At 65.5% G+C, this 57,538-nt stretch carries 50 protein-coding genes, 1 tRNA gene and 3 pseudogenes (1 of these 54 cut by a window edge); 29 read left to right on the top strand and 25 right to left on the bottom strand.

Annotated elements, in window-relative coordinates:
* From L1787_RS25945 to L1787_RS04700, 7 genes are all read right to left on the bottom strand, one after another.
* On the bottom strand, positions 1-353 hold the beginning of the coding sequence (locus L1787_RS25945; protein ID WP_235707386.1) for a sodium:calcium antiporter. The gene continues 667 nt to the left of window position 1, outside the view; only the first 353 of its 1,020 coding nucleotides appear in the window; its start codon is at positions 351-353; its stop codon lies beyond the left edge, outside the window.
* A gap of 63 nt (positions 354-416) precedes the next feature.
* Entirely contained in the window at positions 417-1,883 is a 1,467-nt protein-coding gene (locus L1787_RS04725; protein WP_235707385.1) for an alpha,alpha-trehalose-phosphate synthase (UDP-forming), read from the bottom strand.
* Positions 1,884-2,055: 172 nt separating this feature from the next.
* Positions 2,056-4,659, bottom strand: a complete 2,604-nt coding sequence (gene ligD, locus L1787_RS04720; protein ID WP_235707384.1) for a DNA ligase D — start codon at positions 4,657-4,659, stop codon at positions 2,056-2,058.
* 6 nt (positions 4,660-4,665) lie between these two features.
* A complete protein-coding gene (gene ku, locus L1787_RS04715) occupies positions 4,666-5,580 on the bottom strand; it encodes a non-homologous end joining protein Ku (RefSeq protein ID WP_235707383.1) in 915 nt (304 codons plus the stop codon).
* Between the two features lie 5 nt (positions 5,581-5,585).
* Positions 5,586-5,849: a DUF7218 family protein gene (locus L1787_RS04710; RefSeq protein ID WP_235707382.1), complete on the bottom strand. Its 264-nt coding sequence runs from the start codon at positions 5,847-5,849 to the stop codon at positions 5,586-5,588.
* Positions 5,850-5,951: 102 nt separating this feature from the next.
* Positions 5,952-7,400 (bottom strand): transporter substrate-binding domain-containing protein, encoded by a 1,449-nt coding sequence (locus L1787_RS04705; RefSeq protein WP_235707381.1) that lies wholly within the window; start codon positions 7,398-7,400, stop codon positions 5,952-5,954.
* A 9-nt stretch (positions 7,401-7,409) separates the two neighbouring features.
* Positions 7,410-8,552, bottom strand: coding sequence for an extracellular solute-binding protein (locus tag L1787_RS04700; protein ID WP_235707380.1), 1,143 nt, complete (start codon positions 8,550-8,552; stop codon positions 7,410-7,412).
* Positions 8,553-8,820: 268 nt separating this feature from the next.
* Between L1787_RS04700 and L1787_RS04695 the strand changes: the two genes are divergently transcribed.
* A complete protein-coding gene (locus tag L1787_RS04695) occupies positions 8,821-11,934 on the top strand; it encodes a mechanosensitive ion channel domain-containing protein (RefSeq protein ID WP_235707379.1) in 3,114 nt (1,037 codons plus the stop codon).
* A 146-nt stretch (positions 11,935-12,080) separates the two neighbouring features.
* Positions 12,081-13,055, top strand: coding sequence for a CobW family GTP-binding protein (locus tag L1787_RS25940; protein ID WP_235707378.1), 975 nt, complete (start codon positions 12,081-12,083; stop codon positions 13,053-13,055).
* Between the two features lie 21 nt (positions 13,056-13,076).
* On the opposite strand, the gene L1787_RS04685 is transcribed toward L1787_RS25940, so the two are convergent.
* From L1787_RS04685 to L1787_RS04645, 9 genes are all read right to left on the bottom strand, one after another.
* Positions 13,077-13,955 (bottom strand): ABC transporter permease, encoded by an 879-nt coding sequence (locus L1787_RS04685; protein ID WP_235707377.1) that lies wholly within the window; start codon positions 13,953-13,955, stop codon positions 13,077-13,079.
* Between the two features lie 66 nt (positions 13,956-14,021).
* Positions 14,022-15,080: an ABC transporter substrate-binding protein gene (locus L1787_RS04680; protein ID WP_235707376.1), complete on the bottom strand. Its 1,059-nt coding sequence runs from the start codon at positions 15,078-15,080 to the stop codon at positions 14,022-14,024.
* Between the two features lie 62 nt (positions 15,081-15,142).
* A complete protein-coding gene (locus L1787_RS04675) occupies positions 15,143-16,210 on the bottom strand; it encodes an ABC transporter ATP-binding protein (RefSeq protein WP_235707375.1) in 1,068 nt (355 codons plus the stop codon).
* Positions 16,211-17,065 (bottom strand): ABC transporter permease, encoded by an 855-nt coding sequence (locus tag L1787_RS04670; protein WP_235707374.1) that lies wholly within the window; start codon positions 17,063-17,065, stop codon positions 16,211-16,213.
* A complete protein-coding gene (locus L1787_RS04665) occupies positions 17,062-18,306 on the bottom strand; it encodes a metal-dependent hydrolase family protein (RefSeq protein ID WP_235707373.1) in 1,245 nt (414 codons plus the stop codon). Before L1787_RS04665 ends, L1787_RS04670 begins: the two co-directional genes overlap by 4 nt.
* A gap of 40 nt (positions 18,307-18,346) precedes the next feature.
* Entirely contained in the window at positions 18,347-19,582 is a 1,236-nt protein-coding gene (locus tag L1787_RS04660; protein ID WP_235707372.1) for a metal-dependent hydrolase family protein, read from the bottom strand.
* 392 nt (positions 19,583-19,974) lie between these two features.
* On the bottom strand, positions 19,975-21,192 hold the full coding sequence (locus tag L1787_RS04655; protein ID WP_235707371.1) for a M24 family metallopeptidase: 1,218 nt from the start codon (positions 21,190-21,192) through the stop codon (positions 19,975-19,977).
* A gap of 30 nt (positions 21,193-21,222) precedes the next feature.
* A complete protein-coding gene (locus L1787_RS04650; RefSeq protein WP_235707370.1) occupies positions 21,223-21,948 on the bottom strand; it encodes a sulfite exporter TauE/SafE family protein in 726 nt (241 codons plus the stop codon).
* 262 nt (positions 21,949-22,210) lie between these two features.
* Complete coding sequence (locus L1787_RS04645) at positions 22,211-23,236, bottom strand: cobalamin-independent methionine synthase II family protein (RefSeq protein ID WP_235707369.1); 1,026 nt, start codon at positions 23,234-23,236, stop codon at positions 22,211-22,213.
* Between the two features lie 185 nt (positions 23,237-23,421).
* Here L1787_RS04645 and L1787_RS04640 point away from each other — a divergent pair, with 185 nt between their 5' ends.
* The 3 genes from L1787_RS04640 (at position 23,422) to L1787_RS04630 (ending at position 25,985) form a co-directional block, all read left to right on the top strand.
* A complete protein-coding gene (locus tag L1787_RS04640; RefSeq protein WP_235707368.1) occupies positions 23,422-24,171 on the top strand; it encodes an ABC transporter permease in 750 nt (249 codons plus the stop codon).
* A gap of 52 nt (positions 24,172-24,223) precedes the next feature.
* Positions 24,224-24,823 (top strand): TetR/AcrR family transcriptional regulator, encoded by a 600-nt coding sequence (locus L1787_RS04635; protein WP_235707367.1) that lies wholly within the window; start codon positions 24,224-24,226, stop codon positions 24,821-24,823.
* A gap of 103 nt (positions 24,824-24,926) precedes the next feature.
* Complete coding sequence (locus tag L1787_RS04630) at positions 24,927-25,985, top strand: NAD-dependent epimerase/dehydratase family protein (RefSeq protein WP_235707366.1); 1,059 nt, start codon at positions 24,927-24,929, stop codon at positions 25,983-25,985.
* Between the two features lie 43 nt (positions 25,986-26,028).
* Here L1787_RS04630 and L1787_RS04625 read toward each other — a convergent pair whose 3' ends face one another.
* Positions 26,029-27,024 carry an ABC transporter substrate-binding protein gene (locus tag L1787_RS04625; RefSeq protein WP_235707365.1) on the bottom strand — a complete coding sequence of 332 codons (996 nt, stop codon included), beginning with the start codon at positions 27,022-27,024 and terminating at the stop codon, positions 26,029-26,031.
* A gap of 214 nt (positions 27,025-27,238) precedes the next feature.
* Here L1787_RS04625 and L1787_RS04620 point away from each other — a divergent pair, with 214 nt between their 5' ends.
* The 6 genes from L1787_RS04620 to L1787_RS04595 all read left to right on the top strand — a co-directional run bounded on the left by L1787_RS04620 (position 27,239) and on the right by L1787_RS04595 (position 33,474).
* On the top strand, positions 27,239-28,042 hold the full coding sequence (locus L1787_RS04620; RefSeq protein ID WP_235707554.1) for an ABC transporter ATP-binding protein: 804 nt from the start codon (positions 27,239-27,241) through the stop codon (positions 28,040-28,042).
* A gap of 71 nt (positions 28,043-28,113) precedes the next feature.
* On the top strand, positions 28,114-29,115 hold the full coding sequence (locus L1787_RS04615; RefSeq protein WP_235707364.1) for a Bug family tripartite tricarboxylate transporter substrate binding protein: 1,002 nt from the start codon (positions 28,114-28,116) through the stop codon (positions 29,113-29,115).
* Positions 29,116-29,208: 93 nt separating this feature from the next.
* Positions 29,209-29,676 (top strand): tripartite tricarboxylate transporter TctB family protein, encoded by a 468-nt coding sequence (locus L1787_RS04610; protein WP_235707363.1) that lies wholly within the window; start codon positions 29,209-29,211, stop codon positions 29,674-29,676.
* A complete protein-coding gene (locus L1787_RS04605) occupies positions 29,673-31,175 on the top strand; it encodes a tripartite tricarboxylate transporter permease (RefSeq protein ID WP_235707362.1) in 1,503 nt (500 codons plus the stop codon). Before L1787_RS04610 ends, L1787_RS04605 begins: the two co-directional genes overlap by 4 nt.
* 28 nt (positions 31,176-31,203) lie before the next feature.
* Entirely contained in the window at positions 31,204-32,628 is a 1,425-nt protein-coding gene (locus tag L1787_RS04600) for an enolase C-terminal domain-like protein (RefSeq protein ID WP_235707361.1), read from the top strand.
* Positions 32,629-32,631: 3 nt separating this feature from the next.
* Positions 32,632-33,474 (top strand): GNAT family N-acetyltransferase, encoded by an 843-nt coding sequence (locus tag L1787_RS04595; RefSeq protein ID WP_235707360.1) that lies wholly within the window; start codon positions 32,632-32,634, stop codon positions 33,472-33,474.
* A 3-nt stretch (positions 33,475-33,477) separates the two neighbouring features.
* Here L1787_RS04595 and L1787_RS04590 read toward each other — a convergent pair whose 3' ends face one another.
* Positions 33,478-34,623, bottom strand: a complete 1,146-nt coding sequence (locus tag L1787_RS04590) for a sensor histidine kinase (protein ID WP_235707359.1) — start codon at positions 34,621-34,623, stop codon at positions 33,478-33,480.
* A gap of 534 nt (positions 34,624-35,157) precedes the next feature.
* Between L1787_RS04590 and L1787_RS04585 the strand changes: the two genes are divergently transcribed.
* The 5 genes from L1787_RS04585 (at position 35,158) to L1787_RS04565 (ending at position 40,726) form a co-directional block, all read left to right on the top strand.
* A complete protein-coding gene (locus L1787_RS04585) occupies positions 35,158-36,129 on the top strand; it encodes an ABC transporter permease (protein WP_235707553.1) in 972 nt (323 codons plus the stop codon).
* Positions 36,126-37,001 carry an ABC transporter permease gene (locus tag L1787_RS04580; RefSeq protein ID WP_235707358.1) on the top strand — a complete coding sequence of 292 codons (876 nt, stop codon included), beginning with the start codon at positions 36,126-36,128 and terminating at the stop codon, positions 36,999-37,001. Before L1787_RS04585 ends, L1787_RS04580 begins: the two co-directional genes overlap by 4 nt.
* Positions 37,002-37,005: 4 nt before the next feature.
* On the top strand, positions 37,006-38,628 hold the full coding sequence (locus L1787_RS04575; RefSeq protein WP_235707357.1) for an ABC transporter ATP-binding protein: 1,623 nt from the start codon (positions 37,006-37,008) through the stop codon (positions 38,626-38,628).
* A complete protein-coding gene (locus L1787_RS04570; RefSeq protein ID WP_235707356.1) occupies positions 38,625-39,902 on the top strand; it encodes an ArgE/DapE family deacylase in 1,278 nt (425 codons plus the stop codon). Before L1787_RS04575 ends, L1787_RS04570 begins: the two co-directional genes overlap by 4 nt.
* A 74-nt stretch (positions 39,903-39,976) precedes the next feature.
* The gene (locus L1787_RS04565; RefSeq protein WP_235707355.1) at positions 39,977-40,726 is read left to right on the top strand and encodes a DUF3299 domain-containing protein; all 750 of its coding nucleotides are present in this window, start codon (positions 39,977-39,979) and stop codon (positions 40,724-40,726) included.
* 110 nt (positions 40,727-40,836) lie between these two features.
* Here L1787_RS04565 and L1787_RS04560 read toward each other — a convergent pair whose 3' ends face one another.
* Complete coding sequence (locus tag L1787_RS04560; RefSeq protein WP_235707354.1) at positions 40,837-41,961, bottom strand: type III PLP-dependent enzyme; 1,125 nt, start codon at positions 41,959-41,961, stop codon at positions 40,837-40,839.
* 623 nt (positions 41,962-42,584) lie between these two features.
* On the opposite strand from L1787_RS04560, the gene L1787_RS04555 reads away from it, so the two are divergent.
* Together L1787_RS04555 and L1787_RS04550 are read left to right on the top strand one after the other, a co-directional pair.
* Entirely contained in the window at positions 42,585-45,092 is a 2,508-nt protein-coding gene (locus tag L1787_RS04555) for a cation:proton antiporter (protein WP_235707353.1), read from the top strand.
* Between the two features lie 176 nt (positions 45,093-45,268).
* Positions 45,269-45,344, top strand: a tRNA-Phe gene (locus tag L1787_RS04550).
* A gap of 883 nt (positions 45,345-46,227) precedes the next feature.
* On the opposite strand, the gene L1787_RS04545 is transcribed toward L1787_RS04550, so the two are convergent.
* Entirely contained in the window at positions 46,228-47,166 is a 939-nt protein-coding gene (locus L1787_RS04545) for a LysR family transcriptional regulator (protein WP_235707352.1), read from the bottom strand.
* A 106-nt stretch (positions 47,167-47,272) separates the two neighbouring features.
* On the opposite strand from L1787_RS04545, the gene L1787_RS04540 reads away from it, so the two are divergent.
* From L1787_RS04540 to L1787_RS04515, 6 genes are all read left to right on the top strand, one after another.
* On the top strand, positions 47,273-48,247 hold the full coding sequence (locus L1787_RS04540; protein WP_235707351.1) for a tripartite tricarboxylate transporter substrate binding protein: 975 nt from the start codon (positions 47,273-47,275) through the stop codon (positions 48,245-48,247).
* Between the two features lie 31 nt (positions 48,248-48,278).
* On the top strand, positions 48,279-48,743 hold the full coding sequence (locus tag L1787_RS04535; RefSeq protein WP_235707350.1) for a tripartite tricarboxylate transporter TctB family protein: 465 nt from the start codon (positions 48,279-48,281) through the stop codon (positions 48,741-48,743).
* 24 nt (positions 48,744-48,767) lie between these two features.
* Complete coding sequence (locus L1787_RS04530; protein WP_235707349.1) at positions 48,768-50,474, top strand: tripartite tricarboxylate transporter permease; 1,707 nt, start codon at positions 48,768-48,770, stop codon at positions 50,472-50,474.
* On the top strand, positions 50,471-51,181 hold the full coding sequence (locus L1787_RS04525) for an HpcH/HpaI aldolase family protein (RefSeq protein WP_235707348.1): 711 nt from the start codon (positions 50,471-50,473) through the stop codon (positions 51,179-51,181). The genes L1787_RS04530 and L1787_RS04525 overlap by 4 nt, the downstream gene beginning before the upstream one ends.
* Positions 51,182-51,416: 235 nt before the next feature.
* Entirely contained in the window at positions 51,417-51,692 is a 276-nt protein-coding gene (locus tag L1787_RS04520) for a ribbon-helix-helix domain-containing protein (protein WP_235707347.1), read from the top strand.
* Positions 51,689-51,982 (top strand): type II toxin-antitoxin system RelE/ParE family toxin, encoded by a 294-nt coding sequence (locus L1787_RS04515; RefSeq protein WP_235707346.1) that lies wholly within the window; start codon positions 51,689-51,691, stop codon positions 51,980-51,982. The genes L1787_RS04520 and L1787_RS04515 overlap by 4 nt, the downstream gene beginning before the upstream one ends.
* Positions 51,983-52,040: 58 nt before the next feature.
* Here L1787_RS04515 and L1787_RS26210 read toward each other — a convergent pair.
* Positions 52,041-52,259: pseudogene (locus L1787_RS26210) on the bottom strand (recombinase family protein); the annotation flags it as partial.
* 55 nt (positions 52,260-52,314) lie between these two features.
* Positions 52,315-52,374 (bottom strand): annotated as a pseudogene (locus L1787_RS26205) (recombinase family protein); the annotation flags it as partial.
* Positions 52,375-52,520: 146 nt separating this feature from the next.
* On the opposite strand from L1787_RS26205, the gene L1787_RS04505 reads away from it, so the two are divergent.
* The 5 genes and pseudogenes from L1787_RS04505 to L1787_RS04485 all read left to right on the top strand — a co-directional run bounded on the left by L1787_RS04505 (position 52,521) and on the right by L1787_RS04485 (position 55,745).
* Complete coding sequence (locus tag L1787_RS04505; protein ID WP_235707345.1) at positions 52,521-52,934, top strand: hypothetical protein; 414 nt, start codon at positions 52,521-52,523, stop codon at positions 52,932-52,934.
* Between the two features lie 178 nt (positions 52,935-53,112).
* A complete protein-coding gene (locus tag L1787_RS04500) occupies positions 53,113-53,373 on the top strand; it encodes a DUF5076 domain-containing protein (protein ID WP_235707344.1) in 261 nt (86 codons plus the stop codon).
* 1,210 nt (positions 53,374-54,583) lie between these two features.
* Positions 54,584-55,009: pseudogene (locus L1787_RS04495) on the top strand (integrase core domain-containing protein); the annotation flags it as partial.
* A 2-nt stretch (positions 55,010-55,011) separates the two neighbouring features.
* Positions 55,012-55,212 carry a DUF6118 family protein gene (locus tag L1787_RS04490; RefSeq protein ID WP_369415056.1) on the top strand — a complete coding sequence of 67 codons (201 nt, stop codon included), beginning with the start codon at positions 55,012-55,014 and terminating at the stop codon, positions 55,210-55,212.
* Between the two features lie 2 nt (positions 55,213-55,214).
* Complete coding sequence (locus L1787_RS04485; protein WP_235707343.1) at positions 55,215-55,745, top strand: RNA 2'-phosphotransferase; 531 nt, start codon at positions 55,215-55,217, stop codon at positions 55,743-55,745.
* A 228-nt stretch (positions 55,746-55,973) separates the two neighbouring features.
* Here the strand turns inward: L1787_RS04485 and L1787_RS04480 are convergent, their stop codons facing one another.
* From L1787_RS04480 to L1787_RS04470, 3 genes are all read right to left on the bottom strand, one after another.
* Positions 55,974-56,672, bottom strand: coding sequence for a hypothetical protein (locus tag L1787_RS04480; protein WP_235707342.1), 699 nt, complete (start codon positions 56,670-56,672; stop codon positions 55,974-55,976).
* 85 nt (positions 56,673-56,757) lie between these two features.
* Positions 56,758-57,069, bottom strand: coding sequence for a hypothetical protein (locus tag L1787_RS04475; protein ID WP_235707341.1), 312 nt, complete (start codon positions 57,067-57,069; stop codon positions 56,758-56,760).
* A gap of 245 nt (positions 57,070-57,314) precedes the next feature.
* Positions 57,315-57,538 (bottom strand): RHS repeat-associated core domain-containing protein (locus L1787_RS04470; RefSeq protein ID WP_235707340.1); only part of this gene is annotated, 224 nt, incomplete at its 5' end.

Raw genomic sequence — 57,538 nt, 5'->3', positions numbered from 1 at the left:
ATGAGGACCGTCGCCTGGGTGAGGTTCGAGACGGATGCGGCCGCATGCTCGAGATTGGCTCGCCGATAGGTGATGTCGGCAACGGCAAGAAACGCCGTCTGCGCGCCGATCCCGCCGAGCGCGTTCGACACCGCGAGATCGACATTACCGCCATAGGCCGCGACCACGGACGTGACGGTGCCGGGCGTCGAGGTGGACGCGCCGAGAAGCACGGCGCCGGTGACGGCCTCGCCGAGCCCCGTACGGTCGGCGAGCTTGTCGGCGAAACGGCTGAGACGGATGCCGACGAGCATAATGATCGCGGCGACGGCCACAAAAAGGCCGATGAGGACGGGAAGTTCGAAATGGGGCACTGGGGGGTCAACGCCATCCCCCCTTGCCCGTTCCGTCCTCGGCGGGCCGCCGCGATCGCCCGATCAGGCCTTCACGGCGGAGAGCTCAGCAAGGCAAGCCTCGCTCCATCGGGCGATGTCGGTGTCGCGGACCACGTCCATCAGCGCCGCGTGCCGGTCCCGCCGCTCGCCGAGCGGCATCGACAAAGCCCGCTCGATCGCCTCGCTGAGCGCATCCGTATCGTGGGGATTGACGAGGAGCGCGTCCGTCATCGCCTCCGCCGCGCCGGCGAACTCCGAGAGCACCAATACGCCCGGATTGCGCGGATTTTGCACTGCGACATATTCCTTGGCGACGAGGTTCATCCCGTCCGCGATCGGCGTCACGAGCGCGACGTCGCTGCGGGCCATGAGATGGGCGATCGTCCCCCGCTCGACCGGACGCGTCAGGAAGTTGAGCGGGCTGCAAGTGAGCGATGTGAACATGCCGGCGATGCACCCGGCGATCGCCTCCACCTCGCGCCGCGTCTTCTCGTAGGCCTTCACGCTGCCGCGGGAGATCGGCGCGATCTGGGTCAGGACGACATCGCGCGCCCGGCTCGGATCCTCGGTCAGGAACTGATGGAAGGCCTGCAATTTCTGCGGCAGCCCCTTGGAATAATCGAGACGGTCGACGCCGATGAGCGAGCGCCGCCCCGCGAGCCCGCGGGAGAAATCGACGACATCGGACGATGGCGGCACCCGCAACAGGCGTTGGATCCCGGCGACGTCGATCCCGATCGGGAGCGGCACGACGCGGACATGCTCACCGAACACGTGCGCCTCGAACGCCTTGCCGCGGCGGTGAACGGTCCCCTCACCCATCCCGGCGAGGCATTCTGCGAGATTGCGGGCGTCTCGCGTCGTCTGCACGCCGATGGTGTCGAACTTGACGAGCGCGCGGGCGATCTCCTCCGCCTCGGGGATGGTGCGGAAGACGTCGTTGTAGGGAAACGGAATGTGGAGGAAGAGGCCGATCGTGGTCGACACGCCCGCTTCGCGCAGCATCTCGCCGAGCATCAGGAGCTGATAGTCGTGGACCCAGATCGTGTCCTCGGGGCCGGCCATCCGCGCGACCGCTTCGGCGAAGGCGCGATTGATCGCCTTATAGGCTTCGAAATCGGCCGCGTCGTGGACGCTGAGGTCGGGCCGGCCATGGAAGATCGGCCAGAGGACGCCGTTCGCGTAGCCCTCATAATAGCCTTGGAAATCTGCATCGAAGAGATCGAGGAGAGCATAGACGACATCGTCGTCCATCTCGAGATCGAGCTCGACCGCCTCGCGGCTCGCGACGAGCTGGCCGGACCAGCCGACCCATGTTCCGCCCCGCGCCTTCAGCGCTTCGCCGAGCGCCTGGGCGAGCCCGCCCGGTGACGTCGTCCCGCTCGGACGGGCCACGCGATTGGACACCGCGATCAGCCGCCCATCGAGTTCAACACGCGGCAGAACCGGCGCGTCCTGTGGAGGTTCCGGCCTCGTGATTGTATTGGAAAGCGCGCTCAAGCCCGCCATCGACCCATTCCCAAAAGAGGCATTTCCTGTGTTGGAATGGAACGCTGCGTGATCAGGCTTGGTTCAGGTTCGGGCGATGAAAGAGAGCGATTCACTAAAGATTAATGGAAGTGAAAAGGCCCGCGACTAAATTGTTGCTTCAGCGAGTCCATTTTCATTCCGCCCTGAGCATTTATGAATCGATCGCCGTCAGGTGCTTCGCGGTCAACCGCTGGCGGACGGTCGCGACATCCGCCCATGCGTCGGTCGCGATGCGCTCTCCGACATGGACCCCGTTCGGGACTTCGAGGCCGGCGAGCGCCTCCCACGTCACGGGGACGGAAAACGGTGCGCCCTCCCGCGCGCGTGAGGAATATGGCGCGACCGCCGAGGATTTCACGTCGTTGCGCAAATAGTCGATGAAGATTTTCCCGCGCCGCTTCGCCTTCTTCATGTTGACGAGAAAGCGGTCCGGCTCGGTGTCCGCGAAATGCGTCGCGATCGCCCGCGTCCACGCCTTCGCCTCCTCCCAGGAGGTACGCCGCTCGATCGGCAGCATCACGTGAAGCCCCTTCCCCCCGGTCGTCTTCACGAAGGAGACGAGGTCGAGATCGGCGAGATGGTCCCGCAATTTGACGGCGGCGTCCTTCACCGCCTCGAACGGGACATCGTCGCCGGGGTCGAGGTCGAAAATCAGCCGGTCCGGGCGGTCGGGCCGATCGGCCTTCGCGCCGCGCAGGTGGATTTCGAGCACCCCGCGCTGGACCAGCTCGATGATGTCGGCCGGCTCGGAGACGACGATCGCCGCACCGTCTTCCTCGCCGATATCGCGGGCCATCCGCTCCGGCAAACCTTCGGGATGGCGCTGGTAAAAGCATTGGCGCGCGCGCCCTTGCGGGCATCGCAACAGTGTCAGCGGGCGGCCTTCGACATGCGGCATGATGAGGTCCATGTGAACCTCATAATGCCGGGCGAGATCGGCCTTGGTGACGTTCTGCTCGGGAAAGAGCACCCGCTCGGGATGGCTGAGGCTCACGCCCAGCACGCTGTCGGCCATTGCGTTCTCCTTGCGCGCGCCACGCCTGCCGGCGGGCGTCCCGCGCGCTGGCCGGCCCGCGGCGCGCCGGGCGGTTCCGGGCGAATCCGGCGGCGGCGCGGGCGCCCTGTCGATCGCGGCGGCGGGATGGTCGGACGGAAGATGGACCGTTTTCGGATCCGCCTCGACGCGGCGGCGATAGACCGGATGGCGCATCGCGCCGTCCGTGGTGATCGTCAGATAGTCCACCCCCACCACGAGCTCGGGTTTCACGAAATGATGGCCGCGCCCCTTGAGGGAGGCCGAGAAGGGCGAGCGCCGCACGCCGCGCGCCTCGAGTTCGGCGAGAAGGGCCGCCGCCTCGGCACGGGAATAGCCGGTGCCGACACGGCCGGCGGGAACGAGGTCGCCGCCCGCATAGGCGCCGACGACCAGCGCGCCGAGGCTTCCGTCGTCGCTCAGCGTATAGGCGCCGACCACGAAGTCATGCGAATGGACGGCGCGCACCTTCACCCAATCATCGTGCCGGCCGGAGCGATAGCGGCTCCCCGCGCGCTTGGCGACGATGCCTTCGAGCCCGTGCGATTTCGCCCGCTCGAAGAGCGCCTCCTGCTTGCCGCCGGCGATGTGATCGCCGAACCGGATCGCCGAGAGATCGGCGACGAGCGGGGCGAGCGCCGCCTTGCGCGCCTCGATCGGCTGGCCGCGCCAGTCCGCCCCGTCCAGAAAGAGGAGATCGAACGCCACATAGGTCGCGTCGGGCGCCTGGTCTGACCGCACGGCGCCGTGGAGCGCGTTGAAGCTCGTCCGCCCCGCCTCGTCGAAGACCACGATCTCCCCGTCCAGCATCACGCCGCGTTCGGCGAGCGTTTTGGCCGCTTTCGCGATGGCGGGAAAGCGCGCCGTCCAATTCTGCTTGTTGCGGGTGAGGATCGCGACGCCGTCCGGCGCGGCTCTCAGGATCGCGCGGTAGCCGTCATATTTCACCTCGGCGAGCCATCCCTCGCCTCGCGGCGGCGTGGTGCGCGAGCGGCAGAGCATCGGCTCTACGAACTCGGGCAGCGCAACGCTTTTGTGGGACGCCTGACGCGGGCCGGCCTTCCGCGCCGCCTTGCGGCGAGAGGCGGCGGGCGGCTTCTTGTCCGGTTCCGCCGCCCGCTCGGCGGTCTCCTTCGGCGGGCCAGCCTTGGCGATCGCGGCCATGGTGCGGCCGGAGCGGACGCTCTTGGTAAAGCGGTCGATCACCGCCTTGCCGTCATCCTTCGCCGCCGCGTCCCGCACTTTGATGAGGAGCCATTGGGGCGGCCGCCCTTTCTCCGCCCCCATCCGCTGAAGATGCCAGCGCCCTTTGAGGCGGCTTCCGTCGAGATCGAAGGTGAGTGATCCTTCGCGCAGGCCCTCGGCGGCGTCCTTGCCGTCCGCCATCCGCCAGGTGCCCTCGTCCCACAGCATCACGGTGCCGGCGCCGTAGGAGCCTTCCGGGATCGTCCCCTCGAAGCTGCGATAGTCGAGCGGGTGGTCTTCGGTCTCCACCGCGAGACGTTTGTCGGCCGGGTCGAGGCTCGGCCCGCGCGTCACCGCCCAGGATTTCAGGACGCCTTCATATTCGAGGCGGAAATCATAATGGAGCCGCGAGGCGTCGTGCTTCTGGACGACGAAGCGCAACGCCGTCTTGCGCCGTCGGCCGCTCTTTGCCTGAGGCTCGGGCGTCGTCTCGAAGTTCCGCTTTTCGCGATAGCGATCGAGGCTCGCGCTCGCCATCGCGCGTCAGGCCGATTTCTTCTGCCGCGTGCGGGTCGTCTTCGCCCCGCTTTTCGGTTTGGCGGCGCGCGAGGTCTTGGTCGTTCCGCTCGACTTCGCCTTCGTCGTCCGCTTTTCGGACGATCCGGCGGGCTTTCCGCCTTCATCGAGGCTCGCCTTCAACGCATCCATCAGGTTGATGACGTTGGAGCCCTTGCCGCCGCGGGCCGGCTTGGCGGGCTCGATCCGCTTGCCTTTCAGCTTCTTGTCGATCAGCGCCCGCAATTCCTGCTGATAGCGGTCGACGAAGCGCTCCGGCTCGAACGCGCCCGCCCGCGCCTTGATGAGGCTCTCGGCCATCTCGACCTGATCGGCCGAGACCTTCACCTCCTCGATGTCGTCGAAATAGGCGTCCGCTTCGCGCACCTCGTCGGCCCAGCGGAGCGTTTCGAGGATCAGCCCCTTGCCGCAAGGCTGGATCGCGACGACCCGCTCGCGCTTGTTGAGCACGATCTGGCCGAGCGCCACCTTCTTGGCGTGCCGCAGCGCGTCGCGGATGGTGACGAACGCCTCCGAGGCGATGTCGCCGTCGGGCGCCAGGAAATAGGGTTTGTCGAAATAAATCGGGTCGATATCGGACAGATCGACGAAGCGGGACAGATCGATCGTGTGTTTCGATTCGACGTCGAGGCCCTCGAGCTCGTCATCCTCGACGGGGATATATTTGTCCCTGTCATACTCGTAGCCCATCACGACATCGTCCCGCTCGACGGGTCCTTCGCCGGGCACGACATTCTGGATGCGCACGCGCTCGTGCGTGTCGCGCGTGATGCGGTGGAGCGCGATCCGCTCGGTCTGCGACACGGCCGCATAGAGGCGCACCGGGAAGCTCACGAGCGCGAGGCGGATATGACCCTTCCAATAGGCGCGGGGAGCTGCCATCGCCGCTAATGCGACCTCAGCGCGTTGATGAGTTGGTTTTTGGACATCTTGGACCGGCCGTCGATGCCGATCTCCTTCGCGCGATTATAAAGATCGTCGCGGGACCATTCCTCGTAAGGCGGAGCGCTTCCGCCCTTCTTCGACGGTTTGCCGCCGGCCGCCTTCGCATTGGCGATCCGGGCGGCCTTCTCCTTGCTCGCCCCGTCGCGGCGAAGGGCTTCGTAGGTGTCGTCATCCTTGACCGAAGGGCCTGGGTCACGTTTGGGCATCGTCGTCCCTCTCGACATGCCGCGGGCGGACCGCATCCGTTCCGCGGAACGAATCACCAACCGATGCGGAGGTGATTCGTTCCGTGGAATTGTCAATCCTCTTTATTGCCTATCGTCGGGCGCCGAGGCGAGGCTCCGGTCGAGATAATCGCTGATCATCTCGCCATATTCCGGCGAGGCGAGGATCTGGCGGATGGCGGCGTTGATGCCCATCCGCAAGGTGTCGTCGCCATCGCGCGTCGCGATCACGGCGAGGCGTGACAAGCCTTCGTGCTGCCCCTTTGTCGGCCGCATGAACTGGAAGGTCTCGCCGATCGGGGTGGAGAGGAATTCACGGCGCGCGGTGATCGCCGGGGCGAGCACGGCATCGAGCCGCTTGAGGGCGAGGTCGATCCAGAGGCCCTCGCTGTTCGGATAGAGCCGAACCGCGCCCCGGCGGGGAAAGGTCGACGTCAGATAATCCGCCTGCGCCGTGCCGACGAGCGCGCCATAGACGGCGCTGTCCGCCGCCTCCAGATCGCGGATGGCGGTGCGCGGCGCGACATAGCGCACGGCGAGGCGGAGATAGGGGTTCGTCGCCTCGACGGTGGGATCGGAGCCCGCCGACAGAACCGGCGAAGCGATCACGAACTCGACACGCCGATCATAGAGCGCCGGCGCCAAATCCTCCGACGATAGCGGGACGAGATTGCACTGCACGCTGAGGTGCTCGCAAACGAGGCGGGCGAAATCGACGTCGAACCCGACCCGGCTGCCGAACCGGGTCACCGAGCTGAACGGCGGAGCGTCGGCGAGAACGCCGACATTGATCCGCCGTCGCGGCGCGGCAGCCGCCGCCGGCTCACTCGGCGCGGCGGCCGCGTCGGCCGCGGGCGTTCCTGCCGCTGGCGCATTGTCGGCGGTCGAGGCGTCGGCGGGTGTCTCGGCGGTGGGTGTTTGGGCCGCCGGCATCGTCTCGGACGTGGGCGGCGTCGGCGACGTAGGCAGCGTCTGGGACGCCTGTGCGCCCTCGGTCGCGCTGGGCGTCTCGGCCGCCTGTGCATCCTCGGTCGCGGCCGGGCTCTCGGCCGTGGCGGGGGCTTGCGCTGCGGCCGGAGCGGCTCCGGCGGACGCCTCGCCCGCTTGGCTCTGGGCTGCGGCGTCCGCTTCGGCGGCGTTCACCCCCGTCGCGCTCGTTTCCGGCGGTGCCGCATCGGTCGCGCTCGCATCGGTGGCCGTAGCGCCGGACCCGGTGTCAGCCGGTGAAGCGCTGTCTGTGCCGTTCGTGGTGGCCGCCGTGTCGGGCACCACCGTCTCGTCGGCATCCGTCGGCAGTTCGGTGATGGCGGCGCCGGGTTCGGGCGCGGTCGCCGCGTTGTCGGCCGCCGGGGCGGCCGGGGCGGACGTCGCCTCGTTCGGGACCGGGGCGGGCTGGGACCCTGTCGCGGTCTCCGCCGCCTCGGGGACGGTGACGCGCTGAGGGGTGGCGGAATTCGGCGTACCCGCCTCCTGCGCCGCGACGGGCGCGGCGACAGCGCAGGCGAGGACGAAAGCGAGGATCGATCGGCGCATGTCCGTCTCCTATTCCGAACGGCGCTCTGCGGCGCGCACCATCCGCACGATGGTGGAGGCCGCGGTCGCCCCATCGGTGTCGCCGCGCAGCATTTCGCGCACGGTTTCAGCGACGCCATCGGCGAGATCGAGATAGGCCTCGCCATATTTGTCGACCGGCAGCGGCGTGAGGAAGGGCAGGCTCTCCGCGATGTTGGCCATGATCGGGTTCACACTGTGCACCTCGGGATCCTCGAACAGAGCGGTGCGCGCGGGAGCGACGCCGAATTCGACCGCCGCCCGCCGCTCCTCGGCGTCGGACACCAGGAAGGCGGCAAGCTGTTTCGCGCTCTCCTGATTGGGCGAGAAGCGGGGAACGCCGACCAGCCAGGTGGAGACGAGGCGCGGCGTCGTCGGGTCGTCGGCATTGGCGTTCGGGCGCAGGATCGTCACGAGATCCTCACCGATCTGCGATGTCGACACGCTGTCGAACGTCGTCGAACGGGCAACGAGCGCGGCGCTGCGGCCCGCCGTGAATTCGGCCATCGCGTCGCCTGCCGTGGTGTCGACGAGCCCCGGCGCGGCGATCACCCCGATCGTGTCGTTGAGGAGCTGCAAAGCGGCCGTAAGCGTGCGCCGATCGGACAGATCCTGGCCGCCGAAGCTGTAGAACCAGTCGAGAAACAGCGGAAACATCGTCGACCCGGCGCCGCCGAAAACGAGGCCGTCGGCCCCATCGTCGGGCAGGTCGAGCAGCGTGCCGCGAAGGTCCGACCAATCGTCGAACGGCTCCGCGCCGGCAATTCCGCCGCGCACATAAAGCAGCGTCACCGCGATATGCTGCGGCCAGGCCACGATGCGCCCGTTTGCCTCACCGAGTTCGGTGAGCGCCGCGGGCACCTGATCGGGATCCGCGATCGTTCCGAGTGTCGCAAGGTCCGGCGCGAGGGCGGGTACCCAGGATTCGGAGAGTTGGATCACGTCGAGCCGTGGGCTGCCGACATCCATCAACGTGCGGTAATTCTCGAGCGCGCTGCGCCCGGCGGTGTCCGCCGCGACGACGCGAACGGTGTGTCCCGTCTGCTCCGAGAACCGCGCCGCGGCATCGCGGCACGAGGCCAGCACATTGCCGACATTGAGACATGAGAGTGTGAGATTGTCGGCTCGGCTCATGGCCGGAGCGGCGAAAATCAGCACGAATGTTAAGAACCAACGCACACCAACACCTGTAATCGATCGGTCCCGACAACGCGGCAATACGGCCATCTGACGGCCTCTTCAATGCGTCCCACCGCGTGGCAAAGTGCCCCCCTAGCCGTTCGGGGCCGGTTGTATGACGATGAGAAGCGTCTTAGACCGTCGGCGCACCATGCCTCAAGTCGCCGTCTGGTAAATGATGAGCCGCACGCTGGTTCATCGCTGTCCGCGTTAAGAGTGTCCTATGTCGCGCCTCAAGTTCCTCGTCGTCGCCTGCTCGCTCCTCGTTGCACTTGGAATGACCGCTGTCAGCCATCCGGCTACAGCACAGACGACGGGATTGACCGCTCTGCGCGGCCAGCTCCTCAACATGGAGCGGGATCTGCGCAATCTCGAACTCGCGATCGAGCAGCAGACCAACGAAAACGCCCGCATCGTCTCCCAGCTCGACACGTTCGACGACAACACCCCGATCACCTTCGAGACGCTGCAACAGGCGCAATTCGAGGTGGATATCGGCTCGACGCGGCTCATGACGCTCGCCCACACCGTCGCCGAGCAGACCGAGCGGGTGGATGCGCTGAACGCCGCGATCGTCAGCGCGAGCGCCGATCTTCGCTCCGGCACACGCGACACGCTCGCGGGCATCGTCGAAGAGGAAATGCTCGACTGGCGCCGCCGCATCCGCGACGTGCAAAACCAGATTCTCGAGCGTCTCACCGTCTATCAGGCGCTTTCGAGCGAATATCTCAGCCTGCGGCAAGAGCAGCTCGCGATCATCCAAAATCTCATCACGCTCGATGCGATCGAGGGCGTGCGCCCGTCGGACGAAGAGCCGATCGTCCTTCGCCTCACCCAACTCGTCGATCAGCTCTCCCAGGCCGCCCTCGCCCTCTCGAACGAGGCGTCGGGCATCACGGAGACCAATTCGGCCGCGATTCAGCGCCGCAATCTCCTGCGCCTGCGGTCGGATGAAACATTGCTGCGCTCGACCGCGCGCCTCACCGACATCGCCATCGTCCAATCCCGCAGCACGCTCGACGCGTTGCGGACGCTGCCCGACGAGCCGTCGATCCCGATCCACCTCTTCGAAGACGCGATCGACGAGGTCGACGAGATCGACCATCTCATCACCCAGCGCCTTACGACGATCAACGCGAACCGGTCGGCGCTCGAAGACCTCGTGCGCATCCTCGGCGAGCCGAACGAGCAGAATGCCGTGGCGCAGGCGTTCCGCCAGCGCGTGCGCGGTCTCGACGAGCTGTTGCAGATCCAGCGCGAGGAACTCGGCCAACTGCGCGAGGGCCTCGTGCGCACACGCGAGGCGCTGGTGCGCGAACGGGCCATCCGCGAGCGCACCAACCTTACCCGTCGCGAGATCGCCCGGACGGATCCGGCCGCGCGTCAGCGCATCGCGACCGAGCTTTCCTCGCTTCCGGGCAAGCTGAAGGCGATCTATGAAGGCCGGCTGACCGAGATCGAGACGTCCTATCGCGTGGCCGATCAGCGCCGGCTCATCGCCTTCGGCATCGCCTCGCTCGTCTTCATCGGCTTCGTCATATGGCTCCGGCGCGGGCTTCTGAAGCGCTTCATCGCCGCCGACGCGACCCGCGCCACCGAGGTGCCGCTCGAGGTGCTTCGGCGCAACCTCTTCTGGCTCGTCCCCGCCGCGATCTGGTGGATCTACACCAAGGTTTTCGCGATCTCGCAGGAGACCGCGCAGACGATCCTGATGGTCCTCGTCATCCCCGCCGCCGCCGCGCTCCTGCGCGATCTCACGCAAGTGATCGTCACGCGTCGCACCGTCGGCGGGCAGCGGCGGATCGGCAAGATCATCACCCGCTCCACCGAGGCGGCGATGATCCTGACGACCATCGTCGTCTTCGCCTATGTCGTGCTCGACGAGGTGAACCTTCTTCCCTCGACCCAGTCGGCGATCAACCGCCTCGCTTACTCGGTGTTCGTGCTCAGCGGCCTGCCGCTTCTCCTCTTCGTGTTCTTCTTCGCCGCGCCGACGGCCGACCGCAGCTCCTATGGCCGCATTCGCCGCTGGGTCGCCGGCATCCTGTCGCTGCTGCCGCCGGCCGCGCTGATCGCGACCGGCGTCACCGGCCTGATGGGCTACACCAACCTCGCCGCGACGATGATGCAGAATCTCGCCATCGCCATCGCCATCGCGGCCGTGCTCGCCCTCGCCCTCGGCGTTCTCAACGACATCATGGAAGGGATCGCAGCGCGGGCCCGTGCGAAGGATCCGGCGCGCGCTTATTTCTTCCGCGCGAACTTCCTGCAGCCGCTGACCCGTGCCGGTCAGGTGCTGCTGCTCGTCATCGCCATCGCCGTCGCCGCCCGTATCTTCGAATGGACGTCCGAGACGCCGGGCATCCATCAATTCCTCACCTTCTGGAACTGGCGGCTCTTCGATGTCGGCACCTCGTCCTACGGGGTGGGCAGCGTGGTGGTCGCAGCCGCGGCGCTGGTCTTCGTGTTCTGGCTCGGCGCCTGGTGCCGACGCGTCGCCTACACCGTCGTCTTCGGCCGCCTGAAGGATATCGGCATCCGTCAGAGCCTCTCGGTGTTCGCCCAGTACGTGGTGATCGTGCTCGGCGTGCTCCTCACCCTGTCGGCCGTCGGCTTCGACGTCACGACCCTCACCGTCTTCGCCGCCTCCCTGGGTGTCGGTATCGGTTTCGGTATGCAGAACGTCGTCAACAACTTCATCTCCGGCCTCCTCCTCCTCGTGGAGCGGCCGCTGCGGCTCGGCGACATCGTCACGGTGGGGGCGAACTCGGGCACGGTCAGCCAGATCGGCATCCGGTCGATGCGGCTGAAGACGTTCGACGAGTTCGACCTGATCGTGCCGAACTCGGCGCTCATCTCCGACACGTTCACCAACTGGACGCGCACCAACTCGATGATGCGCGTAATCCTGATGGTCGGGATCTCCTATTCGGACGATCCCGACGACGCGATCCGCATCATCGTCGATGTTCTCGACAACCAGCCGGGCGTGTTGAAATCGCCCGCGCCGATGGTGACGACCGAGGAGTTCGCCGATTCCTCGATCAACCTGCGCCTGTGCTATTATATAGACCTGCGCGGGACGATGAGCGGCTTCACCATCAAGTCGGAGATGCTCACGCAGATCTGGCGCCGCTTCAACGAGGCCGGCATCACGATCCCCTTCCCGCAGCGCGACGTGCATATGTTCCGGGCGCCTCAGCGCACCCTCACGACCGCCGATTCGATCGCTGCCGCGACGGTCGAGGAAAAGCCGGTCGCACGACGCGATGACGGCGATTGGGTCGGCGACGCCGTCGAGATGGCGCAGAAGACGGACGACGACGAAGCCTTCTGATCGCCGCTCTCGGCCGCGCCGTCCCCGCCGCCCCCACCACATCGCGGCCGCTCCGATGACGCAACGGTCGCGCCGACCCGGCGCGATCGGCTATCCTTCCCGGCGCGGCGTCTCCGCCAGGTCCAACGCGTCGATGAGGCTCTTCCGTGTCGCTTTCCGCCCCGCGCCATCCGGTCCCCGTGACGATCCTCACCGGCTTTCTGGGAGCCGGTAAGACGACCCTCCTCAACCGCATCCTCTCCGATCCGCGGGGCGTGCGGTATGGCGTGCTCGTCAACGATTTCGGGGCGATCAACATCGATGCGGCGCTTGTCGTGGAGGCGAGCGAAAACGCCGTCTCGCTCGCCAATGGCTGCGTCTGCTGCTCGATCCGGGACGATCTCGCCGAGGCGATCCTGTCGATCCTCGACACGGAGAGCCCGCCAGAGAGGCTGATCATCGAGGCGAGCGGCGTCTCGCGCCCGCTGCCAATCGCCGACACGCTCGACGCCGACAGCCTCGCCGATCGGACGGCGCTCGACGGGATCTTCTGCCTCGTCGATGCCGGCGGCTTCCCGGGGCTCGATTTCGCCGACACAGAGCTCGCGCTCGACCAGGCGGCGGGCGCCGATCTCGTCATTCTCAACAAGGTCGATCTCGCCGGCGCGGCCGAGCGCCAGGCGATCGAGGAGACGTTGACGGGCGCCCTTCCCCGGATGCGTCTCGTCCACGCCGAGCACGGCGACATTCCGCGCGAGCTCCTCCTCGGCGCACACGTCGCGGGCGATCCCGTCCACACCACCGCGGCGCCCCACGACCATGACCATCACGACCACGATCACCATGATCATGGCGAGGCCTTTCAGTCCTGGAGCTGGACGCGCTCTGGAGCGGTCGACCCGCTGAAGCTGCGCGCTGCGGTGCGGGGCATCCCGCCGACGCTCTTGCGGGCGAAAGGCGTGCTGCGCGGCGCGGATGGGGGGCGCGTCGTCTTCCACCTCGTCGGCAAGCGCTGGGCGATCACGCGGGAGGACGGGCCGCCACCGGAGGCGAACCAGATGGTCGCCATCGGACGGCGCGGTGCCTTCGATCCCGAAGCCCTCACCGCCCTCTTCGACACCATCCTCGCCGACCCCGCCTGAGGCGGGACCGGCGCTCGCCCCTCAGCCGCGAAAGCGCTGGCGCGTCGCAAGGCTCGCCGCGATCGTCAGAAGCAGTGTCGTGCCCATCAGAAGGAAAGCGACGGCGGCGGCGAAGGGCCAATTGTTGAGCTGGAACTGGCTGTAGACGAGCGGCGCCATCATGCGGAATTCCGGACCGCCGAGGAGAACCGGCGTCGCATAGGCGTTCATCGCGAGGATGAAGGTGAGGATCGTTCCGGCTGCGATTCCGGGCAGCGCCAGCGGCCACAGAACCCGGACGAACATCGTCACCGGCGCAGCGCCGAGGCTGAACGCCGCCTCCTCGAGATTGCGGTTGATGCCCTCAAGAACGCTCTGCAGCGTCAGCACCATATAAGGAAGGTTCACCGCGATGATCCCGATGATCACGGCGAGCTCGGTGAACATGATCTCCGTCGGCTCGGTGGTGATGCCGAGATCCATCAGCGTCACGCTCAGGAAACCGCGCGATCCGAACAGCGTCATCCACCCCGCTGCGCGCACCGCATTGCCCACGAAGAGCGGAATGACCACCCCGATGATGAGGAGATTCTTGAACCGCGTCTGCGTGCGGGCGAGGAGATAAGCGAGCGGAAAGCCGAGCACGAGGCAGATCGCGGTACAGATCAGCGCGACGCGCACCGTCGTGAAAAAGACGCCGAGATAATAGGCGTCGGTGAAGAAGGTGACGTAATTCTTCGCCGTGAACGCCTCGACCATCAGGAGGCGCGGGTCGAAGTCGTTTAAGCTGTATCGCAAGAGGATCAGAAGCGGCCCGATCACGCCGAGCGCGACGATCGCCGTCGCCGGCCCGATCAAGGTCGACGCGCTGAAGATCAGCGCGCCGCCGCGCGGCCCCTCGTCGGACAGGGTCGCCGCCAATTTACTGCCGCTCCCCGAAAGCGCCGTGCGCCGGAAGGGCGCGCGGCCGTGCGGGCGTGCGGCCGATCAAGCCTTGAACTCCTTGTCCCACCAGCCTTTCAGCTCGACGTCATTGTCGAGCCAGAAGCCGAAATCCATGTCCTTGAGGTTGTCGATCGCCTCGGGGCTGAAGCCGATCCGCTCGTTGAGCTCGGGCGGAATGTCGGCATTGTCGACGGTCGGGTTGTAGCCCATGTCCTCGGCGAAGGCGAGCTGAGCGGCGGGCTCCAGCATCGCGTTGAGGTAGGCGTAGGCGCCGTCGACGTGCGGCGCGTTCTTCGGGATCACGAAGCCGGAGACATAAGACAGCGCGCCCTCGCTCGGCACCGAGGAGGAGACATTGATGTCGGCATTTTGCCACTGCACCGTTCGCGCCTTCCACATGATGCCGATATCGATCTCCTCCGACTTGAGGCCCTGGGCGAAGGCTTCGTTGGTCGGATAGATGCGGGCGCCGGCCTCGCGCGTTTTGAGGAGCATCTCCTTCGCCGCGTCCATCGCCGTGACCGACCCGCCGGCGGCGAGGGCGGCCGCCGTCAGCGTGTATTGATACTGGATGTCGATATAGCCGAGCTTGTTGCCCCATTTGGGGTCGAACACCTCGGCATAGCTCGCGGGAGCGTCCACCTTGTCGGGATTGTAGACCGGCACCATGCCCGAATAGATCTGACCGATGCCGTATTCATATTTCATCGACGGAAGAAGGTTCTTCGCCAGCGGGATGCGCTCATAGTCGATCGGCTGGGTGATCCCGAGCTCGTAGACCTGATACATGTTCGGCCCGTTGAGGCCCTGAACATCGGTCGAGCCCTGCGGCAGGCGGCGTTCGGCGAGCATCTTGGCCCGGCGCTCGGGATCGCCGGCCTGGTCCTGGATCACCTCCCACCCTTCGGGGATGAGGAAGGGCTGCTCGATATTCTTGTTGAGGAGGCGCGCATAGTCGCCGCCCCACGTGCCGACGACGACGGTTCCCGCCGATTGCGCGCGCACGATCGAGGGCCGTGCGAGAACCGCGGCGCCCGCTGCCCCGGCCATGCCTTTGAGGACGCTTCGCCGGCCGATGCCGGCCTTCAGATCCTTCGTCATCTCGCTTCTCCCATCCTCTTTTGAGGTCGGCGGTCCATTCCGCCGTGCTTCAACCGTCTCGATTAGCCGTCCATTCCGTTGTGCTCGGCCGGGAAGACCGCCGAGGTCGGGGCCCATCCGACGTGGACCCGGTCGCCCACGGCCGGAAGCACGCTTCCGTCGTGGTTCGGCACCTGCGCGATCACCTGGTCGTGCTCGCTGAGGCGCACATGGATGTCGATGAGGCCGCCCATATAGGAGACGAACTCGACTTCACCCGGAAAGCTGTTGTCCGCGGTCGTGACCGGCTCGGTGCCGACGAAAACCCGCTCGGGCCGCAGCGCGACGACCGCCTCGCCCGCGATCTTGCGGGCGCACTTGATGGCGAGACCGCCCGGCGTCGTCAGCGTGTCGCCGCTCATGTGCCCTTCGAGGAAGCTCGACCGGCCGACAAAGCCGGCGACGAAGCGGTCGGCGGGGCGCTCATAAAGATCGCGCTGGGAGCCGACCTGGCGCACCTTGCCTTCGCTCATGACGACGAGCCGGTCGGCCATCGTCAGCGCCTCTTCCTGGTCGTGCGTCACCATCACCGTGGTGATGCCGAGGCGCTGCTGGAGACTGCGGATTTCGACGCGCACCTCGTTGCGCAGCTTGGCGTCGAGGTTCGAGAGCGGCTCGTCGAGAAGGAGGACGTCCGGCCGGAAGACGAGCGCGCGGGCGAGCGCCACGCGCTGTTGTTGGCCGCCCGAAAGCTGGCGCGGCAGGCGGTCGCCGAGATGATCGAGCCGAACGAGGCGGAGAGCCTCGTTCACCTTCGTCGCCGCATCCGCCTTCGAGACCTTCCGCATCTCGAGCCCGAAGGCGACGTTCTGGGCGACCGTCAGGTGCGGAAAGAGCGCGTAATTCTGGAAGACGAGGCCGGTATTGCGCTTCCAGGGCGGCAGGCGCGTCACGTCCTTGCCGCCGATCCGCACCGTTCCGGCGGACGGCTCCACGAACCCCGCGATGGCGCGCAAGGTCGTCGTCTTGCCGCAGCCGGACGGGCCGAGGAGGACGAGGAACTCGCCTTCCGCCACATCGAGCGTCACCTCGCGCGCGGCGTAGAAGTCGCCATAATGCTTGGAGACACCGTCGAGTTCGAGACGCGCCATCTACACCACCCGCGAGATTTTCACGAAACGATCCGTCACCAGCATCGCGACGGCGATGATCGCGATCTGCAAGACCGAGACCGCGGCGATCGTCGGATCGATCTTCCATTGGAGATATTGGAGGATCGCGATCGGCAGGGTCGTGCGCCCCGGACCGACGAGGAAGAGGCTCATCTCGAGATTGCCGAAGGAGGACACGAAGCCGAAGAGCGCGCCGGCCACGATACCGGGCAAGATCGCCGGCATCGTCACCCGGCGAAACGTCGTGAAGCGGTTTGCGCCGAGATTCTGGGCCGCTTCTTCGAGCGTCCTGTCGAAGCCCACGAGGCTCGCGGTGATGAGCCGGACCGTCCACGGGATGACGAGGAGGACGTGACCGAACACGAGGCCGCCGAACGAGCCGAGGATCGGCCAGCTCGTCGCGATCGCGATCTCCACCTGGAAGACATAGAGCGCGAAGCCGAGAACGATGCCGGGCACGATGAGCGGCATCAGAAGGAGATTGTTCACCGTCCCCCGCCCCCGGAAGCGCAATCGCACGATGCCGAGCGAGGCGGGCAGCGCGACGGCGAGGCCGATGAGGGTCGCGACGACGCCGAGTTGCGCGCTGAGCAGGAACGCCTTGAGGAAACGCTCGTTGTTGAGCGCCTGGCCGTACCAGTTCAGCGAATAGCCTTCCGGCGGATAAGACGGAATCTCCTGCGCATAAAATGACAGCCAGGTGATGAAGATCAGCGGCGTCAGGATGTAGAGGAACGCGACGAGCGCGACACCCTTGAACAGCCAGCGGCCGAGCCGCCACCGATCCGGCAGGAGCCCCCCTGCCGCGGGCGCGTCGCTCCGCGCGAGGCTCAAACCGCGCCCCCGAGGCGGTTCTTGTGAAAGCGCCCGCCCTTCATGATGGCGGCGAGATGGACGCCCTGCCCTTCGAGACGCGTGATGTCCTCGAGAGGATCGTCGTCGACGACGATGATGTCGGCCCATGCGTCCGGCGCGATCGTGCCGAGCCGGCCGGGGCGGCGGACGACTTCGGCAGCGATCGTGGTCGCGGCGCGGATCACCTCGATGGGGCTCTGCACCTCGCAGCGGATCGAGAATTCGCGGCTCTGATCCTCGGCGAGCGCGCCGAGAAGGTCCGAGCCATAGGCGACCTTCACCCCGGCTGCCTTGCAGATCTCGAGCGAGCGGTAGCCGCCTTCGAGCACCATGTCGTTCTTTTCGAGCATCACCGGCGGCATTCCGAACGCGGCGGCGCGCTCCTTCATCGCGACATAGGCGACGAGATTGGCGACGAGATAGGCGCCCTTCTCGGCCATCAGCTTCGCGGCCGGCTCGTCGATCAGGTTGCCGTGCTCGATCGTTCTGACACCATGGGCGACGGCGCGGGTGATCGCCTCGGCGGCATAGGCATGGGCAAGGACATAGCGGCCGAACGCCTCCGCCTCCTCCACCGCCGCCTCGATCTCCTCGATCGAGAATTGCAGCGAATCGAGTGGATCGTTCGGCGAGGCGACCCCGCCGGAGACCATGATCTTCACGTGATCGCAGCCCTGGCGCATCTGCTCGCGCACCACCTTGCGCACGTCGTCCTCGCCATCGGCGACGACGCGCAGATAGGCCTGGCCGTTGCAGCACGGGCAGTCGAAGCCGGCATTGGTGCGAGCCCGACCATCGCTGTGGCCGCCGGTCGGGCCGATCGAGCGGCCGGCGATGAAGAGGCGCGGGCCGGGAATGAGGCCGGTCTCGACGGCGGTCTTCATGCCCCAATCGGTGCCGCCGGTGTCGCGGACGGTGGTGAAGCCGCGATCGATCATCTCCTTGAGCCGCCGGGCACCGCGGGCGGCCGCGAGGGTGAGCGGCACGTCCTCCATCCGGCGCATATAGACTTCGGAGTGCATCGAATGGACGTGGCAGTCGATGAGGCCGGGCATCAGGACGCGCCCGCCGCAATCGATGGGTGTCGCCGCGCTGGTGATCGGCGTCTCGGACACCTCGCGGATCCTCTCGCCCTCGACGAGGACCTCATAGCCGCCGTGCGGTTCGTCGAACGCCGGGTCGAGGAGGCGAAGATTGCGGAACAGCAGCATGTCGGTCATGGCCGCGCTCCCGGCGAGACGTGGGGGATGAGGGCGGACATCAATGAAGCGTCTTCTTGTGCACGGCGCCGTCCTTCATGATGAGGGTCATGTGCCGGCCCTGCCCGCCGAAGAGTTCCAGATTGTCGAGCGGGTTGCCGTCGATCACGAGAAGGTCGGCGAAGGCGCCGGGGGCGAGACAGCCGAGCTTGCCCTCGTGGCGCAGCACCTTCGCGGCGATGGTCGTCGCCGAGCGGATAATGTCGATCGCGGGGACGACGTTGCTGCGGAGCTGAAACTCGCGGCTCTGGTCGACGCGGAGCTGGCCGAGAAGATCGCTGCCATAGGCGACGGGGACGCCGGCGCGCTTGCAGATCTCGAGCGAGCGGAGCCCGCCTTCGATGACGACGTCGTTCTTTTCCAGCATCTCGCCGGACATGCCATAGTCCGACGCCCGCTCCTTCATCGCATAATACGCGACGAGATTGGCGACGAGGAACATGTCCTTTTCCGCCATCAGGGCGGCGGCCGGCTCGTCGATCAGATTGCCGTGCTCGATCGTTCGCACACCGGCGTGCGCCGCGCGGGTGATCGCCTCGGGCGAATAGGCATGGGCGCAGACATAGCGGCCGAAGGCATTCGCCTCCTCGACCGCCGCTTTCACCTCGCCGGGCGAGAATTGCAACGAATCGAGCGGGTCGTAAGGCGATGCGACGCCGCCCGACATCATGATCTTCACGTGGTCGCAGCCCTGACGCATCTCCTCGCGCACGGCCTTCATCACCTCCGCCTTGCCATCGGCGAGGCCCATCGTGAAGGCGAGCGCGTTGCAACAGGGGCAGAGCGCGCCGGGGTCGGTGCGGCGGCGGCTGTCGGAATGGCCGCCGGTCGGCCCGATCGCGCGGCCCGCGATGAAGAGGCGCGGGCCGGTGATATAGCCCTGCTCGACGGCCGCCTTGATGCCCCAATCGGCGCCGCCAGTGTCGCGCACCGTGGTGAAGCCGCGATCGAGCATCTCGCGCATCGCGACCATCGTCTGCGCCGTCATCAGCGTGAGCGGGATATTCTCGAGCTGGCGGATATAGACTTCGCTGAGGACGACGTGGACATGGCAGTCGATGAGGCCGGGCATCAACGTGCCGCCCGCGCAGTCGATGACGGTCGCCTCGGGCGCGGTGATCGGGCGGTCGGACACCTCGCGGATCAGCGTGTCCTCGACGAGAAGTTCGTGACCGCCGCGAATCTCGTCCTCAGCCGGATCCAGCATCGCGAAATTTTTGAAGAGAAACTGGCCCAAGAACGTCTCCTTGATGCGACGTGCGGCGAAGAAATGGTCCCTATCGTACGCCGAGCGCGCGGCGGCTCCCGTTCGCGCGATCCTCGTCGACGGAAAAGCAAGCAACGTACCAACAGGTCGGGAGATGGCGCCGAGACGAGACCGGAGTCTTTGCTTTCAAAGCGATATTCAGACCGGCCACGATGTAGATCCACCGCTCAATCGTTCCACCGATCCGTAGTAAATGGCCTCAAGACGCCGGGTGACATCGAGAAAGCGTCATTCTAAGCACAAAATGCGACCTGTGGGTGCATCGACCGTCGGCATTGCGCGGCGTCATTCCGCACACCCGCCGTCAGGCCGCGCGCCCGATCGAGGCACGCGGACCATTTCGCGGAATTGAAGCGATTCAATCAGGCTTCGACGCCGAACGGATCGTCGACGCTGTGGCACGGCCCGGTGAACCAGCGCGGCCCGTTTTCCGTCAGATAGGCGCAGTCTTCGAGGCGGATGCCGAATTCGCCATAGATGCACACCGTCGGCTCGACCGAGAAGCACATGCCGGCGGCCATCGGGCGCTTGTTGCCTCGCACCATGTAGCTTTCTTCGTGCACCTCGACGCCGATCCCGTGGCCGGTCCGATGCGGCAGGCCGGGAAGGCCGTAATCCTTCGCAAAGCCGGCCGATTCGATCGTCCCCCGCGCCGCATTGTCGACATCCTCGCACGGCGCGCCGACGACCGCGGCGGCGAAGCCGGCGGCCTGCGCCTCCTTTTCCAGATCCCACACCTGTCGCTGGCGTGCATTCGGCTCGCCGAAGACGTAGGAGCGCGTGATGTCGGAGCGATAGCCGCCGACGAAGGCGCCGAGATCGAGGAGCACCATGTCGCCCTCTTCGAGGGTCTGCGGATAGTCGACGCCGTGCGGATAGGCCGAGGCCTCCCCGAACAATACGAGCGGCATACCCGGCGGATGGGTGGCGCCGAGCTTTTTGTGCGCGGCGACCACGAAGGCCTGCACCTCGGTCGTGGTGATGCCTTGGCGCATGATCCGCGCCGCCGCCTTGTGCACCTCGAGCGTCACCGCGTTCGCGGCCCGCAAGAGGGCGATCTCGGCCGGCGACTTCACCATGCGGCAAGCCCCGGTGATCGATGCGCCGTTTGCGAAATCATAGCGGTTGCCGGCGCGGCGCAGCCCGTCGAACGTGAAGAAGGGTGTCGCCGGGTCCACCGCCACCGTGCCGGAGGGATAGCCGAGGCTCGCGATCGTGTCGGCGACGAGCGCGGTCGGATCCTCGTGCTCCTCCCAACAGCGGATATCGTCGCCGAATTTCAGCATCGAGCGCGTCTTCGGCTCCTCGAAGGCGGGGCTCAGATAGGTGACGGGGCCCTCGACGGGCAGGATCGCGCCGTGAAGCCGTTCGGTCGGCTTCAAAGAAAGGCCGGTGAAGTAAGCGAGATTGACGGACGTATCGAGATAAAGTGCGCTGATCCCTTGCTCGCGCATCAGCGCCTGGGCGCGGGTGATCCGATCGAAGCGTTCCGTATTGTCGATCGGGGCGATGCCCTCCGTCATGTCCGCCATCCTGGCGAGTTCCGTCTGCGCGTCCGAGCCGCCCACTCCGATCGTCATGAGGCCGTCCCCTCTTTCTCAACGGCCGCATCAGGTGATGGCGGCCACCAGTCCCAACAGCGCAAGCATGATCAGGACCACGGCGACGCCCCGCTTCCACATTTCCGGGTGGATGAAACGGACCGCGTGATGCCCCGCGAGAATCCCGAGCGCGGTGATCGGCGCAAGAAAAAGCGCCTGCGTCAACGCACCGGACGGAAACGCGCCGAGCGAGACCCGCATGGCGAGCGCGAGGACGCCGACGGCGGCGAAGATGACCGCGAGGAGCACGCGGATCTCGTTGGGCGTGCGCCGTGCGGCGACGAGCCAGGCGACGAGAAGCGTCCCGCCGATGGCGAAGGCGCCGACGAGGAGCCCGGTCGCCGCGCCGACGGCGACGACCACCGCCGGCCGGTCGATGCCCTCCCAACGGATCCGCGTGAGCGCCGCGAGGGCGGAGAGGAGGACCGCGATATTGAGCGCGATCGCCGCGGGCTCGGCCGGGAGGTGGGCGATCGCGAAGACCCCCACCGGCGCGCCCGCCAGCGCACCGATCGCGACGAGAATGGTGTCGCGCCGGCGAAGGTCAGCGAGAAGGCCGGAGCGCAGGAGGACACCGGAGGCGACGAGATCGAGCAGGATCGCGACGCTCGTCGCAAAGAGAGGCGACCAAAAGAGCGTCAGAAGCGGCACGGTGACGAGGGCGAACCCGAACCCCGTCGCCCCTCGGACGAACGCGGCGACGAACACGATCGCCCCCGCCGCCACGAATTCCATCGAAACCTCCCCCGGCACGCGTCAGAGGCCGAGAGGTCCCGTCGGCGCGCTGGATCAATCCAATCCCCCCGTCGCTCTATCGCAGTCGCGGCACGAGGCATATAAGCCGGGCCGCCCGTCATGACCGAACGGGCGGCGTCCACTCAGCGAACGCCGGCGTGGTCGGCACATCGTTTCCGGCAACGGCCATGGCGATCGGCCGAACGGGAGTGTCGTCCCGCGCCACGCCGCCATCGGAGGCGGCGCGGCGGCTCGGCTCCGCTCAGGAGGCCGCGGCGGCCGGCGTGCGGGCCTCGTAGAGGTCGCGGCCCTCGACGAGGGCGCGGATCTTGGCGTCGGCGATCGAGCGCTTCAGCATCCAGAAGCCGCAATCGGGATGGATATAGCGGATGCGCCCCTCGCCGAGCAGACCGGCCGCGCGCTCGATGCCGCGGGCGATCTGGTCGGCGCTCTCGACCTCGGTCCGCTTGACGTCCACGACCCCGAGACCGAGGCCGATTTCGGGCCTCAGGCCGCGAAAGGCCGTCACCTCCTCGGCCGGACGGTGCGCCATCTCCATGACGATGTGATCGACCTTCAACGCGTTGAGGAAACCGATCAGCTTGTCCCACGTCCCTTTTTGGACGCTCTGCCCGCCATAATTGCCGAAACAGAGATGGATCGCGGGCGTCGTCTTCACCGCGGAGAGCACGATATTGCACGCCTCGGCCGCCCACTCCCATTCATCGGGATGGCCGGGCAGGTTCGCCTCGTCGATCTGCACGATCTCGGCGTCGCAAAAAGCGACCTGCTCGGCGAGCGCTTCGGCGATCGCCATCGCGAGCTTCGGCGTCGATCCATAATGCCGGTCCGACAGCGTCTTTGCGAGCATATGCGGGCCGGTCAGCGTGAACTTGAACGTCTTCGATGCGAGCGCCTTGGCGCGCGAACACGCCGCCGGCAGGTCGAGCGTTCCACCGGAGATCGGCCCGTCGACGATGCCGGCCGGCCGCGTGCGGAAGGCCATGCCCTGCTGCTCGCGAAAGGATTGAATTTCCGCGAAGGTGAGCGCCGTGCGCACACCCGCCATCGGCTGCACGAAATACTCGATCATCCCGTTGGTCTCGGGATGGTTGACGTCGAAGCGGTAGAGTTCCCCGTCGCACACGACGTCGATGCCGGCGCGCTCCTGGGTTGCAAGGACGACGCGGGTCGCGTCTATCACCGCCTGCTCGCTGGGCGAGGCGGCAAGCCAGTCCGGAATGGGATAGGATCCCACGACGGTCGTGAGAATGCCGGGCGTCGTCATCGTTCGCTCCCTCGTTGCTGCACTTGACCCGAACGGGGCCGGCAGGAATTATCGATTTAGTTAATAACCATAAGGGCACCTCGATCATGTCGCAACATGCCCCCACGGCATCGGAAACGTCCTCGACTGAAACGCGCGTCGCGCGCGCCCCGGCGCCGGCGGGAGGGGCCGGCATTGCCGGCTGGATGAAGCGCCACTGGATCCCGATCGCGGCGCATGGGGCGGTGCTCGTCGCCTGGCAGCTTTGGGTCGTGCTCGGCGAGGTCCCGGCCTATGTCATGCCGAGCCCGGTCGCGACCTTCGCCTCGCTGTGGGAGAGCTATGACTGGGTGAACAACACCATGGTCACGGCGGGCGAGATCCTGACCGGCTACGCGATCTCGGTCGTCTTCGGGGTGGGCGTCGCGCTGTTGTGCTCCTGGTCGCGGATTCTCGACCAGGCGGTGATGCCGCTGATGATCAGCCTCAACATGATTCCGAAGGTCGCGCTCGGCCCGTTGTTCATCGTTTGGTTTTCCTACGGCTTCACCCCGAACGTCCTCATCGTGTTCGCGATCTCGGTCCTGCCGATCCTCCTCACCACCGCGCGGGGCCTGCGTGAGGTCGAGCCCGACCTTCTCGACCTCGTGCGCGCGCTGAAGGGGTCGCGTTGGCAAATTTTTACGAAGATCCAACTTCCGGGTGCACTGCCCTATATCTTTTCCGGTATGAAGGTCGCGACGGTTCTGGCGGTCGCGGGTGCGATCGTCGGCGAATTCATCGCGTCCGATTCTGGGCTCGGCTATCTGATGCTGCAGGTCCAGGTGACGCTCGACACGGCCGCGATGTTCATGGCCGTCCTTCTCATCACGATGATTGGCGTCGTGCTTTATGGCCTCGTCCAGCTCCTCGAATATGTCACCGTCTCGCGCGACAGCCGTGTCAGCCACGCCTGAGCCCCGGCCCCGTCCGCAGACCCGCGACCCGGAACGCACACGCGGCTTCATCATGAAAGCCGCGCGGGAGGCTTTCGCCCGCGAAGGGTTCGGCGGCGCGCGGATCGACACGATCGCCGCCGCCTCGGGCGTCAACAAGCGGATGATCTACTATTATTACGGGGACAAAGAGGGCCTCTTCCTCGCCGTCCTCGAAATGATCTACGACGAGCTGTCGGACGCCAGCGAGACGCTGGAGCTGACCGGCACGCCGCGCGAGGCGCTCGGCCAGTTCGTCGGCTTCGTCTGGGGCTACTATCTCGAGCATCCTGACGCGATCGCGATCCTCAACAACGAGAATTTGCACCGCGGCACCCATCTCGCGAAGTCGACGCGGATGCGGGGGATCAAGCGACCTCTCGTCCATAAGCTCGAAGCGCTCTTGCAGCGCGGAGCGGCCGAAGGCGTCTTCAAGCCGAACCTCGACCCGGTGACGCTCCACATCACCGTGATCGCGCTCGTCTATCTCTACATCGGCAACACGCCCACATTGTCGATCTATTTCGGCCGCGATCTCGCGGCGGACGCCGCGCGCGAGGCCTGGCGCGCCCACATCGAGGCGATGCTCTATGCGACCGTCGCCGCCGACCCGTCGACGGGGCCGGCCGCTTGACCTCGCGGATCGGATGTAACCATATGGTTGAAACACCGGCGAAGGCTTAGCGGCGCGAAGACCGTCGGCCCGTCCGCCGCACGCTTCGTGGGAGACGACGCCGATGACGGACGCTGCCGACCGCCTGCTCGATGCCGCCGACCTGCCGGACCGGATCGACGATGTCGACGCGCTCGAAGAGCTGATGACCCGGCCCTCACCCGCCCTTGTCGACGATCTCGCCGCGGTGCCTGGCGATATCATCGTCCTCGGCGCGGGCGGGAAAATGGGCCCGACCCTCACCCGCCTCGCCAAGCGCGCTGCGCCGGACAAGAGGGTGATCGCGGTCGCACGCTTTTCCAATCCCGCTTTGATCGACGCCCTATCGGCCCACGGGGTCGACTGCATCGCCGCCGACCTCCTCGACGAGGTGGCGCTCGCGCGGCTGCCGGATGCGGCGAACGTCGTCTACATGGCAGGCTTCAAGTTCGGAGCCGACAGCAATGCGGCGATGACCTGGGCGATGAACGCTCTCGTCCCCGCGCATGTCGCCAAGCGCTATCAAAACGCGCGCATCGTCGCTTTGTCGACAGGGTGCGTCTATCCCTTCGTCCCCGTCGACAGCGGCGGACCGACGGAGGAGACGCCGGTCGGCCCGCCGCCGGGGGAATATGCGTGGTCGTGCCTCGCCCGCGAGCGGATGTTCGAGCACGGATCGCTGACGCATGGCACGCCCGGCCGCCTCATCCGCCTCAATTACGCGATCGACATGCGCTATGGCGTGCTCCACGACATCGCGCGCGCAGTGCATGACGGCGCGCCGGTCGACGTGCGGATGGGCCACGCCAACGTCATCTGGCAGGGCGATGCGAACAGCCAGATCCTGCGCGCCCTCAAGGTCGCGACGCGTCCGACGAGCCCGCTCAACGTCACCGGCCCCGGCACCTTGTCGATCCGCGCTCTCGCCGAAGCCTTCGCCGAACGCTTCGGCACACGCGCGACGATCGTCGGAACCGAGGCGGAGACGGCGTGGCTCAACAATCCGGCGCTCGCGGAGCGTCTCTTCGGACGGCCGGTCGTGTCCCTCGAACGGCTCATCGATTGGCAGGCCGACTGGATCGCCCGCGACCTGCCCTCGCTCGGCAAGCCGACGGGCTTTCAGGTCCGCGACGGGAAATTCTGAGGTGACGCCCCGGACCGACGATCCGGGGCGTGCGATCGTCCGCTCAGTTGGTCGGCACCGTGATCGATGTGTCGATGAACTTGTTCGTCACCGCGTCCATGATGTCGAACGGTTCGTCGAGCTCGAAATAGGTCTCGGTGAGCTTGTAGTCGTCCTGAAGGCGGCCCTCGTCGAAATAGCCGAGACCCTTGGTGGTTGACGTCTCATCCGTCAGCAGCTCGACGACGAGCGCCCAGTTCTGCATCTCGTTGTCCTTTTGCAGACCGGAATTGGCGGCGACCAGCGCGTCGACGCACGGCTCCGGCGTCTCGACGCATTGCTTGAACGCGCGCTGCGTGACGTGGACGAAATTCTCGACCGCCTCCGGGTGCTCTTCGAGGAAGGCGCCATTGACGATGATCGAATTGCCATACGGGTTGATGCCGTATTCCTTCCAGGCGAAGAATCCCATGTCGTCGCCCAGCTCACGCTGGAAGATATGATGGATGTTGTAGAACGACGTGGTGATGTCGAACGCGCCGGACTTGAGGCCGGCGAGCTTGGCGTTCGGCTGCACGTTCACCCATTTCACCGAAACCGGCTCGATGCCGACCGCCTTGGCGAGCGCCGGCCACATCGCCCGCGCCGCGTCGGAGGGCGGGTTGCCAATCGAGTGGCCGGGGAAATCCTTCACGTCCTTGATGCCCGAGGACTTCAGCCAATACATGCCGTAGGGCGAATTGGCGTAGATGTTCATCACCGCGACGAAGTCGGCGCCCTTGCCCTTGGCGATCAAAGCGGTCCCGAGGTCGGCGAGGCCGAGCTGGGAGCGGCCGATGCCGGTGCGCTGGGCCGCCATTTGCGAGCCCTTGCCCTGCTCGATCGACAGGTCGATGCCCGCCTCTTCGTACCATCCTTGCGCCTTGGCGTAGTAATATGGCGCGTGATCGCCGCCGGCGACCCAGTTGAGGACGAAATCGATCTCGACCTCATCCGCCGCATGGGCGGCCGGAACCATCAACAAAGCCGCAAAACCGGCGGCCAACACTCGACGCTTCATGATTTCCCCTCCCACTGTGCCCGTCTCGCGCAATTGACGACGCGCGCGAGTTCGGACAATGTAACCGCTTAGTTACCCAAGGTGCGATTAGTGGTCCTAGCTGTCAATCACATGATCCCGGCTGAGATCTGGCAAAATTTTTCCGCCGGCGAACACCCGTCGATCATGCCATTTTTCTTGATCGACGCGGGAGCCCGACATGGCCGTTGACGCCATGGCCGCGCCGCGCGGCACCGAAGCGACCGCCGCGGCGGGCAAGCCCCCCTTCATCCGGCTCGACAAGGTGCGGAAGGTCTATCGCACCGGCGCGGACGAATTCGTCGCCGTCTCCGACGTGACGATGGAGGTCGCGCAGGGCGAGCTCGTCTCGCTGGTCGGACCGTCGGGTTGCGGCAAGACCACCGTCCTCAAGATCCTCGCCGATCTTCACACCCATGATGGCGGGCGGGTCGATATCGGCGATGGCGAGCACCCGTTCACGCCGGGCCGCGACGTCGGCATGGTGTTTCAGCAGCCGCTTCTTTTGAAGTGGCGCACGATCATCGACAACGTGCTCCTGCCGGCCGAAATCCTGGGGCTTCCGATGAAGCCGGCGCGGGAGCGGGCGCGCGATCTCCTCAAGCTCGTCGGCCTCGAAGGCTTCGAGGCGAAGAAACCTTACGAATTATCGGGTGGAATGCAGCAGCGCGCGGCGATCGCCCGCGCGCTCGTCCACGATCCGAAGCTCGTCCTGATGGACGAGCCGTTCGGCGCGCTCGACGCGTTGACGCGCGAGCGGATGAATCTCGAACTTCTGAGGATCTGGGGAGAGAGCGGGAAGACGATCCTCTTCGTCACCCACTCGATCCAGGAGGCCGTGTTGATGGGCTCGCACTGTGCGGTCCTCACCTCAGGCCCGGCGCGGATGGCGGACTATTTCGCGATCGATCTGCCCTATCCCCGCCGGCTCGACATGCGCCAGTCGCCCGAATTCGGCGCGTACGCACAACGAATCTACCACCTGCTCGGCATGGATTAGCGCGGATCACATGCGGCCCTCCCCCACAACAAACACAATGGGAGGCGCCGCCATCGAAGGGAGGATTACGGATGAAGAGATTGACCCTCGCCGCCGCGGCGCTCGCCGTCCTCACGGCACCCGCGCTCGCGGACGACTATCCCTGGACGCCGGACAAGCCGATCACGATCATCGTGCCTTGGGGCGCGGGCGGGGCGACGGATCAGGTGTCGCGCGTCACCGCCGGCGTTCTGGAAGACGCGCTCGGCCAGCGCGTCGTCATCGTCAATCAGCCCGGTGCATCGGGCGCGATCGGCAAGAAGAACGCCTTCGAGGCCGACCATGACGGCTACACCTGGGCCGCCGGCGCGCCCAAGCAGCTCGGCACCTACAAGCTCCTCGGCCAGTGGGACACGTGGGTCGACGATTGGCGGCTTTACAACACCGTGACCAACGTCCCCCTCGTCGCGGTCAATCCGAACGCCCCTTACGAGACGATGGACGACTTCGTCGCCGCGATGAAAGACGGCTCGGTGACGATCGCGACCGCCGGCGCCGGCTCCTCCGGCCACGCCGCGGCCGAAGCGCTGAAGGGTGCCGTCGGCGGAAGCTACAAACACGTCACGTATGATGGCGGCAATCCGGCCGTGGTCGCGACCGTCTCGGGCGAGGCGGAAGCAACGACACAGCTCGCCTCCGAGCAGGCCGAGATGGTCCGCGCCGGGCGCCTTCGTCCGCTCGCCGTGCTCGCCGATCAGCCGCTCGAGATCGACGGCTATGGGACCGTGCCGCCGATCACCGATTTCGTCGAGGAAAAGCTGCCGATCCTCTCCACCGCCTTCGGCATCTTCATTCCCGTCGAGGGCACGCCGGAGGAGGTGATCGCGACATTCGACCAGATCTGGGCCGAGGTGATCCCGAACGCCGAACCCTTGCGCAAATATGCGCTCGAGAAGGGGGCGCTCTTCACCCCCGCCGCGGGCGACGAGGCGCGCGAGCGCGTCTGGCCGGAGATCCAGGCGGACGCCTGGTCCTTCGATGCGGCGGGCCGCACGAAGATGTCGCCGGACGAGCTCGGCATTCCGAAACCCTGATCGATGCCGGGCCGCGCTCCGGCGCGGTCCGGCTTCGCTCCCGCGCGCGCCGTCGCGGTTTAACCCCGGTCCCTTCGCAGCCGTCCGAACAGCATGTCATCGACACCCCGCGCGGATTTCGTCTTCTCGATGCTCCTCACCGTGCTCGGTGTGGCGGTGATCGTGGAATCGGTGCGGATGCCCCGATTGCAGGAGCTCGGCGTCGACCCGATGAGCGCGCCCGGTCTGACGCCGGGCCTTCTCGGCGTGATCCTCACCGGGCTCGGCATCGCCCTTTTCGCGCGCAGCGTGCGGGCCGCGCCCGTCGCCGGCGAGGCCGAAGGCGGTTGGGGCCGCCTCGCGCTCGCGCTGGGGCTCTGCCTCCTTTATGCGGCGGGGCTCGTCGGACGGATGCCGTTCATGGCGGCGACGGGGATCTTCGTCTTCCTCTTCGTCGCCGCCTTCTCCTGGGGGCGAGCCTCGGCGGCGCGGATGCTGATGATGGCGCTGGCGCTCGCGGTCGGCACCGCCGTCCTCGTCACGTTTCTCTTTGAAAAGATCTTCCTGGTGCGCCTTCCGTGATCGATCAGCTCATCGACCTCGGCGCCGCGATCGTCGCCCTCGCCGCGCCGTCGAGCCTCCTTTCCGTCCTCTGGGCGACGCTTCTCGGCATGACGGTCGGGATGCTGCCGGGGCTGACGGCGACGCTCGGCATCGCGCTCCTCACGACGCTCACCTTCCGCATGGCCCCGGAAGACGCGATCCTGATCCTCATCTCGATGTATGTCGGGGCGATCTATGGCGGGAGCCGCACGGCGATCCTCCTCAACATTCCGGGCACCCCGGCGAACGCCGCATCGAGCCTCGACGGCTTTCCCCTCGCCCGCCAGGGCCGCGCCGGGGAGGCGATGGGGCTCGCGACGGTGGGCTCTTTTCTCGGCGGCTGTGTCGGGCTGGTGCTCCTCGCTCTGATCGCCCCGCAACTCGCCGAGTTCGGGCTTCGCTTCCAATCCTATGAGTTCTTCTGGCTCGCCGTGTTCGGCGTCGTGATCTCCGGCCGGCTGACGGCGATGGACGATCCGATCAAAGGCTGGGTCGCGGGCTTTCTCGGCCTTCTCCTCGCCCAGGTCGGGCAGGAGGGGATCCACGCCTATCAGCGCTTTTCCTACGGCTCGGTGGATCTCGCGGGCGGCTTCGGGCTCCTGCCGGCGCTCGTCGGCGCGTTCGGCTTCGCCGAGCTTTTGTCGGTGATGAAGCAGCCCGCTTATCAGACCGTGCGCGACTATGGCGGCCGCGTCCTGCCGCGCCTTCGCACCGTCCTGTCGCGCTGGTGGCTGGTGCTGCGCTCCGGCGTCCTCGGCACGGTGATGGGGATCATTCCGGGTGTCGGCGAGGATATGGGCGCGTGGGTCTCCTATGCCGCCGCGCGGCGGGCGAGCCGCGAGCCGGAGACCTTCGGCAGCGGCAACACCGCCGGCCTCCTCGCCGCCGAGACCGGCAACAACGCCGCCGTCCCGGGCGCGATCATCCCGGTTCTGACGCTCGCGGTGCCCGGCTCGGCGCCCGCCGCGGTGCTCCTCGCGGCGATGTTCATCCATGGCGTGCGGCCGGGGCCGCTCATCATGATCGAGAATCCCGGCTTCATCTTCGAAGTGGCGGCGATGGTCTTCTGGGCTTCCGTCGCGATTCTCCTGCTCGGTCTCGCGCTCACAAAGCCGATGCTCTTCGTCCTCAGGGTGCCGCGCGAATATCTGATGCCGATCGTGTTCGTCCTGTGTGTCGTCGGCTCGTTCGCGATCGCGAGCCGGGTGTTCGACATCTGGGTGATGCTCGGCTTTGGCGTCTTCGGTTTCATCCTGCGGCAAATGAACTATCCGATGGCGCCGCTTGTTCTCGGTATCGTGCTCGGCGACATTCTCGACAAGAATTTCAGGCGCGGCATGGTGCTGTCGGACGGCTCGTTCGAGCCGTTCGTCACCCGTCCGATCTCGGGCGTCCTTGCCGCCCTCACGCTCGTGACCATCCTTTGGGGGATAGGTCCCGTGCGCCGCGCCGTCGCGCGCCTATTTCGGCGAAGCTGATTCGCCCCCCGCCTCTGGAGACGATGCCATGACCGACCGCCCGCTTCTCAGCCTCGAAGGGGTCGACTTCTTCGAGCGCGACGTGACGATGCGGATGCCCTTTCGCTTCGGCGTCGTCACGATGACGAAGGCCCCGCAGACCTATGTCCGCGCGAGGATCCGCTTCGCCGACGGGCGGGAGGCAAGCGGCATCTCGTCCGAGCTTCTCGCCCCGAAATGGTTCGACAAGTCGCCGGACCTTTCCAACGAGGGCAATTTCGACCAGCTCCGCCGCTCCCTCGCGATCGCGCGCGAGGCCTATGAGGCGGCCGATCGCGACACCGCGTTCGGCATCCACGTCCAATCCGACGCGGCGATACGGGAGGCGAACGAGCGGGCGGGCCTTCCCCCGCTCGTCGCCTCGTTCGGCAAGGCGCTGCTCGACCGGGCGATCCTCGACGCCATGTGCAAGGCCGAGCGGATCTCGATCTTCACGGCAGCGCGCGCGAACCGCTTCGGCCTCACCGCAGCGCTGACGCCGGACCTTGGCGATTTCGACCTCGACGCCTTCCTCGCCACGCTCTCGCCGGCCGGGACGATCCACGCGCGGCACACGGTCGGCCTCGTCGATCCGATCACGGCGGCGGACCTTCCCGCCGACAAGCGCGTCGATGACGGGCTGCCCGAGACGCTCGAGGAGGTGATCGCGACCTATGGCGTCACCCATTTCAAGCTCAAGGTCGGGGGGGATCTCGAGGCCGATATCGAGCGGCTGACGGCGATCGCCGCGGCGCTCGATCATCTGCCGAGCTACCGCGCGACGCTCGACGGGAACGAGCAATATCGCGACGTCGGCGGCGTTCTCGAGCTCTGGCGCCGGATCGAGGCGACCCCGGCGCTCGCGCGCCTTGCTGAGGCGATCGTCTTCATCGAGCAGCCGATTGCGCGGGCGAAGGCGTTCGAGGCGAACATTTCGGATCTGTCCAACGAGAAGCCGGTCGAAATCGACGAATCGGACGCGACGCTCGACGCCTTTGTCCGCGCCAAGGCGCTCGGCTACCGCGGCGTGTCGTCCAAATCGTGCAAAGGCGTCTACCGCTCGCTCCTCAACCGGGCGCGGTGCACGATGTGGAACCACGCGGCGGGCGAGCCGCGTTATTTCATGTCGGCGGAGGATCTGACGACCCAGGCGGGCACGGCGGTCGAGCAGGATCTCGCCCTCGCGACGCTGATCGGCTGCACCGACGTCGAGCGGAACGGGCACCATTATGTGAACGGGATGAGCGCCGCCTCGCCCGCCGAGCAGTCGAACTTTCTCGCCGCCCATCCAGACCTTTACAACAACACGCACGGCGCGGTCCGCGTGCGGATCGAGCAGGGACAGATCTCGATCGCCTCGCTCGACCAGCCGGGCCTCGCGGGCGGCGCCGAGCCCGACTTCGCCGCGCTGAAGCCGATGACCTACGCGGCGTGAACCATGGCGACGTCCGCACCCACTCCCCTCGGCCCGGCCGATATTCCCGCATGTCTCGCATTCTCGGCCGAGGCCGGATGGAACCAGACCGCGGCCGATTGGGCGCTGATGCTGTCGGCGGGCCGTGGGGTCGGGATTGTCACGGACCGGCTGATCGCCACCGCCGCCATCGTCCCCTATGAGGGCTTCGGCTGGATCTCGATGGTCTTCGTGGCGCAATCGGAACGGCGCCGGGGCCATGCGCGGACCTTGATGGAATGGGCGGTCGCCGCGCATCGCGAAGCGGGCCGCGTGCCCGCTCTCGATGCGACGCCGGCGGGCCGCGAGGTCTATCGGCGGATGGGGTTCACACGGGTGTGCGACGCGACGCGCTATGAGGGTATCGGCGGACGCGAGGACGGCGTGTCGCCCTCCTACATCGTTCCGGCGACGGGCGATGATCTCGCCGCGATCATTGCCTATGACGCGCAATATTTCGGCGTCGAGCGCGGGACGATTCTCGCCGCTTTGCTGGCTCGTTCGACGACGTTCGCGGCGGTCGCCCGCGAGAACGGCCGCATCACCGGCTACGTGATCGGCCGGAACGGGACGCGGGCGACGCAGATCGGTCCGCTCGTCGCCGATCGGGAGGCCGACGCCGCGGCGCTCCTTTCCACCGCCTTGAGCCGGATCGATGGGCCGGTCTTCGTCGACGTGATGGATCGGCACGAGGCGGTCGGCGAAAGCCTCACCCGGCGCGGCTTCGCGGTGCAGCGCCGGTTCGAGCGCATGGCCTATGGCGACACCGAGGGACGGGTCCGAGATGCGCCGGAAATCGTGGCGATCGCCGGACCGGAGCTCGGCTGACCCCTATCCGAGCCCGGCTGCGGGACGGAAAACGAGGCGGCAAATGGTGCCATCGGCGACGGTACGCGTCGTTTCGGCGTCGAGCTGTTTGATCAACGCGCCGACAATACCGAGACCCGACCCGCCGATCGGCGCCGGCCCCGACTGACGCGGCGCGGGCTCCGCGTCGCGGCCGGTCCCGTCGTCGGAGACGACCGCCTCGATCCGCCCGTCTTCGAGATGCCGCAAGGATACCAGCACCGTGCCTTGCCGGCCGCCGGGAAAGGCGTGTTTCAACGCGTTGGTCACGAACTCGTTGACGATGAGACCGAGCGGGGTCGCCTCGGCGACGAGGAGCTCGGTCGGCTCCAACGCGCGTGACAGACTCACATTGGGCGGGGCCAGCGAGGCGGCGACCGAATCGCAGATCCTGTCGATGAGCTGATCGGCCCGAACGCTCTCGGTCTGCTGGTTGCCGTCGAGAACGTCATGGATCGCGGCGACGGAGATGAGGCGGCGCTCGAACTCGGTCATCGCCTCGTCGACGACGGCTTCCTTCGCCTCCCGCCGCGTCGCGCGCAGCAGGGAGACGAGAAGGGCGAGATTGTTCTTCGAGCGGTGGACGAGCTCGCGATTGAGGTTCGCTTGCTGGGCGAGCAGATCCTTCAGCGTCTGTTCGGTCCGCGCGCCCTTTTCGAGTTCCTCCGTCAGTCTGCCGACGAGCTGGCGGTTCTCGGTGGCGCGCGCCCCCCGCTCGTCGTCCTGGACGATGAGGAGATAGATGACGTTCGCCTCGGACGTGCGGATGCGGATCGCCTGGCCGTGCAGCGGGATCGGGGTACCCGCGCCGTTGCCGGCGATCGGCGTCAAAGCGAACGGATGCCATGACGAGGCCGCGGCGATCTCCGCCATCGCCTCCCACACGGTCGCCTCGCCATCGGCCCAAAGGGAGACGAAATCGCCCTGCCCGTGCCCGCCCGGCGCGGCGCATCCGAAATCCCGACGCGCGCTGTCATTGGCGAACGCGATCTCACCCGCACGGCCCACGATCAACGCACCGACATCGAGCTTCTTCAGCGCTTCGGCGGTGAGGTCGTTGTCGAAACGGGGCTCGTCGTCGCGCGTGACGGCGAGCATCCATTTCGGTGTGGCGGTGGCGGTGTCGTCCATGTCCCACGCATCCCGGCTGCGCGGCGGGATCGACGGACGCGTGTCCCGCTCGAGGAGTTTCAGGGGCGGCCGACCGCGTTCGGCCGGACGAGAGCGTGCGCGATCCGGCGTTGCCGCATCATCATAAAGACCGTCTTGGCTTCCAACGGAAAGAGAGGCCGGCGGGCCGTGCAGCCTGCGCAACTCCCGTTCGGTTCCACCGCTCCATTCGGACGTTTGCGACAGTGGCCGCACGCCGTCGATTGGCACCATCGGATACTCTCCCAGCTTTAGGACGCACTCGATCATGAGCGGTTGCTCCGGATCATCGTCCTATGCGGTAGTGACACGCGAAGCTGGCGTGGAGATTGCCGCGACAGCCGCCCGACACAACCTCACCCCGTTCGGCCGGGGACGGCGCAACCCTTCGTCATTGACGGGAACGGCCGCGCGGGCCACCCTCACCACAACGAAGGGTCGCTCGGCACGGTGTTTGCAACGCATGCCGCGATCGATACCGAAGACAAGGCTCGGAGGGGGTTCCGCCTTTTGCGCATCCTCACGTTAATCGCGGCGCGGCTCGTGAAAGCGGTCATCGTGCTGCTCTTGATCGTCGTGGCGAACTTTCTCCTCATTCACGCGGCGCCCGGCGATCCTGCCGCCGTGATGGCTGGCGAGGCGGGCGCCGCCGATGAGATCTTCATCGAACAGCTTCGCGACCGGTTCGGCCTCAACGAGCCCTTCCCGGTCCAGCTCTGGACCTATCTGAAAGGCGTCATCCAGCTCGATCTCGGCTATTCCTACCGCCAGCAGCAGCCGGTGCTCGACCTCATTCTCGCCCGCCTGCCCGCAACGCTCATCCTCACGATGACCGCCTTCGTCATCTCGCTGACGCTCGGCGTCGTGCTCGGCGTCGTCGCCGCGGCCCGTCAGGGCACTTGGACCGACAGCTTCGTCACCTCCCTGTCGCTCCTCTTCTATGCGACGCCGCTCTACTGGGTGGCGCTGATGGCGGTCCTGCTCTTCTCCGTCCAACTCGGCTGGCTGCCCGGCTACGGGTACGAGACGATCGGCGCCGGATATACGGGGCTCCCCCATGTCGCCGACGTCGCCAAACACCTCGTCCTGCCGGCGCTGACGCTCGGCCTCTTCTTCACGGCGATCTACATGCGCATGACGCGCGCCTCGATGCTCGAAGTCTCGCGCATGGACTTCGTGAAGACGGCGCGCGCCAAGGGCCTGTCGCCGAGCCGGGTGCAGCGCCGACATATCCTGCGCAACGCGCTCCTGCCGGTGGTGACGCTCGCCGGCCTGCAAGCGGGCCAGCTCGTCGGCGGGGCGGTGCTCACCGAAACGGTGTTCGCCTGGCCCGGCATCGGCCGTCTGATGTTCGAGGCGCTCGCCCAGCGCGACTATAATCTGCTTCTCGGCATTCTCCTCATTTCGGCGGCGGTGGTGATCATCTTCAACATCATCACCGACGTGATCTACACCCTCATCGACCCGCGCATCGGAGCGAACGCATGACGCTCGCCGCGACGGCGCCCGCCCGCCATCCGGCGTTGGACTTCTGGTTCCGCTTCGCGCGCAATCGCGGCGCGGTGTTCGGCCTCCTCGTGCTTCTCGTCGTCATCGCGGTCGCGGTGTTCGCGAACGTGATGTTCCCCGACAGCCCGTGGAAAATGGTGCAGCGACCTTTCCTGGAGCCGTTCCAAGTGGAGGGATTGCCCCTCGGGACGGACACGCTCGGCCGCAATGTCGCCGCGGGCCTTGCCTATGGCGCGCGCGTCTCGCTGGTGGTGGGGCTGATCTCGACGCTGTTCTCGCTGGCGATCGGCGTGCCGCTCGGCGCGGCGGCTGGCTATTATGGCGGTCTCGTCGACGACATTTTGATGCGCATCACCGAGTTCTTCCAGACGATCCCGAGCTTCGCTCTCGCGATCGTGCTCGTTGCGATCTTCCAGCCTTCTCTCTCCTCGATCGTCGCGGCGATCGCGATCGTCTCCTGGCCGCCGGTGGCCCGCCTCGTCCGCGCCGAGGTGATGAGCCTCAAGAGCCGCGAATTCGTCGAGGCGGCACGGCTCGCCGGGCTCTCGCACCTTCACATCCTGACACGGCAGATCCTGCCGAACGCGATGAGCCCCATCATCGTGATGGCCTCGCTGATGGTGGCGACGGCGATCCTCCTCGAAAGCTCCCTCTCTTTTCTCGGCCTCGGCGATCCGAACATCATGAGTTGGGGCTATATGATCGGCGCCGCCCGCACGGTGATCCGCAATGCGTGGTGGCTCTCTTTCTTTCCAGGCGTGTGCATTCTCGTCACCGTCCTCGCCCTCAACCTGATCGGCGAGGGTCTCAACGACGCGCTCAACCCGCGCCTCGCGCGCAAGGGCCGGTGAGCCGATGAGCGTCCTTTCAGTCGAACATCTCACCATCGGCCTGCCGAAAGGGGCCGATCGGCGCCATGCGGTGAAGGACGTCTCGTTCACCATCGAGGCGGGAGAAATCCTGTGCGTCGTCGGCGAATCGGGGTCGGGCAAATCGATGGCGGCCAATGCCGTGATGGGGCTGTTGCCGGACCTCGTGGCGGTCGAGAACGGCCGCGCGATGTTCGACGGAAAGGACCTCTTCGCCCTTCCCGAGCGGGCCCGCCAGGCCCTGCGGGGCGACCGGATCGCGATGATCTTCCAGGAGCCGATGACCGCGCTCAACCCGTTGATGCGCATCGGCGACCAGATCGCCGAAGTCTATGATGCGCACGGCGCCCTCACCCCGCGCCAGCGGCGGGCGAAGGCCGTCGCGCTCGCGACCGAGGTCGGCCTTCCCGACCCGGAGGCGATCGTGCGCGCCTATCCCTTCCAGCTCTCCGGCGGGCAGCGCCAGCGGGCGATGATCGCGATGGCGCTTGCCCTCGAGCCCGATCTCCTGATCGCCGACGAGCCCACCACCGCGCTCGACGTCACCACACAGGCGCAGATCCTCAGCCTCATCAACGATCTTCAGCGCCGGCACGGCATGGCGGTGATGTTCATCACCCACGATTTCGGCGTGGTCGCGGAGATCGCGACGCGCGTCATCGTCATGCGTTATGGCGAGATCGTCGAGGCGGGCGACGCCGCAACCGTCCTCAACGCGCCGCGGCACGACTACACCAAGCGCCTGTTGGAGGCCGTCCCCTCCGACGTCGTGCCCGCCGCTGCCGCCCCGCGCGAGACGCCGATGCTCGCGGTCGACGGGCTGACGAAGACGTTCGGCGGAAAACGAAGCCTCTTTGCCAAGCGGCGCGTGGTGAAGGCGGTCGACGACGTCTCCTTCACGATCGCGAAGGGCGAGATCCTCGGCCTCGTCGGCGAATCGGGCTCCGGCAAATCGACCGTCGGCCGCTCGATCGTCCGGCTCGTCGAGCCCGATGGCGGCTCGATCACCATCGACGGGCAGGAGATCACCACGCTCGACGCCGCCGGGCTGCGCAAGGCACGGCGACGGGCGCAGATGGTGTTCCAGGACCCTTACGCCTCGCTCAACCCGCGCACCCGCGTCGCGGCGGCGATCACGCAAGGCCCGGTCGCGATGGGAACGCCGCGCAAGGAGGCGCTTGCCGACGCACGCCGGCTGCTCGAGACCGTGGGGCTCGATGCGAGCGCGGCAGACCGCTATCCGCACGAATTCTCCGGCGGCCAGCGCCAGCGGATCGGCATCGCCCGGGCGCTCGCCATGCGGCCCGAACTCATCATCGCGGACGAGGCTGTGTCGGCGCTCGACGTGTCGATCCAGGCGCAGATCCTCGACCTTCTGCGCGATCTGCGCGAGCGATTCGGGCTCTCGATCCTCTTCATCACGCACGATCTGCGCGTCGCGGCGCAACTCTGTGACAGGATCGCGGTGATGCAGCAGGGCAAACTCGTCGAGATGGGCCCGGCGGAGGAGGTGTTCTTGCGACCCCAGGATCCTTATACGCAGCGCCTTCTCGCCGCCGTCCCCGGCGCGCGCTGGAGCGGCGCGGCGACGACGGCGGCCAGCGCATGAAGCCGCGCGAGCACGCGATCCTCCAAGCCGTCGCCGACGGGTTCGAGGAACAGGTCGCCTTCCTTCAGGATCTCGTCACGATCCCCTCCCAGCGCGGGGAGGAGGCGAGCGCGCAGGAGGCGTTCGCGCGGGCGACCCGCGCGCGCGGCTATCCGACCGAGATTTTCCCGATCGATCTCGACCTCATCCGCGATCATCCGGGCTTTTCTCCGGTCACGGTCGATTATTCCAACGTCGTCAACGTGGTCGCGACGCACCGCCCGCGCGAGGAGAAAGGCCGCTCCCTGATCCTCAACGGCCATATGGACGTCGTGCCGATCGGCCCAATGGAGATGTGGTCGGACCCGCCTTATTCGGCCAAACGCGACGGCGATTGGCTCTATGGCCGTGGCTCCGGGGACATGAAAGCCGGGATCACCGCGAACCTCGCCGCGCTCGACGCGCTCCGCCGGATCGGCCTGCAACCGGCCGCCACCGTGCACATTCAATCCGTCAGCGAGGAGGAATGCACCGGCAATGGCGCCCTCGCCTGCATGGTGCGCGGCTTCCGGGCGGATGCGGCGATCATCCCCGAGCCGGTGGAAGAGAAGCTCGTGCGCGCCAATGTCGGCGTGCTGTGGTTCAAGATCCGCGTCACCGGCCTTCCGGTCCACGCCCGCGTTGCCGACGCCGGGGCGAACGCGATCGAGGCGACCTATGGCATCATTGCCGCCCTTCGCGCGCTCGAGGCCCGGTGGAACGACGCGCGCGGCGCGCATCGTCATTTCGAGGCGCTCGACCACCCGATCAACCTCAATATCGGCAAGATCGAGGGCGGCGACTGGGCCTCCTCCGTCCCCGCCTGGTGCACGATCGACTGCCGGATCGCGATCTATCCCGGCGTCTCCCCCGCCGACGCGGCGGCCGAGATCGAAACCGCCGTCGCCGAGGCCGCCCGCGCCGACCGCTTCCTCGCCAACGCGCCGCCGACGATCGAATGGAACGGTTTCTTTGCCGAGGGCTATGTTCTCGAAGAGGGATCGGAGGCGGAGGCGACGCTCGCGCGGGCGCACCTCGCAGCGCACCGTCATCCGCTCGAAAGCTACGTGACGCCGGCCTATCTCGATGGTCGCGTTTTCGTGATCTACCAGGGAATCCCCTGCCTCGTTTACGGCCCCCACTCCGACAATGTGCACGGATTCGACGAGCGGGTGAGCCTGTCCTCGCTCCAACGGGTGACGGGGGCCATCGCGCTTTTCATCGCCGAATGGTGCGGCGTCGAGCCGATCGACTGAGCGCGGCCTGGCGCCGCAGCTTTACCGGCCCGATGATCGGTTTATATGGCGGGAGCAACGCGAAAGGGTCCGCCATGCTGTCGCTCGCCATCCGCCTCGCGGTTGTGATCGTGGCCGTCGTCGCGATCGGCGTCTTCGTCGTCGCGCCTTGGGAGTCCAACGCGCCCGAAATCGCAGGGGCCGAAAACGCCGACGATGTGCAACGCCGCATCACGGTGATTGACGCCGACGGCAACCCGATCGACGACGCGGAGGGGTATTCCCGCGTGCCGGCCATGGACGGAGCCGGTCCGCACGAGCTCGTCCGCTACGAAATGCCCCCGCCCAAGGAGACGCCGCCGCTCGATGACGGCGCCGCCGATCTCACCTGGCCGTCTCTGTGGAAGGACGGCGCGTTCTCGATGGACGCACCGGACGGCGACCGCGTCGGCTCGCCGGATCAGAGCCTCTTCCCGGAAGGCAGCTCCGCCGAAGACGTGATGAACTTCTTCCTCGACATGGACGATATGCGCTCCCTACAACCGCTCGAGGGCGCGATCCGCGCAGACCTCGACGGCAAGCGGGTGCGGATCGCCGGCTATACGACGCCGGTGGGGTTCAGCGACGCGGAGACGTCGTTCCTTCTCGTCCCCGAGCTCGGCGCCTGCATCCACGTTCCGCCGCCGCCGCCCAATCAGATCGTCTATGTCGAGAAGGCGGCGCAAACGCCGGAGATGTTCGCCCCGGTGTGGATCACCGGCACCTTGAAGGCGCAGCCGGTGGCGACGATCCTCGCCGATGTCGGCTATCAGATGGTCGACGTGACGACCGAGCCCTACAACTGATCACCGCCCCGCCGCTCCGTCCCCCGACGGGGCGGCCGGCAACGAAAAAGGCCGCCCGGAGCGCCGGACGGCCTTTCGTTCGCGCGACGGCCGGAGCCGCCGGCGCGCGTTCAGATCACGTAAGACTGGATCGGCGGGAAGCCGTTGAAGGCCACCGAGGCATAGGTCGACGTATAGGCGCCGGTGCCGCCGATGAGGATCTCGTCACCGATCTCGAGATTGATCGGCAGCGGATAGGGCTTCTTCTCGTACATCACATCGACCGAATCGCAGGTCGGACCGGCGAGGACGCACGGCGTCGCCTCTCCATCACGCGCGGTCATCACCGGATAGCGGATCGCCTCGTCCATCGTCTCGGCGAGTCCGTTGAACTTGCCGACATCGAGATAGACCCAGCGGATATCGCCTTCCGACTTCTGCGAGATCAGGATGACCTCGGACTTGATGACGCCGGCATTGCCGACCATGCCGCGGCCCGGCTCGATGATCGTCTCCGGGAGACGGTTGCCGAAATGGGAGCGGATGCACTCGTTGATCGCGTGGCCATACTCGGCCTCGCCCGGAATGTCCTCGAGATAGCGCGTCGCGAAGCCACCGCCGAGATTGACCATCTTCAGCTCGATGCCACGGTCGGACATCGTGTGGAAGATCTCGGCCGCCGAGCGCAGCGCCTGGTCCCAGGCGTTGGTGTTCTTCTGCTGCGATCCGACATGGAACGACACGCCATAGGCGACGAGGCCGGCGCGGTGGGCGTGATCGAGCACGTCGATCGCCATTGCGGGCTCGCAGCCGAACTTGCGCGACAGCGCCCACTCGGCCCCTTCGCCGTCGCACAGGATGCGGCAGAAGACGCGCGTGCCCGGCGCCTGACGGGCGACCTTGTCGACCTCGGCCTCGCAATCGACCGCGTAGAGGCGAACGCCGCGCTGGTAAGCGGCTGCAACGTCGCGCTCTTTCTTGATCGTGTTGCCGAACGAGATGCGGTCCGCGCTCGCGCCGGCGGCGAGCGCCATGTCGATCTCCTGCACCGAGGCGCAGTCGAAGTTCGAGCCGAGGCCGGCGAGCAGCGACAGGATCTCGGGCGCGGGATTGGCCTTGACCGCGTAAAAGATCCGGCTGTCCGGCATCGCCTTTTCGAAGCGAAGATAGTTGTCGCGCACGACGTCGAGATCGACGACGAGGCACGGGCCTTCCGGACGGTTGCGTCGGAGGAAATCAAGAATGCGGTCGGTCATCGCGGTAACCCCAATGTCCAAAGTTACGGCGTCGGCGCGGCATCCGCCGGGCTCGCGTTGGAGGCGAGCACCGTCGTCGTCCGAACCGAAGGCCCCCGCATGTCCACGGGGACGCATCGCGTCACACGTTCCGCACGAACGGCGCCAACCGTCGGCGGGGCGATTTGGATGACGACACCCGGGTATGGGTCCCGCGTACATCATCCCGTGATGCTAGCGCTTTGGATTGGGAGATTCCCTCACCGCACGCCTGGCAAAGATGTAGTCGCCTCTTCAGTGACCCCGGCCTTTGGACGGCCGGAAGAGACCAAGGAAGCCCTCTACGTCGTTGCTTCAAGTCGCGCTGCGTCGGGGCTAACTAGCGGCTCCTCGCCGCCAACCACCTCCACGCAGGGTCCGGTTCAATCCGGAAGACCGGTCATGCCCCGCTTTGGTCGGATCGGCATCGCCTCACCGCCCTCTGCGTGACCGGCACGCGACCACAGGCACGTGCGAAATTGGGCAAGCGGTATATGCGCGAACCGCGCCGCCGTTGCAAGACATCATCGCGAAGAAATCGACATCTTCGTGCAAGGCCCCAAAGCCTCTGGCGGACGGCCACGGTTTGCGGCAAATCAGCCTCTATGTCGCTGCCACTCGTGCTCATCGCCGTCGCCATTCTCATCGTGTTCATCGCCATCGTCGAAGCGACGGCGTCACGACTGAATCTGCCCCAATCGATCATGCTCGCCGGGCTCGGCATCCTCACCGGAACGTTCGCGACCATCGGCCCGGAGGGCGGCCCCCTCGCCCCGCTCGCGCTGCTTTATCGCGACCTTCCGGTCTCGGCCCAGTCGCTCACCTTCCTCCTCCTGCCGCCGCTTCTGTTCGACGCCGCATTTCGCATCGATGCCCGCCGGATGCTCGACGACGCGGCGCCGATCTTCCTGCTCGCCGTCGTCGCGGTGTGTGTGTCGACGTTCGCGGTCGGCTTCGCGCTCGCCCCGCTCGGAATGGCGCCGCTCGTCATCTGCCTCCTCCTCGGCGCCATCGTCTCGACGACGGACCCGCTCGCGGTCCTGTCGATCTTCCGCGATGTCGGCGCACCGGCGCGACTCGTGCGAATCGTCGAAGGAGAAAGCCTCTGGAACGACGCGGCGGCGATCGCCCTCTTCACGATCCTCCTCGGCGCGGCGACCACCGGCGCGGGCTCCTTCCAGGAAGGCGTGGTGATCTTCTTCGTCTCCGGCGTCGGCGGTCTTCTCGCAGGCGCGGCGATGGGCTTTGCCGCGATGATGGTGATGGCGCTCACCCGCAATCACCCGGCCGCCCTCACCAGCGTAACGGTCGCCCTCGCCTACCTCTCTTATGTTGTGTGCGAGACGCTGCTCGGAATCTCCGGCGCCATGGCGGTCGTCGCGGCTGGGATCGTCACCGCGGGACGGGCGCAATCGGGACGGGCGCCGGCCTCCTGGCGCCAGGTGAGCGGGATCTGGGATCAGCTCTCCTTCTGGTCGAACTCTCTCGTCTTCGTGCTCGCCTCGTTCCTGGTGCCGACCTTTCTGTCGGGCTTCGACTGGATGGTCGGGCTCGCCGTCGTCGTCCTCATCGTGGCGGCCTTCGCGGCGCGCGCGCTCGTTCTTTGGGGCTTTCTGCCGCTGCTCCAGAAGGCGGCGCTCGCGCAACATATCGGCGACCGGGCGAAGACGCTGTTGTGGTGGGGCGGCTTGCGCGGCGCGCTGACGCTCGTCCTCGCGCTCTCGGTGAAGGAGCACGCCGATATCTCGCCGTCGGCGCAGGATTTCGTCGCCTTCCTCGCGACGGCCTTCACCCTGTTCACGATCCTCGTCAACGGCCTCACCTTGCGCCCGCTGACGCGCGTTCTCGGCCTTCATCGGCTGAGCCCGTTCGACCGCAGTCTCGGCTTCGGCGCCCGCGCCCTCGCGACCGATACCGCCCGGATGCGGGTCGAGCAGACCGCCTCCCATTACGGCATCTCGGGCGAGATCACCGAGGCCGCGCTCTCGGCCTACAACGAGGCCGCCCATTCGGACGGCGGGGTGCCCGTCTCGGCCCGCGCGCGGCTCGAGCTCGCGCTCGTGGTGCTCGCCCAGGCCGAGCGCGCTGCGCTCTCGCGCCACGGCGAAAACGCCGTGATCAGCCCGCGCATTTCCGAGATTCTCAACCGGGAGACCCAGCGCATTCGCGAGGCGGCCCGCGCGAGCGGCCGGTCCGGCTACAACCTCGCCGCCCGGCGCGTCCTGCGCTTTCCCCTCTCCTTCCGCCTCGCCCTCCTCGCACAGCGCTGGTTCGGGCTCCGGTCGCCCTTGTCGGCCGCTCTCGCCGAGCGGTTCGAGCGGCTCCTCGTGCGCCGGCTCGTCCTCAACGAGCTCGCGCCCTTCTGCGCCGAGCGGATCGCGCCGGTCCTCGGCGGGCGCGTCGCGGCGGTCTGCAAGCGGATGCTCGACCGCCGCGCGGACGGCGTGAAGGGCGCGCTCGACGCGCTCAATCTCCAATATCCGCATTATGCGGCCGCGCTCGAACAGCGCTTTCTGGAACGGATCGCGCTGCAGGAGGAGGAGCGCCAATATCGCATGTTGCGCGAAGAGGGCCTCATCGGCGCCGAAATTTCGAGCCAGCTCAACGAGGAACTCGCCGCGGCGAACCGTCGCTTTCCCCGCGCCCTCCGCCTCGATCTCGGGGTCGACAAGCGCGCGCTCGTCGCCAGTCAGCCGCTCTTCGCCACCCTGCCGGACAGCGCCCTTCTCGACATCGCGCGCGTCCTGCGCACCCGCTTCGTGGTGCCGGGCGAGCGGATCATCACGCGCGGGGAGCGGGGGGATACGGTGTTCTTCATCGCCTCGGGCGCCGTCGAGGTCGACACCGGCACGATGCGCATAACGCTCGGCCGCGGCACCTGTGTCGGCGAACTCGCCGCCTTTTCCGGCGAGCCGCGCACCGCTCACGTCACGATGCTCGGCTATGGCGAGCTGTTGGTTCTCCAGGGCCGCGCCTTCCGCACCTTGTTGCAGAAAAACAGCGTCATGCGCCGCGAGATCGAGGCGATCGTCGCCGAGCGCGTGCGCAGCGCGGCGACGCCAGGTTTTGAGGCAACGCCCGGCCCCGCGCCGCGCGCGGCGCCAAGCGTTTGACCCGGCCGCCGGCCACCCGACAATCCACAGGCCGAAGACGGTCGGATTTGGCTCTTCCCAAGGCCGAAAACCGCTGCTAAGAGAATGCTCGCCGCCGCGGGTTCTCGTGTTCCACGCGGTTGAGGTCGGTGCGCCGCAGGCGCCTCCGCGCTTCTCGGCCGGCCGCAGAGGCCAACGCCCAGGTAGCTCAGTTGGTAGAGCATGCGACTGAAAATCGCAGTGTCGGTGGTTCGATCCCGCCCCTGGGCACCATTCTTCCCGGAATGGTCCACTTTTCCTGATCAATAGGGTTTCCGCGGAGTTTTTGGGGACTACCTGCTATTCACATGCCCCTCCGCATGCCGTCACCCATGAAGCGACCGCAGTCCTCCGTCTTCCAGTTCCGCCGACGAATCCCTCGCGACATCGTCGAGAAGGCGCGCGGGCAGACGATCTCCGTTCTGGTGGGGAATCGGACGGTCCAGAAGGTCATCGGTGCCAAGGCAACCGAGATTAGCTTTTCCCTCGACACCCGTGACCCAAGGGAGGCCAAGGCCCGGGAAGCGGCCGCGCTCGCCCAACCGACCCCAATATCCCGCCAATACCGGCGTTTCCGTTCTTCCGGTCGCCTTCCGCGGAACAAAAAGCCCCGGATTTCCTGAGCGCTGCGAGGATCTGCGAAAGTTTGCGAGGATTTGCGAGGGTCAACGGCTAGCCCTAGAACTCGATTTCCCCTTTCATTTCAGTATCCTACTCTCTCTTTGCGAGGGTTTTTGAAGGTTCTATAGTATTCACATCGAGAAGAAAAAACTCGATATGAAGGTCGTACTCGATCCCTCACGCGTACGCGCGCGCGAAATCTTTCGCAAACCCTCGCTAAATCGAGCGTGTGATGCGAGCCTAGCGGTGCGATCCCGACAAAGGCATTCCCTGAACCTCACGACCAGCCCTTGAAAGCCGAGACCTTCCATCGCCCCAAACCTCTCGGCCCGCTTTTGCCGAGGGGGCGCGAGGGACCATAGCGGAAGAACGTCGCCAGAGCGCAAGGGAAAAGCTGCTTTTGTCTGGCCTCAGACGGGGAAGGTTTTGCCGCGGTCAACCGGGCAATCATGGTATCGTGCACGCCTGTATGGGCGCCTGCGGGCGCTGTCGGGGGTCATCGTCCGTCTGGCGGTCTGATCGCGCGCCACTGGCCGTTGTGAATCAGCCCGGCGGCGATATCGCGGATTACGTCGCTGATGCGCGCAGATACGACTTGGTTGATCGCCACGTCGTTACGACGAAGAATGATGCGCCGATAAAGGCTCGGCCCGACAATTGGTGTGCTGCGGAAGCTCTGCGAATAGTCGCTGTCGAAGGACGCCTGACCCATGATGGTGTGCCCGAAGCCGCCGAGGACGGCCGAGCGGATCGTCGCGTTCCCATCGACTTCGTGCACCACGTTGGCTGAAAGGCCGAACTGCGAGGCCGCGCCTTCCACGATCGAGCGCATGATGTGGCGGTGCGTCGACAGGACCAGCGGAAGCTGCAGCGCATCTGCGAGGAGGATATTCGGCCCCTTTGGCGCCAACGCATGGTTGCTCACGAGGGTCAGCGGCTCGTCGGCCAGTGCCTCGGAGGTGGCGTTCAGCGGTGCGGAGAGGCTGACCACGAGATCAATGCGATTCTCGGCCAGACCGCGCGCGAGGGTCTGGCTGTTGCCTTCCTCGATATGGAGGCGCACGCGAGGCATGTCCTGCGTCACCGCGGCCAGCAACGGCCCAGTGGTTATTCCGGCGAGCGAGGAGATGATGCCGACGACGATCTCACCCGAAGGTGACGTCGAATGTTCGCGCAGCAGCGCCTCGGTGTGGGCGAGTTCACGCATGATCTTCTCGGCGTGGGCCTGGAGGGTGCGCCCCGCCTCGGTCGCCACGACCCCGCGTGCGTGTCGTTCGACGAGCTTCACGCCGTAGGACTTCTCAATCTGCGCCAGATGGTGACTAAGCGCCGGCTGTGCGATGCCGAGCGCCTGCGCCGCCGCGGTCAGCGAGCCTTCGCGGACGATGGCGGCGAAATAGGTCAGGCGGCGGATATCGAGCGTCTGCCCAGCCATAAAAATCCTGTATAATGCAGATAGAAACTATGTATTTGTTCTATTGCATTCAACGCGCTTTAAACCCGGGTCAAGACTCAAAAAGAGTCATCCAGGGAGAGCATCCATGCTTGAGCGCAGACACCTCGCAGGGTCGATCGTGGCCATCGTCGCGACGGCAATCGTACCGGCAGCGGCAACGGCCGCGCCGGACCTGCCCTGCAGCACCGTGCGCGTCGTGGTCCCGTTCGGCGCCGGCGGCGGATCCGACTTCCAGGCTCGCCTGCTGGTGGACGCGGCGAACCGGATCGTCGACGGACCGCAGCTCCAGGTGGTCAACATCACCGGCCAGAGCGGCAACCGCGGTACGCGCGAGGTGGCCAACGCCGACCCCGACGGCTGCACGCTGCTCTACCATCACGCCGGCATCCTCTCGAGCTATCTGACTGGCCGCGCCCCGTTCACCTGGGAGGCCTTCACCCCGGTTGCGATGATCGCAGGCGAGCCCAGCCTGTTCGCCGCGAATGCCAGCGAGAACTACTCCAACCTCGAGGAGTTGGCTGCGTACGGTGAAGAGAATCCGGGTGCGATCACCGCCGCGGTGTCAATCGGCTCGGACTCGCACTTTTTCATGCTCCAGCTGCAGGATGCGCTGGGCGTGCGCTTCAACATCGTTGGCTACGACGGCACCGCGGAGCGGGTCACGGCGCTGCTGTCGGGCGTGATCCAGATTACGCAGGTCACGGAGCAGACGGCGGCGCAGTATTTCGGCAACCAGCTGACCCCACTCGCGTTTGCCGGCGAAGAACGCTCGGACCGAGTGCCGGATGTGCCGACCGCCAAGGAGCAGGGCTACGACGTCGTGCTGTCCACCACGCGCGGGTTCTTGCTCCCGGCCGGCGCTTCTGACGAGGTGACGGACTATTACGACGGCGTGTTCGAAGCAGCCGTGCAGGACGAGACGGTGACGGCCGAGTTCGACAAGCGCGGTATCGTCATCGACTATCGCGGCCCCGAGGCCTACCGCGACTGGTGGCAGGAGGCGTTCGAGCGCTGGAAGGCACTCGCGATCGACCTCGAGATCTACACGCCCCGCCAGTGAACGCGCACCGCAGCGGACGACGGGTGGCACCATGAAGCGCGACGTCGTCCTCGGGCTGATCACCGCGGCCGTCGCCATCGTTCTGTGGCGCGAGACGCTCGGTGTCCGCAACTTCGCCTATGCGCAGGTGGGCGCCGAGGTGTGGCCGCAGATCGTGATCGGCGTGATCTTCGTTCTCGCCATCGTGCAGATCGTCGGTGGCATCAGGACCGCGTCCCCTGCGCCGGACCCGGATCGGGATCGGCCGGGCCTGGCCGCGCGCGCCTTCGTCCCGGGCGCGGTGTTCGGTTCGGTCTGCCTGTTCGCCGTGCTCGTGCCCTTTGTCGGGTTTCCGGTGGCGGGGGTGGTGATGGTGATGTCGCTCCTCTCGCTGATCGGAGCGCGCACCGGGCGCGCCTTCGCGATCCACGGTGCGATCGCCTTCGCCAGCGTCCTGGCGATGACGCTGATCTTCACCGAGGTGATGGGCATCCTCCTTCCCGGCTGGCGGCTCTGACCGCGCCGGCGACGAGAGCAACAAATGTTCAACGACATCCTGGCGGCACTCTTCGAGATGCTGCAGCCGATGACGCTGCTCCTGATGTCGCTCGGAGTGCTGGGCGGCCTGTTCGTGGGCGCGATCCCCGGTTTCTCGGCGACGATGGCGATCGTCATCATCCTCCCTCTGACCTACACGCTCGGCACCACCGCCGGTCTCGCGGTGATGATCGGCGTGGCCATCGGCGGCCTCTCGGGCGGCCTGCTGTCGGCGATGCTGATCGGCATTCCCGGCACCCCGGCCTCCGTCGCGACGACGTTCGACGGACTGCCGCTGGTGCGTGCCGGGCATCAGGGACGGGCGGTCGGACTCGGGATCTGGTCGTCGTGCGTGGGTGGGCTCATCAGCGGCGTCGCCCTGGTGGCGCTGGCCCCCTTCCTCGGCAGCATCGGCCTCGAGATCGGGCCTTGGGGTTACTTCTCGATGGTGCTGTTCGCGCTCACCATCACCGCCAGCCTTTCGGGCGGGGCGATGGTGAAGGGCCTGATCGCCGGCAGCCTCGGCGTGCTCGCCGCGAGCGTCGGCGAGGAGCAGGTCAACGGCGTCACCCGCCTCACCTTCGGCAACGACGCGCTGGATTCCGGCTTCGACTTCCTGCCCATCCTGATCGGTGTTTTCGCCTTCAGTCAGCTTCTGGGCGACATGCCAACCCGTGCCGTCGCCCGCCGCTCGCTGGCGACGGGCGAGACCGCCGTCTCCACACGCATCCCGCACCTGTGGGCGCTGCGCGAGCTGGGGCGGCGCTGGAGCACGGTGCTGCGTTCATCGGCCATCGGCCTCTTCATCGGTGTCATCCCCGCGACGGGGGCCTCGATCAGCAACATTCTGGCCTACGACCAGGCGCGGCGTAACTCGAAGACACCGGAGGCGTTCGGCAAGGGCGCCACGGAAGGGATCATCGCGCCCGAAACCGCCAACAACGCGACGCAGGGCGGCTCCCTGCTCGTCCTCATGGCGCTCGGCATCCCGGGGGACGCGGTGGCGGCGGTTCTCCTCGCGGCGCTGATCATCCACGACGTGGTGCCCGGCCCGACGTTCATCTCCGACAATCCGCAGATCGCCTACGGCATCTTCGTCGCCTTCATCCTGTCGCACCTCCTGATGGTCGTGTTCCAGCTCGTGGCGCTGAAATTCTTCGTGCGGGTGGTGCGGATCCCGGTCTACATCCTCGCGTCCGTCGTCCTGTTCTACTGCGCGCTCGGCGTCTACGCGGTGAACAACGTGATGTACGACGTCTGGGTGATGATCGCCTTCGGGGCGGCCGGGTTCGCGATGTCGCGGCTGGGCTACCCGATCGCACCCTTCGTCCTCGGCGTGGTGCTCGGCGACATCGCCGAGGTGAACCTGATCCGCGCGATTTCGATCGCCCCCGATCCGATGATGTTCGTCACGCGGCCGTGGTCGCTGCTGTTCCTCGCCCTCGCGGCACTGTCCGTGACGCTGGTGGTCCTGACGCAGGCGAAGGCGACCGCACTGGTGCGCAGCTTGGTGACGCTGCCGCTGCTCATGGTCGTGGCGTGGGCGCTCTTCCAGATGCCCGGCGCGGTTCGGCCGGCGCTCGGGGCGGCCATTCTCGCTGCCGCGGCGTGGCAGCTCTGGCGGGCGGTACGCCGACCGGCGGACGCTGCGATCCCGGCTCTCTCTCCGATCCAATCCAACATCGCAACCAACGAGGCTGACGACCGATGAGCGGTTCCGACATGCGCGCCACGCTGAAGGCTGGCGGCCAGATCAAGATGATCAATCCGCACGATTCCTCCTACTCCCTGGCCACCAGGCTGATTGGGCACGGCGCCGACGCCGTCTTCCTCGACTGCGAGCACGGCTCCTGGAGCTTCGAGGACGTGCGCGTCACGAGCGGCGCCGTGCAGCTCGCCGGCGGCAACGCGATCGTGCGTCCCCGCTGCCACGACCGCTCGCTCATCATTCGCTACCTGAACTGCGGCGCTCAGGGGATCATGGTGCCGATGGTCGACTCCGCGGAAGAAGCGCAGGCGATCGTCGATGCGGTCCGCTACGCCTACCCGCATGAGGCCGAGAACGACGGCGGACGGCTCATCGTCTGCATGATCGAAAGCGCCGAGGCCGTGAAGAACGATCTCGACGCATTGCTCGACGTGGACGGCGTCGACGTCTTCTTCTTCGGGCCGACCGATCTCACCCAGTCCATGGGACTGATGCCGCCCAAGCCGGGCGAGGACTGGAACGAGCGGACCAAGGCGTTGATCCACGAGGCACTCGCCAAGGTCACCGCACGCGGCCGGATCGGCGGAACACTGGTGCGTGAGGACAATGCGCGCGAGTACGCCGAGGCCGGAGCACAGTTCTTCTACCTGCATGCCGACCCCTTCCTCCGGGCAGGTTTCGACCGTTTCAACAGCGCCCTCGCGGGCTGACGCACGGCCGGATCGGCGCGACGAACGGCCGAGAAGGAAACGCTGACGTCCTTGGCAGAGCTGCCCCGACCCCGGAATTCGCCCTGGCGTCGGGGCTCTCATTCGTTAAGTGATTTCGGCAACCCTGCACTCTGCGTTGGCCAAGCGGGCAGCCCCAACCCAAGGACGGCATCTGGTCAAATCGGCAGCGTCACACTAAGTATGATAAAGTGTGCGCGTCAGTCAGGGGCCGCCTATGTCCGAGATCGAACGGATGACCATCACCGTGCCGGCCAAAATGGCCGCCGCCCTAAAGGCGGTTGTCGCCGAGGGCGAGTATGCCTCGACCAGCGAGGTGGTGCGCGAAGCTCTTCGTGACTGGACCAAAGCACGCGACGTCCAACGCCGCGAGCTCATAGCGCTCCGCGAAATGATCCGCGCTGGTGACGAAAGCGGCCCCAGCGCGCCGGCTGACGAGGTCTACGCCGAGCTGCGCGAGCTCGTCGCGACCCGCCGTAAAGACTATGCGTGAAACGTCTCGGATATGCGCCAACCGCTTTGGCCGATCTTCGCGACATCGCACTCTATATCACCGAGGACGATCCGGACCGTGCGCTGCGTTTCGTCGTGGAATTGGAGCGAACGGTGGCGCTGGCCGCGGAGCGCCCGACGAGTTTCCGCGAGCGATCCGATATCGCGCCGGGGCTGAGGGTCGTTGTGCACGGCCGCTACCTGATCTTCTTTCGGGAGCTGGCCGAGGAGGTTCGCATCGTGCGGGTCCTGCACGGCACCCGCAACCTTCCGGGGCTGTTTGAGCCATGACCGCGGCGGCGAGGCCCGCCTGGGTGCGCTCGCGGATGACGTTGCGCTCAAACTCGGCGAGTGCGCCGAAAAGGTGGAAGGTGAGCTTTCCCGTCGAGGTCGCGGTATCGATCCGCTCCGCGAGGCTCTCCAACGCGACACCGTGCTCTTCGAGATAGAGCGCCCAGGTGATGAGGTCTTGCAGCGAGCGGCCGAGCCGGTCGAGCCGCCACACCACCAGCGTGTCGCCGGCGCGCAAGAGCTCCTTCGCCTTCTCGAGCCCCGGCCTCGCCGCCACCGTGCCCGCTGGCCTTATCGACGAGGATCTTTTCGCACCCCGCCTTTTGGAGCGCGTCGCGCTGCAGATCGAGGTTCTGCTCGATGGTGGAGACCCGGGCGTACCCGATCTTCATGGGTGACTCCTCAGGAAGGAAGACAACCCTTTCGAACCGCAAAATTCTTAACGTTGATTTCCTGACCGGGTAATTCTCCGATCATGCGGCTGAAACGGCCTCGTCGAGGCGACCTGGCTCGACCGGCAAGAAACCGAGGAACTCTGATGCAAGATTCTCACCGAGTCTGGCTTACAATAGGCTCTCTCGATATAAGTTCTGGCGATGCCATCGGCCAGCTTATTGGCCTTGAGTCTAACGCCCGACCAGTGCGGAATGGAGCTCCGCCCCGAAAGGCATTCATCCTCCAAAGTGATCGTGAGATTTCCGAGCACCACCCGATTGACGATCATTTTAAATGGCTGATAGGGAAAACAGAAAACCAAACTACATCTATTCAAGATCTTCTATCAAAACCGGGATTTTTTGGCAGTGTTCTCATCCAAATAGTTACAGATAAATTCTATGGAGATTTTATGATGTCTAATGAGTTTTTGGCCCATCTCGTTCGCATGGGTGTTGACGTCGAGTTTAGTATTTTGAGTGAAGCGGGCGAGAAGGATGTCGAAAGCGATTCTTGAACTGGCCGGTGAACGAACATAAGGGGCAGCCGCGTTACCGAGTAATATAGAGCGAGAAGGCTTCTAGTTGCCCCGCGGGAAGGGGATGCGCGACGCCAAGCCTCTAGATTTCAGGCGAAATCGCAGGCACTGCTCGCACAAACGAGAAGCTTTCGGTCACTGTTTCCCGAGATAGAAAATGTCTGAACACAATCGTCTTGAAATACCGGACTCTGTCGCGGCGGATCCTAACGCTTTCGAACTTCTAAATGTCTGGATCGCAAACAAGCAGCAGTATGCTGTTCTTCAGGCCGGAGTCTGGCAAGATCCTGCTGCGTGGGGAATCATGTTGGCCGACCTGGCTAGACATGTGGCAGATGCCTACCATCATGAAGAAGGGCGCGACGTTTCGGCAACCTTGGCAAGAATCAAAGAGGGGATCAATGCGGAGTGGGAATAGCCCTTAAAGCCTGCTCAGATTCGTCGGACTACATCTCGCTTGAAGTCGCTGCCCCTACTACCTCAGCAAGCCGCCGCGTGCACGGCATTTGGGCGACGAGGCGGCTCGCGGAGGCCCCATATACTGCGGTGGCCCGCCCTATAATGGCCGTGAAATATCCTGCCTTCACCCCAAAAGCGGCCAGCACCAGAGATCTGAGACTTGAGGTGCCTCGTTGTCGCGATGCGCGGGCGACGAACGCCGCCGGTTGTCAGGCTGCAGATGGGCGCGCGCACCACGCGCGGACACGAAGTCGGAGTTCACACCTGGTTCGCCCGGCCAGCCTCTGTCACGCGCGAACTCAGCCGTCACCGGCGGCGCGGACATAGGCGTACAGAGTTGGCTTTGAGATCCCCATCATCGCGCAGATCTTGGCCACGCTCTCGGTAAAGCTGCACCGCAACTGCTTGCTTGCCCGCGTCGAGCGCGCTCGGACGGCCGCCAAGGCGCCCGCGAGCTCTTGCGGCTGTGAANCCCCCCCAGCTCGATAGGTTGATGCATTCCTTAAGTCCGCTAACTGCTTGGCTTAAGAGTTTCGATCAGGCTATTAATCGTGCGCAAGGCGCGCGTTACAGCTTGTTCTTTCGATTTTTCGTCGGAATCCGTTTCAGGAATGAAGCTTATTTCTGAGTCAAGCGTAACAATTTCATTTGTAAGTGCATGATACCATCGCTCGCTATCGAACGATAAGGAGCCTCGAAGTCGTATAATCTCTGATACGCACTCGTATGCAAGGTCGTTAGATAGTATCTCGGACACGATGACTTTAATCAAGCATAGCGCGCTTTTATCATGGAGCGAGAAGGTCATGTGCGCCCACGCAATAACGGTAACGACACGACCACTAAAAGTATCCGTAACAACAGTTATATTTACGCTATCATCGAAGTGGCATGTCCTGCCAGGGAGCGGCTCTGGGCTGCGCGGGCCAGAACGTATGGAACCCTCAACAACACTTGGCATTACACCGCGGCTCTGCATGCTGTCGAGGAGTATATTCGCGACCAGCCATCGTCGTTGGCTGATTACGAGATGGTGTCTGAAGCGGTTGTCCCTTTCGACCAATTGGCGTTTGCGCTTGTACGGCTCGAAGCCGATGCATACCGGTTGATGCCCACCCCCGGGTGATCCGGATCGAGCGGATTGTGGATCGGCGTGGAATAGTCGAACCGCAGGTAAAGCGGCGCGCCGCGCTAATGGGCCGGAGTTCGTCTCCCGCGCGCTGCTGGCGTGGATCGTCGATCAGGGCGCCGACACGGCGTTGATCGATCCGGGCAAACCCTGGCAGAATGGCATCGGCGAGAGCTTCAACGGCAAGTTCCGCGACGAGTGCCTGAGCTTGGAATAGTTTCGATCGCGGGCCGAGGCCAAGGTGACGATCGAAGCCTGGCGCCGGCACACCAACGAGGTGCGACCTCACTCGAGCCTCGGCTATCTGACGCCGGCCGCCTTCGCGGCGAAGACCAGCACCGAACACCCAGCGGCCACGACGGGGCGGACCGCTGCGGTATGTGGGGCCTCCGCGGCCCGCCCCGTCGTGCAACTGCCCCGCACGGGGTTCAATGAGGCAGACACAGGGGCAGTGATCTCAAGCTAAGCGTGGTCCGAAGAATCCAGGCAGGTCATCAGGACCGATCGAACGCCGGCGTCGCCATGATGCGGACGGCGGACCCCGGCGTGACCGATTCTTGGCAGCTCGTGCGCGACAACGCCGAGGCGATCGGCCGATGCGCCGAGGCCGCGCGCACGGCCAGCGAGGGTCAGCGTTGCACGATCACCGTGAAAGCGCCAAGGGAGTAGCCATGACCAAGGAAATAAGCAAATTCTTGTCTTACGTCCTGCGCCATGCCCCGGAGACGATTGGCCTTAAGCTCGATGCGAGCGGCTGGGCCGACGTGGCCGAATTGCTGGCAAAGGCAAAGAAGGCCGGCAAGCGGCTCGATCTCGACACGCTGCGCACTGTGGTAGCCGAAAACGACAAACAGCGGTTCGCGCTCTCGGATGACGGCCGCCGCATTCGTGCTGCACAAGGTCACTCCGTTGCCGTCGATCTTGGTCATACCGCGAGCGAACCGCCTCCTCTGCTCTATCACGGCACGGCAAGCCGGAATCTCGATGCGATTTTCGCCGAAGGTCTGAAACCCGGACGTCGCCAGCAAGTGCATTTATCGCTCGATCCTGACACGGCCCGCCGCGTCGGCGAACGCCATGGCAAACCCACGGTGCTAACGGTAGACGCGGGCCGGATGCACGCGGACGGCTTTCAATTCGTCCGGGCTGACAATGGCGTCTGGCTCACCGATCATGTGCCACCCGGCTATCTAGGATTTTGATTGGCCCAAAAGACGGTAGGGGCCTTCGCGAGCCGCCTCGTCGCCCAACTGCCCCGCACGCGGCGGCTTGCTCAGGCAGCAGGGGCAGCTCCCTCAAGCGAGGTGTAGTCTGACGAATGCGCAATTACCGGCCAACTTGCAGCTGCGTCAGGCGTTTGAATTGCATTGACGGCAATATAACCCGTTCATGAAATTATCTTTAATAAGATCCTGTACCAGAATGCAATTCTATGACCCTAAAGAGATGCGTATAGCAGGGTAAGGATGCAGCCTCGGAAAATAAGTCTCGTTTAAATACCGGATGAATGACGCACTCGACAATCGATTAGATATACCAATTCTATTGTAGTAATATTCTACCCAAAATTTTCGACTTTTCCCTAAAACTTCATCGTCATATTCATCTTTTTTATTTGATATTATAATAAATGGGATCTCTGAACAAAATAATACCCATAATTTTTTGAGATCATCAAATAGAATGAAATGCGTGTTCGTTCCGCCATTCTGAGTGGAGGCAAAAATCAAGTCATAGCTAAATTTTTTTATTTTTATCGCCACGAAATGCCTTGGGTCACAGGACATTATATACTTTCCCTCACTCATCAAAGAATTTAAACATTCCTCAATATATGCAGAAAGCGTTCGGCCCTCGACAAGGTGCTTTAAATGCTCATCGAAAGGTAGTGGTATTAGGTTATGAGAAATGTTGTCATCTATTTTAGGCAGGGCATAATATTGATGCCAAATTCTATCATGCTTAATGGAGATATCAAACAATTCATCATGGTTTTTCGCGTTCGCTTCGTTAATCGTGAGTGGCTCTGCGCCTTGCTCAATCAGCCACTGAATGACGTCACTCGCACCAGGCTTATCGCCTAGGGGTACAAATGCGTCTGATTTGAAGAATTGTTCATTCTTACTCATGTTTACAATATCTTCATTGCTATACAATCACTGACCTTCATCAGACGGATCGTCTTCCGTTTCGGATTCAGCCAGTTTGTTAGGTTCAGCGGGAGCCTTTTATGGTCTCTCTCTTTGAATTTTTATTCGTAATAACCCAGTCGGGCTTTCTTGTTGATAGCCACCCGCCAGGATAAGTTGTTATTTTCGCGCCATCCAATGTAATGGTAGCTCCGCCCCCTCTGTTAATAACTTTCTCCCCAGGCAACCCTGAAAATCTACCCTGAAAATCTCCAATAGTGCTCGTATATACTTGTCCTTTTGGCTCTTTTGTATCGCAAAATCCTCCAAAAATTTGATCCACATCAGGATTTCCGCTTGTTATATTCATAACTTGACTATCGTCAAGCGTTTCCATCGCAGATAGCCCCACAGAAACCACTCGAGTTTCAAAGGATCGAGTAGCCAAAAGCCCTGGAGTGCGGGCCCCTTCGGACATCCTCAGCAAGAGCTAACCCAGTTGTGGTTAGCGCCGCCTCGGAGACGAGGCCAAGCTGATAACCGACATAGTCTACAGAGTATGCGATCACCCCAAAACTCACACCAATCGCATCAAGCCGAAACTCCCAGTTTGAGCCCTCCGGATCGACCCGATTGATCGGCTCATTGCCGGCATAGGCATAGCGATTGATCCCGACCCGGCACATCGGGATCGAGCAAATCGGGCTGGATGAACCGGGCGATGCGCGGATCATAATAGCGCGCATTGAGGACCATCAGCGCCGCGGCGGAGTCGTAGCGCTCCGACAGGAAGCTCTTCGACTCCGCCGCCGGCGTCGGCCGCACCTCGCTCCGCGCCTCCTCTCCGTAGGGCTGATACCCCACCC

The sequence above is a fragment of the Acuticoccus kalidii genome, from assembly GCF_021556395.1.
In the GTDB taxonomy this organism is placed as follows: Bacteria; Pseudomonadota; Alphaproteobacteria; order Rhizobiales; family Amorphaceae; genus Acuticoccus; species Acuticoccus kalidii.
This window is presented reverse-complemented; position numbering and strand designations above follow the sequence as displayed.

Excerpts from the sequence above, each read along its gene's own strand:
- L1787_RS04725 (WP_235707385.1), bottom strand. The coding sequence starts at position 1,883 with ATGGCGGGCTTGAGCGCGCTTTCCAATACAATCACGAGGCCGGAACCT.
- ligD (WP_235707384.1), bottom strand. The coding sequence starts at position 4,659 with ATGGCGAGCGCGAGCCTCGATCGCTATCGCGAAAAGCGGAACTTCGAG.
- ku (WP_235707383.1), bottom strand. The coding sequence starts at position 5,580 with ATGGCAGCTCCCCGCGCCTATTGGAAGGGTCATATCCGCCTCGCGCTC.
- L1787_RS04710 (WP_235707382.1), bottom strand. The coding sequence starts at position 5,849 with ATGCCCAAACGTGACCCAGGCCCTTCGGTCAAGGATGACGACACCTAC.
- L1787_RS04705 (WP_235707381.1), bottom strand. The coding sequence starts at position 7,400 with ATGCGCCGATCGATCCTCGCTTTCGTCCTCGCCTGCGCTGTCGCCGCG.
- L1787_RS04700 (WP_235707380.1), bottom strand. The coding sequence starts at position 8,552 with ATGAGCCGAGCCGACAATCTCACACTCTCATGTCTCAATGTCGGCAAT.
- L1787_RS04695 (WP_235707379.1), top strand. The coding sequence starts at position 8,821 with ATGTCGCGCCTCAAGTTCCTCGTCGTCGCCTGCTCGCTCCTCGTTGCA.
- L1787_RS04680 (WP_235707376.1), bottom strand. The coding sequence starts at position 15,080 with ATGACGAAGGATCTGAAGGCCGGCATCGGCCGGCGAAGCGTCCTCAAA.
- L1787_RS04675 (WP_235707375.1), bottom strand. The coding sequence starts at position 16,210 with ATGGCGCGTCTCGAACTCGACGGTGTCTCCAAGCATTATGGCGACTTC.
- L1787_RS04665 (WP_235707373.1), bottom strand. The coding sequence starts at position 18,306 with ATGACCGACATGCTGCTGTTCCGCAATCTTCGCCTCCTCGACCCGGCG.
- L1787_RS04655 (WP_235707371.1), bottom strand. The coding sequence starts at position 21,192 with ATGACGATCGGAGTGGGCGGCTCGGACGCGCAGACGGAACTCGCCAGG.
- L1787_RS04650 (WP_235707370.1), bottom strand. The coding sequence starts at position 21,948 with ATGGAATTCGTGGCGGCGGGGGCGATCGTGTTCGTCGCCGCGTTCGTC.
- L1787_RS04645 (WP_235707369.1), bottom strand. The coding sequence starts at position 23,236 with ATGACGACGCCCGGCATTCTCACGACCGTCGTGGGATCCTATCCCATT.
- L1787_RS04640 (WP_235707368.1), top strand. The coding sequence starts at position 23,422 with ATGAAGCGCCACTGGATCCCGATCGCGGCGCATGGGGCGGTGCTCGTC.
- L1787_RS04635 (WP_235707367.1), top strand. The coding sequence starts at position 24,224 with ATGAAAGCCGCGCGGGAGGCTTTCGCCCGCGAAGGGTTCGGCGGCGCG.
- L1787_RS04630 (WP_235707366.1), top strand. The coding sequence starts at position 24,927 with ATGACGGACGCTGCCGACCGCCTGCTCGATGCCGCCGACCTGCCGGAC.
- L1787_RS04625 (WP_235707365.1), bottom strand. The coding sequence starts at position 27,024 with ATGAAGCGTCGAGTGTTGGCCGCCGGTTTTGCGGCTTTGTTGATGGTT.
- L1787_RS04620 (WP_235707554.1), top strand. The coding sequence starts at position 27,239 with ATGGCCGCGCCGCGCGGCACCGAAGCGACCGCCGCGGCGGGCAAGCCC.
- L1787_RS04615 (WP_235707364.1), top strand. The coding sequence starts at position 28,114 with ATGAAGAGATTGACCCTCGCCGCCGCGGCGCTCGCCGTCCTCACGGCA.
- L1787_RS04610 (WP_235707363.1), top strand. The coding sequence starts at position 29,209 with ATGTCATCGACACCCCGCGCGGATTTCGTCTTCTCGATGCTCCTCACC.
- L1787_RS04600 (WP_235707361.1), top strand. The coding sequence starts at position 31,204 with ATGACCGACCGCCCGCTTCTCAGCCTCGAAGGGGTCGACTTCTTCGAG.
- L1787_RS04595 (WP_235707360.1), top strand. The coding sequence starts at position 32,632 with ATGGCGACGTCCGCACCCACTCCCCTCGGCCCGGCCGATATTCCCGCA.
- L1787_RS04590 (WP_235707359.1), bottom strand. The coding sequence starts at position 34,623 with ATGGACGACACCGCCACCGCCACACCGAAATGGATGCTCGCCGTCACG.
- L1787_RS04580 (WP_235707358.1), top strand. The coding sequence starts at position 36,126 with ATGACGCTCGCCGCGACGGCGCCCGCCCGCCATCCGGCGTTGGACTTC.
- L1787_RS04575 (WP_235707357.1), top strand. The coding sequence starts at position 37,006 with ATGAGCGTCCTTTCAGTCGAACATCTCACCATCGGCCTGCCGAAAGGG.
- L1787_RS04570 (WP_235707356.1), top strand. The coding sequence starts at position 38,625 with ATGAAGCCGCGCGAGCACGCGATCCTCCAAGCCGTCGCCGACGGGTTC.
- L1787_RS04565 (WP_235707355.1), top strand. The coding sequence starts at position 39,977 with ATGCTGTCGCTCGCCATCCGCCTCGCGGTTGTGATCGTGGCCGTCGTC.
- L1787_RS04560 (WP_235707354.1), bottom strand. The coding sequence starts at position 41,961 with ATGACCGACCGCATTCTTGATTTCCTCCGACGCAACCGTCCGGAAGGC.
- L1787_RS04555 (WP_235707353.1), top strand. The coding sequence starts at position 42,585 with ATGTCGCTGCCACTCGTGCTCATCGCCGTCGCCATTCTCATCGTGTTC.
- L1787_RS04545 (WP_235707352.1), bottom strand. The coding sequence starts at position 47,166 with ATGGCTGGGCAGACGCTCGATATCCGCCGCCTGACCTATTTCGCCGCC.
- L1787_RS04540 (WP_235707351.1), top strand. The coding sequence starts at position 47,273 with ATGCTTGAGCGCAGACACCTCGCAGGGTCGATCGTGGCCATCGTCGCG.
- L1787_RS04535 (WP_235707350.1), top strand. The coding sequence starts at position 48,279 with ATGAAGCGCGACGTCGTCCTCGGGCTGATCACCGCGGCCGTCGCCATC.
- L1787_RS04530 (WP_235707349.1), top strand. The coding sequence starts at position 48,768 with ATGTTCAACGACATCCTGGCGGCACTCTTCGAGATGCTGCAGCCGATG.
- L1787_RS04525 (WP_235707348.1), top strand. The coding sequence starts at position 50,471 with ATGAGCGGTTCCGACATGCGCGCCACGCTGAAGGCTGGCGGCCAGATC.
- L1787_RS04520 (WP_235707347.1), top strand. The coding sequence starts at position 51,417 with ATGTCCGAGATCGAACGGATGACCATCACCGTGCCGGCCAAAATGGCC.
- L1787_RS04505 (WP_235707345.1), top strand. The coding sequence starts at position 52,521 with ATGCAAGATTCTCACCGAGTCTGGCTTACAATAGGCTCTCTCGATATA.
- L1787_RS04500 (WP_235707344.1), top strand. The coding sequence starts at position 53,113 with ATGTCTGAACACAATCGTCTTGAAATACCGGACTCTGTCGCGGCGGAT.
- L1787_RS04485 (WP_235707343.1), top strand. The coding sequence starts at position 55,215 with ATGACCAAGGAAATAAGCAAATTCTTGTCTTACGTCCTGCGCCATGCC.
- L1787_RS04480 (WP_235707342.1), bottom strand. The coding sequence starts at position 56,672 with ATGAGTAAGAATGAACAATTCTTCAAATCAGACGCATTTGTACCCCTA.
- L1787_RS04475 (WP_235707341.1), bottom strand. The coding sequence starts at position 57,069 with ATGGAAACGCTTGACGATAGTCAAGTTATGAATATAACAAGCGGAAAT.